This window comes from Sorangium sp. So ce296 (assembly GCF_051529605.1).
GTDB lineage: Bacteria > Myxococcota_A > Polyangia > Polyangiales > Polyangiaceae > Sorangium > Sorangium cellulosum_D.
Map to the genome: position 1 here is coordinate 14477219 of NZ_CP150325.1, position 57671 is coordinate 14534889.

General features: G+C 72.1%; 46 protein-coding genes and 1 pseudogene (2 of these 47 running past the window's edge). 28 read left to right on the forward strand and 19 right to left on the reverse strand.

What is annotated here, in order from left to right; genetic code table 11:
- The 3 genes from WME98_RS53450 to WME98_RS53460 all read right to left on the reverse strand — a co-directional run.
- A protein-coding gene (locus WME98_RS53450) for a polysaccharide deacetylase family protein (RefSeq protein ID WP_437949236.1) crosses the window boundary here: on the reverse strand, positions 1-1103 show its 5' portion. 28 nt of this gene lie to the left of the window's left edge; only the first 1103 of its 1131 coding nucleotides appear in the window; the start codon lies at positions 1101-1103; its stop codon lies beyond the left edge, outside the window.
- Between the two features lie 65 nt (positions 1104-1168).
- Positions 1169-2494 carry a glycosyltransferase gene (locus WME98_RS53455; RefSeq protein ID WP_437949237.1) on the reverse strand — a complete coding sequence of 442 codons (1326 nt, stop codon included), beginning with the start codon at positions 2492-2494 and terminating at the stop codon, positions 1169-1171.
- 758 nt (positions 2495-3252) lie between these two features.
- A complete protein-coding gene (locus WME98_RS53460) occupies positions 3253-3660 on the reverse strand; it encodes a hypothetical protein (protein WP_061625319.1) in 408 nt (135 codons plus the stop codon).
- A gap of 411 nt (positions 3661-4071) precedes the next feature.
- Here WME98_RS53460 and WME98_RS53465 point away from each other — a divergent pair, with 411 nt between their 5' ends.
- The 3 genes from WME98_RS53465 to WME98_RS53475 all read left to right on the forward strand — a co-directional run bounded on the left by WME98_RS53465 (position 4072) and on the right by WME98_RS53475 (position 10066).
- Complete coding sequence (locus WME98_RS53465; protein WP_437949238.1) at positions 4072-7341, forward strand: GAF domain-containing protein; 3270 nt, start codon at positions 4072-4074, stop codon at positions 7339-7341.
- Positions 7342-7767: 426 nt separating this feature from the next.
- Positions 7768-9243, forward strand: a complete 1476-nt coding sequence (locus WME98_RS53470) for a carboxylesterase/lipase family protein (protein WP_437949239.1) — start codon at positions 7768-7770, stop codon at positions 9241-9243.
- Between the two features lie 190 nt (positions 9244-9433).
- On the forward strand, positions 9434-10066 hold the full coding sequence (locus tag WME98_RS53475; protein ID WP_437949240.1) for an NUDIX hydrolase: 633 nt from the start codon (positions 9434-9436) through the stop codon (positions 10064-10066).
- Between the two features lie 97 nt (positions 10067-10163).
- Here the strand turns inward: WME98_RS53475 and WME98_RS53480 are convergent, their stop codons facing one another.
- Complete coding sequence (locus WME98_RS53480; protein WP_437949241.1) at positions 10164-12284, reverse strand: TonB-dependent receptor plug domain-containing protein; 2121 nt, start codon at positions 12282-12284, stop codon at positions 10164-10166.
- 1085 nt (positions 12285-13369) lie between these two features.
- Here WME98_RS53480 and WME98_RS53485 point away from each other — a divergent pair.
- The 7 genes from WME98_RS53485 (at position 13370) to WME98_RS53515 (ending at position 21687) form a co-directional block, all read left to right on the forward strand.
- Positions 13370-14584, forward strand: a complete 1215-nt coding sequence (locus WME98_RS53485) for an epoxide hydrolase family protein (RefSeq protein ID WP_061628420.1) — start codon at positions 13370-13372, stop codon at positions 14582-14584.
- Positions 14581-15291, forward strand: coding sequence for a hypothetical protein (locus WME98_RS53490; protein ID WP_437949242.1), 711 nt, complete (start codon positions 14581-14583; stop codon positions 15289-15291). Before WME98_RS53485 ends, WME98_RS53490 begins: the two co-directional genes overlap by 4 nt.
- 481 nt (positions 15292-15772) lie before the next feature.
- Positions 15773-16819, forward strand: a complete 1047-nt coding sequence (locus tag WME98_RS53495) for a hypothetical protein (RefSeq protein WP_437949243.1) — start codon at positions 15773-15775, stop codon at positions 16817-16819.
- Positions 16820-16972: 153 nt separating this feature from the next.
- Positions 16973-17974 carry a hypothetical protein gene (locus WME98_RS53500; protein ID WP_437331506.1) on the forward strand — a complete coding sequence of 334 codons (1002 nt, stop codon included), beginning with the start codon at positions 16973-16975 and terminating at the stop codon, positions 17972-17974.
- Positions 17975-18237: 263 nt separating this feature from the next.
- Complete coding sequence (locus WME98_RS53505; protein WP_437949244.1) at positions 18238-18825, forward strand: hypothetical protein; 588 nt, start codon at positions 18238-18240, stop codon at positions 18823-18825.
- Between the two features lie 199 nt (positions 18826-19024).
- On the forward strand, positions 19025-20383 hold the full coding sequence (locus WME98_RS53510) for an AAA family ATPase (RefSeq protein ID WP_437949245.1): 1359 nt from the start codon (positions 19025-19027) through the stop codon (positions 20381-20383).
- Positions 20380-21687 (forward strand): vWA domain-containing protein, encoded by a 1308-nt coding sequence (locus WME98_RS53515; protein ID WP_437949246.1) that lies wholly within the window; start codon positions 20380-20382, stop codon positions 21685-21687. The genes WME98_RS53510 and WME98_RS53515 overlap by 4 nt, the downstream gene beginning before the upstream one ends.
- Positions 21688-21741: 54 nt before the next feature.
- On the opposite strand, the gene WME98_RS53520 is transcribed toward WME98_RS53515, so the two are convergent.
- Both WME98_RS53520 and WME98_RS53525 read right to left on the reverse strand, forming a co-directional pair.
- Entirely contained in the window at positions 21742-22185 is a 444-nt protein-coding gene (locus WME98_RS53520) for a hypothetical protein (RefSeq protein ID WP_437949247.1), read from the reverse strand.
- Positions 22182-23066, reverse strand: coding sequence for a DUF2391 family protein (locus WME98_RS53525; protein WP_061628428.1), 885 nt, complete (start codon positions 23064-23066; stop codon positions 22182-22184). Before WME98_RS53525 ends, WME98_RS53520 begins: the two co-directional genes overlap by 4 nt.
- 211 nt (positions 23067-23277) lie before the next feature.
- Here WME98_RS53525 and WME98_RS53530 point away from each other — a divergent pair, with 211 nt between their 5' ends.
- Positions 23278-23964, forward strand: coding sequence for a polysaccharide deacetylase family protein (locus tag WME98_RS53530; RefSeq protein WP_437331510.1), 687 nt, complete (start codon positions 23278-23280; stop codon positions 23962-23964).
- A gap of 142 nt (positions 23965-24106) precedes the next feature.
- A complete protein-coding gene (locus WME98_RS53535) occupies positions 24107-25423 on the forward strand; it encodes a glycosyltransferase (protein WP_437949248.1) in 1317 nt (438 codons plus the stop codon).
- A gap of 54 nt (positions 25424-25477) precedes the next feature.
- Here WME98_RS53535 and WME98_RS53540 read toward each other — a convergent pair whose 3' ends face one another.
- On the reverse strand, positions 25478-25957 hold the full coding sequence (locus WME98_RS53540) for a hypothetical protein (RefSeq protein ID WP_061628431.1): 480 nt from the start codon (positions 25955-25957) through the stop codon (positions 25478-25480).
- Positions 25958-26127: 170 nt separating this feature from the next.
- Between WME98_RS53540 and WME98_RS53545 the strand changes: the two genes are divergently transcribed.
- Positions 26128-26871 carry a hypothetical protein gene (locus WME98_RS53545; protein WP_437949249.1) on the forward strand — a complete coding sequence of 248 codons (744 nt, stop codon included), beginning with the start codon at positions 26128-26130 and terminating at the stop codon, positions 26869-26871.
- A gap of 49 nt (positions 26872-26920) precedes the next feature.
- Here WME98_RS53545 and WME98_RS53550 read toward each other — a convergent pair whose 3' ends face one another.
- From WME98_RS53550 to WME98_RS53560, 3 genes are all read right to left on the reverse strand, one after another.
- A complete protein-coding gene (locus tag WME98_RS53550) occupies positions 26921-27430 on the reverse strand; it encodes a MerR family transcriptional regulator (protein WP_437331513.1) in 510 nt (169 codons plus the stop codon).
- A complete protein-coding gene (locus WME98_RS53555; protein WP_437949250.1) occupies positions 27427-28410 on the reverse strand; it encodes an aldo/keto reductase in 984 nt (327 codons plus the stop codon). The genes WME98_RS53550 and WME98_RS53555 overlap by 4 nt, the downstream gene beginning before the upstream one ends.
- A gap of 111 nt (positions 28411-28521) precedes the next feature.
- A complete protein-coding gene (locus tag WME98_RS53560) occupies positions 28522-30192 on the reverse strand; it encodes an NTP transferase domain-containing protein (protein ID WP_437949251.1) in 1671 nt (556 codons plus the stop codon).
- A gap of 205 nt (positions 30193-30397) precedes the next feature.
- Between WME98_RS53560 and WME98_RS53565 the strand changes: the two genes are divergently transcribed.
- The 3 genes from WME98_RS53565 to WME98_RS53575 are packed head-to-tail and all read left to right on the forward strand — an operon-like array spanning position 30398 to position 33594.
- A complete protein-coding gene (locus WME98_RS53565) occupies positions 30398-30859 on the forward strand; it encodes a (2Fe-2S)-binding protein (protein WP_437954143.1) in 462 nt (153 codons plus the stop codon).
- The gene (locus WME98_RS53570) at positions 30856-32991 is read left to right on the forward strand and encodes a molybdopterin cofactor-binding domain-containing protein (protein ID WP_437949252.1); all 2136 of its coding nucleotides are present in this window, start codon (positions 30856-30858) and stop codon (positions 32989-32991) included. Before WME98_RS53565 ends, WME98_RS53570 begins: the two co-directional genes overlap by 4 nt.
- 9 nt (positions 32992-33000) lie before the next feature.
- Entirely contained in the window at positions 33001-33594 is a 594-nt protein-coding gene (locus WME98_RS53575) for a hypothetical protein (protein WP_437949253.1), read from the forward strand.
- Between the two features lie 10 nt (positions 33595-33604).
- On the opposite strand, the gene WME98_RS53580 is transcribed toward WME98_RS53575, so the two are convergent.
- Complete coding sequence (locus WME98_RS53580) at positions 33605-34339, reverse strand: SDR family oxidoreductase (protein ID WP_437949254.1); 735 nt, start codon at positions 34337-34339, stop codon at positions 33605-33607.
- Positions 34340-34579: 240 nt separating this feature from the next.
- On the opposite strand from WME98_RS53580, the gene WME98_RS53585 reads away from it, so the two are divergent.
- Together WME98_RS53585 and WME98_RS53590 are read left to right on the forward strand one after the other, a co-directional pair.
- On the forward strand, positions 34580-35542 hold the full coding sequence (locus WME98_RS53585) for an AraC family transcriptional regulator (RefSeq protein ID WP_437949255.1): 963 nt from the start codon (positions 34580-34582) through the stop codon (positions 35540-35542).
- Between the two features lie 105 nt (positions 35543-35647).
- Positions 35648-36181 (forward strand): EF-hand domain-containing protein, encoded by a 534-nt coding sequence (locus tag WME98_RS53590; RefSeq protein WP_437949256.1) that lies wholly within the window; start codon positions 35648-35650, stop codon positions 36179-36181.
- A 36-nt stretch (positions 36182-36217) separates the two neighbouring features.
- Here WME98_RS53590 and WME98_RS53595 read toward each other — a convergent pair whose 3' ends face one another.
- Positions 36218-36928 (reverse strand): hypothetical protein, encoded by a 711-nt coding sequence (locus WME98_RS53595; protein WP_437949257.1) that lies wholly within the window; start codon positions 36926-36928, stop codon positions 36218-36220.
- Between the two features lie 542 nt (positions 36929-37470).
- On the opposite strand from WME98_RS53595, the gene WME98_RS53600 reads away from it, so the two are divergent.
- Positions 37471-38007 carry an ester cyclase gene (locus tag WME98_RS53600; RefSeq protein ID WP_437949258.1) on the forward strand — a complete coding sequence of 179 codons (537 nt, stop codon included), beginning with the start codon at positions 37471-37473 and terminating at the stop codon, positions 38005-38007.
- 106 nt (positions 38008-38113) lie between these two features.
- On the opposite strand, the gene WME98_RS53605 is transcribed toward WME98_RS53600, so the two are convergent.
- Both WME98_RS53605 and WME98_RS53610 read right to left on the reverse strand, forming a co-directional pair.
- A complete protein-coding gene (locus WME98_RS53605) occupies positions 38114-40447 on the reverse strand; it encodes an SdrD B-like domain-containing protein (RefSeq protein ID WP_437949259.1) in 2334 nt (777 codons plus the stop codon).
- 828 nt (positions 40448-41275) lie between these two features.
- Entirely contained in the window at positions 41276-42112 is an 837-nt protein-coding gene (locus WME98_RS53610; protein ID WP_437949260.1) for a helix-turn-helix domain-containing protein, read from the reverse strand.
- A 144-nt stretch (positions 42113-42256) separates the two neighbouring features.
- Between WME98_RS53610 and WME98_RS53615 the strand changes: the two genes are divergently transcribed.
- The 6 genes from WME98_RS53615 (at position 42257) to WME98_RS53640 (ending at position 47196) form a co-directional block, all read left to right on the forward strand.
- A complete protein-coding gene (locus WME98_RS53615) occupies positions 42257-43120 on the forward strand; it encodes an SDR family oxidoreductase (protein ID WP_437949261.1) in 864 nt (287 codons plus the stop codon).
- Between the two features lie 58 nt (positions 43121-43178).
- The gene (locus tag WME98_RS53620) at positions 43179-44315 is read left to right on the forward strand and encodes a penicillin-binding transpeptidase domain-containing protein (RefSeq protein ID WP_437331526.1); all 1137 of its coding nucleotides are present in this window, start codon (positions 43179-43181) and stop codon (positions 44313-44315) included.
- 38 nt (positions 44316-44353) lie between these two features.
- Entirely contained in the window at positions 44354-44986 is a 633-nt protein-coding gene (nth, locus tag WME98_RS53625) for an endonuclease III (RefSeq protein ID WP_061626106.1), read from the forward strand.
- 7 nt (positions 44987-44993) lie between these two features.
- Positions 44994-45677 (forward strand): uracil-DNA glycosylase, encoded by a 684-nt coding sequence (ung, locus tag WME98_RS53630; protein ID WP_437949262.1) that lies wholly within the window; start codon positions 44994-44996, stop codon positions 45675-45677.
- A 7-nt stretch (positions 45678-45684) separates the two neighbouring features.
- Positions 45685-46449, forward strand: a complete 765-nt coding sequence (locus WME98_RS53635) for a YkgJ family cysteine cluster protein (protein WP_437949263.1) — start codon at positions 45685-45687, stop codon at positions 46447-46449.
- Positions 46450-46578: 129 nt separating this feature from the next.
- Entirely contained in the window at positions 46579-47196 is a 618-nt protein-coding gene (locus WME98_RS53640; protein WP_437949264.1) for a glutathione S-transferase family protein, read from the forward strand.
- 1100 nt (positions 47197-48296) lie between these two features.
- Here WME98_RS53640 and WME98_RS53645 read toward each other — a convergent pair.
- The 4 genes and pseudogenes from WME98_RS53645 to WME98_RS53660 all read right to left on the reverse strand — a co-directional run bounded on the left by WME98_RS53645 (position 48297) and on the right by WME98_RS53660 (position 52656).
- Positions 48297-48587 (reverse strand): helix-turn-helix domain-containing protein, encoded by a 291-nt coding sequence (locus tag WME98_RS53645; RefSeq protein WP_437954144.1) that lies wholly within the window; start codon positions 48585-48587, stop codon positions 48297-48299.
- A 168-nt stretch (positions 48588-48755) separates the two neighbouring features.
- Positions 48756-49610: pseudogene (locus WME98_RS53650) on the reverse strand (sigma 54-interacting transcriptional regulator); the annotation flags it as partial.
- 60 nt (positions 49611-49670) lie between these two features.
- A complete protein-coding gene (locus WME98_RS53655; protein WP_437949265.1) occupies positions 49671-51500 on the reverse strand; it encodes a protein kinase domain-containing protein in 1830 nt (609 codons plus the stop codon).
- A 262-nt stretch (positions 51501-51762) separates the two neighbouring features.
- The gene (locus WME98_RS53660; RefSeq protein ID WP_437949266.1) at positions 51763-52656 is read right to left on the reverse strand and encodes a phosphotransferase family protein; all 894 of its coding nucleotides are present in this window, start codon (positions 52654-52656) and stop codon (positions 51763-51765) included.
- A gap of 184 nt (positions 52657-52840) precedes the next feature.
- On the opposite strand from WME98_RS53660, the gene WME98_RS53665 reads away from it, so the two are divergent.
- The 3 genes from WME98_RS53665 (at position 52841) to WME98_RS53675 (ending at position 56308) form a co-directional block, all read left to right on the forward strand.
- Complete coding sequence (locus WME98_RS53665; protein ID WP_437949267.1) at positions 52841-53773, forward strand: PP2C family protein-serine/threonine phosphatase; 933 nt, start codon at positions 52841-52843, stop codon at positions 53771-53773.
- Between the two features lie 238 nt (positions 53774-54011).
- A complete protein-coding gene (locus WME98_RS53670; protein WP_437949268.1) occupies positions 54012-54857 on the forward strand; it encodes an aldo/keto reductase in 846 nt (281 codons plus the stop codon).
- 299 nt (positions 54858-55156) lie between these two features.
- On the forward strand, positions 55157-56308 hold the full coding sequence (locus WME98_RS53675) for a hypothetical protein (RefSeq protein ID WP_437949269.1): 1152 nt from the start codon (positions 55157-55159) through the stop codon (positions 56306-56308).
- Between the two features lie 186 nt (positions 56309-56494).
- Here the strand turns inward: WME98_RS53675 and WME98_RS53680 are convergent, their stop codons facing one another.
- Positions 56495-57671, reverse strand: the 3' portion of a protein-coding gene (locus WME98_RS53680) for a hypothetical protein (RefSeq protein ID WP_437949270.1). 11 nt of this gene lie beyond the right edge of the window; the window shows 1177 of its 1188 coding nt (coding positions 12-1188); its start codon lies beyond the right edge, outside the window; the stop codon is at positions 56495-56497.

Below are 57671 nucleotides of genomic sequence, written 5' to 3' on the forward strand. Positions count from 1 at the left end.
CGGTTGTCGCCCTGAGGGCCTTCGGGCGACAGGCCCGGATCGGCCGGCGCGGCCGCGCCCCGCCAGGCGACGTGCCGCTTGAGCAGCTGCTTCGTCCGCAGGACGCCCGACACCGACTGGATGAAGCTCCGGTGATCCGCGCCGAAGTCGACCCGGGGCACCGAGTACTGCGCGTCCGGCGAGCTCTGGAATCCCGCGACGGTCGCGTGGTCGCAAGGCGAGTTGGTCACGGCCCCCAGGAAGCCGAGGCGGCGCAGCGTGGCGCACTCGCGAGGACCGAAGTCCGTCCCCACATGCCCGTTCGGATAACAGAAGATGGGGACCGGGCGCCTGGCCTCGGCGCACAGGCGCGCCCAGGACACGACGATCTCGCGCTTCGACTGCGCGTCGCTCGTCCTGGAGAGCACCGGATGGGTGACCGTGTGCGGGCCGAACGTGATGCCGCGCGCCTCGCACGCGCGGACGTCGTCCCACGACATCGGCGCGTAACGCGCGGGCGGGCGCGCCGGGAGCTCGACCTCGGCGGCGGCGGCGAGCCGCTCGATGGCGCGGAGCTTCTCGAGCTCGGGGACGCGCTTGCACTGCTCCATGAAGCGCCGCGCGAGGTGCGCCCGCGGCACGCCCTCGTCCAGGCGGATGACGTGGCGGAGGCCGGCGATCATGACGCTGAGCTCGCGGCGCCGCGTCGACTCGAACACGTGCTCCACGCGGTGCCACCAGCACCACAGCTCGCCGTCCAGATAGCCGGTCACGACGAAGATGGTCGCCGGACAATCGAACTCCGCGAAGATCGGCGCGGCGACCGTCGCCTGGTCGCTCGTGCCGTCATCCATCGTGAAGGCGACGGCCCGGTCGACGGGCGCCGCCTCGCCCGCGAGGCTCCGGAAGACCCGCTCGAGCGACACGATCGGATACCGCTCCTTCCTCAGGAACTCGAGCGCGCGCCGGAGATCGCGCGGATCGACGCCCGCGATGCCGCGCGCCGGGTCCGCGAGCCGGTGCATGACGATGATGGTCACGCGCTCGCGCATCATCCGCGTGAACGGCCGCGCCGCCCAGGGCGCGGCCAGGAGATCCGAGAGCCATTTCACCACGTTCGACATGAGTCCTCCCCCCACGAGAGCCTTACGAAAAGATCGATCGATGACGGCGGCGCGCCGGCGGCCGCTCAGCTCGCCAGCGCGGCCGGCGACGGCGGCGGCGGCGGATCGCCGGAAGGGCGGCCGTCGCCGCGGCCCGGAGCGGCGGAGATCTGGCGCGGCCTCTGGCTCGCGCCCCAGACCCAGGCGAGCAGGGAGCTCGGGCGGACGGCGGCGGGGCGCTGCGTGTGCCGCGCGAGCAGCAGCTCGTAGAGCGCCATGTAGCGCTCGGCCATCCGGGCGGCGGAGTAGCGCCGGAGAGCGATCGCGCGGCCGCGCCGGCCCATCTGCGCGACGAGCGCGGGATCGGCCGCGAGCTCCGCGAGCCTCGCGGCGAGGGGCGCGGCCTCGCCGGAGGGCACGAGGAAGCCCGTCCCACCGTCGACGAGCGCGGTGGACACGCCGCCCACGTCGGTGGCGACGGCCGGCAGCCCCGCCGCCATGGCCTCGAGGAGCGCGAGCGGCAGGCCCTCGGACAGGGACGGCAGCGCGAACACGTCGAGCGCGGCGAGGAGCGCCGGCACGTCGTGGCGCTCCCCGGCGAACAGCGCGCGATCGGACACGCCGAGCTCGCGCGCGAGGGCGACGAGCCGCCCGCGCTCGGGGCCGTCGCCGACGAGGAGGAGCCGCCCGCTCCGGGGCAGCGCCCGCGCGGCGGCGCGCACGAGGAGCGCGTGGTTCTTCACGGGAGAGAGGCGCCCCACGCTCCCGACGACGAAGGCGTCCTGCGGGATCGCGAGCTCGGCCCTCACCCGGGCCCTCGCCGCCGGATCCGGCGCGAAGCGCGACAGATCGATGCCGTTCGGCACGACATGCAGCTTAGGCGTGTCGACCTCACGCCGGCCGAGGACGGCCGCGGCGGTCGGCTGCGACACCGCGACGTGGGCGTCGACGAACGCGGACGCGGCGGTGCGCAGCCACCCTCGTCCTTCCATGTCCTGGGACACGCCGTGCTTCGTGTGGATGACCGGGACCCGGTGCAGCCACCCGGCGGGCGCCGCGTAGATGAGCGACAGCTGGTTGTGCGCGTGGACGAGCATGACGCCCTTCGTCGCGAACAGCGCGGCGAGGCGGGCGGTCAGCGTCCTGTCGAACCCGGGGCCCTTCGGCACGAGGCACACCTCGACCCCGCGCCGCCGGAGCTGCTCCGCGCGCGGCCCGTCCGGGTCCTCGGCGACCGCGACCGCCAGCACGTCATGGCCCGCGGCGCGCTGGGACGCCGCGAGATCGACGACCACCTGCTCGGCGCCGCCGGTCTGGAAGCTGCTCACCACATGCGCGATGGCGAGCCGCTGAAGAGCCCGCGAGCCCTTGCGAGCGCCATCCTCGATACCGTAAGCGATCTGTGTCTCCATACCACTCTCCCCCCCCAAACACGTGGAACGCCGATCCGGTCGAGTTGACGGCTCGTACGGCGCCGGCCGTACCCGGCTGCCTTCCCATCCCCTCGCGCCCGGCCCCTCCTGGGCGACAAACGCCGTCCAGGGCATCGCCGGAGCGGAGCAGAGCTGAGATGGTCAGTGCCCCGATCCGGCGGATCGACACGAGCGCTGCAACACCCCGCGTGAATCGATGGCAGACCGCGGGGACGCGACTCGAATTGACTATACGACGGATTGGCAAGCTGACAAGCGAATCGCGCGACAAATGGGAAAACCGAAGTACGAGGGTTGTACAACCCTGATAAGGACGTGGGCCTCGGCGCCGAACAGAGGAGTTCCGTCCCAGTCTTCGACTGGCCACCTCCCCGGAGCGCCGCGCCCTCGCCGGGCGGGGCGCCCGCCGAGGGCGCGCGGCGGCTGGCCCGGGAAAGCGGTTGGTTTTCAACCGGTTACGAGGATCGTCTCCGGCCGGTCAAGAAAGGTGAGCCGCCCTCGCGACGCGCGCGCACTGCAGAGGGCGTGCTGCGGCACGGTCGGGGGGCCGGGCTGCGAGGGAGCGTGGGTGGCCGCCGTTCGCCCTGCGGCGGCGCCTGGCGGCGGCTTCGGATCGCGGCCGCTTCGCCGGACGGGGGGACATCGCGATGCAAACGACCGAACGGAGGAGACGACGATGATGATGACGAGCGGCGCTGCGGCGCACGCCCATGAGGCCGTGTCGGCCGCGATCCGCGTCAGCGGCAGCGCGGCCGTCGCTCGCGGAGGTAATCGAGCAGCTGGGCCTCGTCGCTGCCGATCATCCGGTCGATGCCGTCTTCCCGGACATGGCGTTGAATCTGCAGCGCCCCCGCGGTCGTCCGCACGAGGACGGCGACGCGGCGGAAGCCGCTCATCACGGCTGGCCGCACCCGCTGCATCGCCGCCTCGAACAGCGGGTCGTTCCGCCCCACCGCCTCGCGCAGGTCGACGAGCAGGCACAGCCCGCTGCGGCCGGCGCGGTCCAGCGCGCGGCTCACCTCCATCCACCGCTCCTCGAACAGGACGGCAGACTCGGACGGCGCCGCGCTCCGCGTCACCCGCGCGAGCTGCGCCGCCGGATCGATCGTCACGGTGTAATGCGCATTGCGCAGGATCTCGAGCATGGTCCACGATCATCTTATCAGAGTGAGCGCCGGATCAGAATGCCAGGCCGAGCGAGCCGAGCGCCGAGAGCTGCTGAGTTCGTCGCTCTGGGCCGCTCGGCCCCGAGCTGGTCCCGACGTGTTCCGGTCGGGTCCGGATGGTTTCTCCGGCGCTCCCGGCAAACGGACCTCCGGATACGCTCCGGACACCAGCGCGGCGCGCCGTCCTCCGGCGTCATCTCGTTGACGCGCGCGGCCGACGGCTTGCGGTGGCCTGCCCTTCGCCTTACCAAGGTCCGCCAAACGTATGCAGCATTCAAAGCCGAGCTTGCTCTATTTTCGGGACGCCATCTCGGCCGGTCCGGCGCCCGAGGTGCTCGGCGTCCCCGCCCTGTCCAGGCGCGGCTCGGATCGGGCGGAGCGTCCCTGCCGATGAGCCTTCCGCGCTGCGACGGCGCCGCCGCGCTCTCGCCTCCGGGGGTCCGCATCGACGAGATGCTGGCCGCCGAGGCGCTCGCCCTCCGCCCGTCCCGGCTGCCCGATCACGCGGCCGAGAACCGGGCGCTGATCGCCCTCGCCGCGGCGATGGCCGGGTCGCTGGAGGACGTCCTCCCGAAGCTCGCGTCGCTGCTCCTCGAGCTCTGCCGGGCCGACTCGGCGGGCGTCAGCGTGCTCGAGGTGGAGGACGGCCGCGAGGTGTTCCGGTGGGTCGCCATCGCCGGGGCGTTCGCGCACAACGCCGGTGGGACGATGCCCCGGCGCGGGAGCCCCTGCGGCGCCGTCGTCGACTGCGACGCGGCGCTCCTCTTCCCGCACCCTGCCCGCCACTTCGCGGCCGGCGCCGCCGTGGAGCCTGCGATCGTCGAGGCGCTGACCGTCCCGTTCCACGCCGGCGGCGCGCCGATCGGCACGGTCTGGGTCATGGCGCACTCCGAGGAGCGGAAGTTCGACGCCGAGGACGCGCGGCTCGTCTCCAGCCTGTCGCGGTTCGCCGCCACGGCCGTGCATGCCCTGGCCCAGGCGCGGGATGCGAGGCGGGCCAGCGAGGCGCTGCGGGAGAGCGAGGGCCGGCATCGGTTCCTGGCCGAGCTGGCCGCGGCCACCCAGCCGCTCGTCGATCCCGGCGAGGTCATGGCCGTGACGGCGCGCCTGCTCGCGGAGCACCTCGGCGTGGACCGGTGCGCCTACGCGGAGGTCGAGGACGAGCGCGTGTTCGTCATCACGGGCGATCACACGCGGGGCGTCCGGAGCATCGTGGGCCGGTGGCCGGTCGCCGATTTCGGCCCCGAGCTGGTGCGGCTCATGCTCGCGAACGAGCCGTACGTCATCGACGACGTCGACGCGGACCCGAGGGCCGGGGGCGACCTCGCGGCGTACCGGGCGACGGAGATCCAGGCGGTCATCTGTGTTCCGTTGCACAAGTCCGGCCGGTTCACGGCGGCGATGGCGGTCCACCAGAAGGTGCCGCGGCGCTGGACGCCCGATGAGGTCGGGCTCGTGCGTCTGGTGGTCGGCCGCTGCTGGGAGGCCATCGAGCGGGCGCGGGCGGCCCGGAGCGTGCGGGAGCGGGACGAGCGGCTCGACTATGCGGTCCGGTTGTCGGGTCTCGGGTTCTGGTACTGCGATCTGCCGTTCGACGAGCTGATCTGGGACGACCAGGTGAAGGAGCACTTCTGGCTGCCGCCGGACGCGCGAGTGACCATCGGCACGTTCTACGAGCGGCTGCACCCGGACGACCGGGAGCCGACGCGACGGGCCATCGAGGCGTCGATCCGCGAGCGGATCCCCTATGACATGGATTATCGGACGGTCGATCCTGTCACGGGGGCGTTCAAGTGGGTCCGGGCGCTGGGCGGGACGGCCTATGCGCCGGACGGCACCCCTCGGCGGTTCGACGGGGTGACGGTCGACGTCACCGCCCGCAAGCTCGACGAGGAGCGGGTGGCGCGGCTGCTCGAGCTGGAGCGGGAGCAGGGCCGGCTCCTCAAGCAGGTGGCGGACGCAGCGCTGACCATCCATGCGTCCGGGTCCCTGGGCAGCGTGCTCCAGGGGATCACCGAGGAGGCCCGGCGGATCATCGGGGCGCACCAGGCGGTGACCCGGCTGAACGCTGGGATCGACGGGTCGCAGGCGGTCAACACGGTGTCGATGTCCGGGAGGTACGACGGCCGGCGTGGCCCGGCGGTTCCGTCCGAGGGAAACGGCGTCTATGCCGTGGTCTGCCGTACCAACCGTCCCGTGCGGCTCACCCAGGTTGAGCTGGAGGCCCCCCCGGCGTGGCTCACCCAGGTTGCGCCCCCAACCCAGGTTGCGGCGGCGGCGCCCCCCACCCAGGTTGACCCCCCGCCGCTCCTGCCCCGGGGTCTCGTCAGCGGCGATGCCGGCAGGCGCCCGCCGATGCGGGGCTGGCTTGTCGCGCCGTTCATCGGCCGGAGCGGCGAGAACCTCGGCCTCATCCACCTCTGCGACAAGCGCAACGGGGAGTTCACCGAGAGCGACGAGGCGATCCTCGTCCAGCTCGCGCACATCGCGTCCGTCGCCATCGAAAACGCCCAGCTCTACGACCAGCTCCGCGACCAGGACCGGCGGAAGGACGAGTTCCTCGCCACGCTCGCCCACGAGCTGCGGAACCCGCTCGCCCCCATTCGGACTGGCCTCGAGATCCTCAAGGTCGCCGGCAGCGCGGACCAGGCCCGCAAAATCCTGGACATGATGGACCGGCAGGTCGGGCACATGGTCCGCATGGTGGACGACCTGCTCGACGTCTCCCGGATCACCCGCGGCAAGGTGGAGCTGCGGAAGGAGCGCATCGATCTCCGGGCCGTCCTGAACAGCGCCCTGGAGACGAGCCGCCCGCTGCTCGAGGCGGCGGCGCACGAGCTCGCGGTCCGGCTCCCGCCGGCCCCTCTCCTGCTCGACGCCGACCCGACCCGGCTCGCCCAGGTGTTCGCGAACCTCCTCAGCAACGCGGCCAAGTACACCCCGGCCGGCGGCAGCATCCGGCTCGCCGCCCAGCGGGACGGGGCCGCGGTGGTCGTCCGGGTCGCCGACAACGGGGTTGGGATCCCGGCCGACATGCTGTCGAACGTGTTCGACATGTTCACCCAGGTTGGCCGCTCGATCGACCGGGCCCAGGGCGGCCTCGGGATCGGGCTCACCCTCGTGAAGCGCCTGGTCGAGCTGCACGGCGGCTCGATCCACGCCGAGAGCGACGGCGCCGGCCGCGGCTCCACGTTCACGATCCGCCTCCCCCTCGCCGCCGCCGAGGAGGCCGCCCCGAGGCTACCGTTCGCCGGCCCTGCAAGCGTCGCCCCCCCGGCCGCCCTCCGCATCCTCGTCGTGGACGACAGCGTCGACGGGGCGGAGAGCCTGGCCCTGCTCCTCCGGATATCGGGCCACGAGACACGCGCGGTCCACACCGGCCCTGACGCGGTGACCGCGACCCGCGAGCTCGGCGCCGACATCGTGTTCCTGGACATCGGCTTGCCGGGCATGAACGGCTACGAGGTGGCCCGGCGCCTCCGGGCGGAGCCCGATCGAAGCGGTCTCTTCCTCGTGGCGCTCACCGGCTGGGGCACGGAGGACGACCGGCGGCAGGCCCGCGAGGCGGGGTTCGACCACCACCTGACCAAGCCGGTGGACGCGGCCGAGGTGAAGCGACTCGTCGCGCGCGTCGCCGCGGCCCGCCGGCAGGGCGGCTGAAGCCGGGCGCCCGCCCGGCGCTCGCTCGCTCGACGACAATCGCGACTTGTAGAGCTCGCGGAATCGGGCGAAGAGCTCCATCATCTCCAGCGCGGTCGCCGTGTCCGCCGCTCTCCCTCGGCGCTGTGCTCTCCGCTTTACCCACGGTCCCGCACTCTCGACTTGCTCTCGACGGAGACGACCATGCCCTTCCGACTTTCATTGTCGTACACCATTCTCCTAGGCCTGCTCGCTGCTGCCTGCAGCTCGAGTGAGCCCGCCCCGGGTGGCCTCGGCGGCGCAGGCGGCGCTGGCGGCGCTGGCGGCTCCGGTGGCGCCGGCGGCGCTGGCGGCTCCGGTGGCGCTGGCGGCTCCGGTGGCGCTGGCGGCGTTGGCGGCGCTGGCGGCGAGCCGGGTTCCCTGCTCATCCAGACGGAGGCGGGTCCGGTGGAGGGCGCGGTCGTCGGCGCGACGCGCACCTTCCTCGGCATTCCGTACGCAGCGCCGCCGGTCGGCGAGCTGCGCTGGAAGTCGCCCGCGCCGCACGAGCCGTGGACCGAGCCGCGCAAGGCGCTGGAGGTGGGCATCCCCTGCTCGCAGCTCAACCTGCTCACGCCCGGCTACAACGAGAGCTCGGGAGAGGACTGCCTCACCTTGAACGTCTGGACGCCCGAGCGCCCGGCGTCCTCGTCCTTGCCCGTCCTCGTCTGGATTCACGGCGGCGGCTTCGAGATGGGGAGCAGCGCGGAGGCCGATTACGACGGCCGCCTCCTCTCCGAGACGACCGGCTCGGTGGTGGTCACCCTCAATTACCGCCTCGGCCCGCTCGGGTTCCTCGCCCTCCCGGAGCTCAAGTCGGAGGATCCCGATCACCCCTCGACGGGCGCGTACGGCCTCGAGGACCAGCGCGCCGCGCTCGAGTGGGTCAAGGCCAACATCGGCGCCTTCGGCGGGGATCCGGGCAAGGTCACCCTGTTCGGCGAGTCCGCGGGCGGCATCAGCGTCTGCATGCACCTGGTGTCGCCGCCGAGCAAAGGCCTGTTTCAGCGCGCCATCATCGAGAGTGGGCCGTGCGACTCCGCCGCGGACGAGGCCACGGCCACGGCGCAGGGGCAGGAGCTCGTCGAGGCGCTGGGCTGCGCCGACGCGCCTTCGGTCCTCGAGTGCCTGCGCGGCAAGCCGGCCGAGGAGGTCATGAGCGCGCTCCCGCCGGGCGAAGCCTTCCTCGTGGGCGCCGGCCCGACCTGGTTCCCGGTCATCGACGGCTGGAATCTCCCCGACGTGCCGAGCAAGCTCCTCGAGGCCGGGAGCTTCGAGAAGATGCCGACGATCATCGGCAGCAACGCCGACGAGGGCTCGCTCTTCGTCACGCTCTGGGGCGAGACCGCGACGATCGCCGACGAGGCCGATTTCGTGACGTTCGCGGACGGCCTCGCCCCCGGCCACGGCGAAGAGGTGGTGGCGAATTACCCGAGCGACACGTACGGCTCGGCGCAGGCGGCGGCGACCGCGGCGCTGGGCGATTCGATGTTCGTGTGCCCGACGCGGCGCGCGGCGCGCGCGATCGCGAGCGGCGGTGCGGCGACGTATCTTTATCACTTCACCCACGCGCCCGAGAGCTCGCTGCTCGGCGACCTCGGCGCCTTCCATTCGGCCGAGATCCGGTACGTGTTCGGCAACCCGGGGCTGCTCGTGTCGGAGCCGCTGACCGAGGACGAGCTCGAGTTCTCGCAGGCGATCATGGGGTACTGGTCGCGCCACGCGGAGACCGGAGACCCGAACGGCGAAGATGCGGCCGAATGGCCGAGGTACGACGCGGAGACGGACGAGAACATCGTCCTCGATATGACCCTCTCTCAGGAGGCCGGGCTGAAGAAGGACCTCTGCGACATGTGGGACAGCTTCGCCACGGCGGCTCCCTGACGGCGGTCGCACGCCGGCGGCAGGGCGCGGGCGCCGTGGTCGCGGCCCGGCGCCGGCGCGGGCCTGCGCGCCTCGCGTCGAGGGCCGCCGCCGCGCGCGCTGCCGGGGGGTCGCCGCCGCGCGCGCTGCCGGGGCGATCGCCGCCGCGCGATCTCTAAGTACCGGTAGACATTATGCTATCCTCGCCGCCGTGCTCCCCTCCTACGACCTCGCCGCCATCATGGCCCGCCTCGAAGGGCGCGAGGCCGCGCTCGACGCGCTCACGCAGGAGCGTCAGGCCGCGGTCGCCGCGATCCTGCGAGCGCCGGAGGGATTTCTCGGGACGGCGCTCGAGCCCGCGGGGAGCCCGGAGCCCGGCGAGGCCGAGCTCCTCCTGATCCGCCGCGCCGAGCACCCGGGCGATCCCTGGTCGGGGCACATGGCGCTCCCGGGCGGGCGGCGCGAGGTGCAGGACGAGAGCCTGCTCGCCACCGCGATCCGCGAGACGCGCGAGGAGGTGGGGATCGACCTCGCGGCGCACGGCACCCTGCTCGCGCGCCTGCCCGACATCCCGGCGGTCGTCCGCGGGCGGCGCGTCGGGATGATCATCGCCCCGTTCGTGTTCGCGCTGCGCTCCACGCCGGATCTCACCCTGAGCGACGAGGTGGCCGAGGCGCTCTGGACGCCGCTCGGGCCGCTCGCGCGCGGCGAGCGCACCTCGAGCTACGCGTACACGCACGAGGGGAACGTCCTCCAGCTCCCGTGCCTGCGCGTGGACGAGCGGGTCGTCTGGGGCCTGACCTACCTCATGCTGGAGCAGCTCTTCGAGCTGCTCCACCGCTGAGCCGCCGGCCGGGCGCTCGCGGCCCGGACGAGCGCCGGCGCGGTCCGGAGCCGGCGTGGCGTCGCCGCGCCCTCGCGCCCCTCGAGGCGCCTTCTCCTCAGAACCCGCCCTCGATGGCGATCCCCGGCATCGTGACCGGCCCGATCGTCTGCGGCGTGCACCCGCTGTCGTCGCAGCTCACGTCGAACACCTCCTTGGCGAGCGTCGCGTTCTGCACGTCGAGCACGAGGCCGAGGTAGCTCCGCGCGCCCAGCGCCCAGCGCTTCGACAGGCGCATGTCGAGCCGGTAGAACGGCTGGATCCGGTCCGGGTGCTCGCGCGGGGGGCGGCCCGGGGCGGCCTCGTCGGCGGGAAAGCCGGTGTAGAACACGTGGCGGATCCCGGCGCGCCACCCCTCGCCGAGGTCGTAGAGCAGCGCGACGTGCGCGACGTGCGTCCGGTCGTAGGCCGAGGGGATCGTCGCCTTGCCGCGCGTGCGCGTGGAGCGCGAGAGCGTGTACGACGCCAGGAAGAACATGTCGCGCCGCAGCGCCCCGCGCGCGCCGAGCTCCAGGCCGTAGGTGTCGCCGCGGCTCCGCGTGAGGAAGCGCTCCGTGCTGAGGTTCGTGCCGCGCCCGGTGCCGATCGGGTCGCTCAGGCCGAAGGTCACCTGCCGGAACGCCGTGGCGCTGAAATTGACCGGACCCACGTTGGCCTCGACGCCGAAGCTCGACTGCAGGCTGCGCTGCAGGCCCCCCGGGATGCCGCCGATCTGGAGCGCCGGCAGTGGGGCGAGGCCGGGCAGCTGCGAGGCGACGCCGAAGGCCGGGATGAGCCGCACGTGCTCGCCGACGCCGAAGCGGCCGACGATCCTCGGGTCCACGGCGACGGCGGTGCGGCCGAGCGACGTGTAGTGGTCCACGCGCACGCCGGGCGTGAGGGTGGAGCGCTCGTCGAGCACGAGCAGCGCGTCGGCCCACGCGCCCAGCGCGAGATCGAGCCGGCTGCGGAAGAGCTCGGGGAAGCTCTCGTCGAGCTGCTCCGTGCCCTCGGCGGGCTCGTCGTCCGCGCCCTCGGCGGGCTCGCCGTCCGTCGGCGGGCTCGGGCGCGGGGTGACCTGGTAGCGGTCGACCGCCGCGTCGGCCCCGGCCCGCAGGAGCGCGCGCCCGCCGAGGATGGGCCGCGCCAGGCTCATCCGCGCGTTGAGCTTCCAGGCCTGCGCGATCTCCACGCCGACGCCGCGCGACTGGTCGAGCCCGAGGGTGAGCGCCGCCCGGACGCGCGCGCCCGAGGCGTCGTCGCGGTCGTAGCGCAGGTCCAGCCGGTGGAAGTCGCTGTCGAGCAGGACGTTGGTCGCCTCGGCGCCGCCGTCCTCGTCGATGCTGGCGAGGTAGTCGTACGCGCCGAAGGCGAAGACGGTGAAGCGCTCCTCCGGGCCGAGCCGGTAGGTCACCCGTCCCTGGTAGTCGGCGTAGCCCACGTCGACGCTCGGCACGAGCGCCGAGGTGAGCGCCGCGCCGGCGGCGTAGTGGCCTCCCACGAGGACGTGCGTGTCCCGGTCTACGGGACCCTCGACGACGCCGCCGAGGTCGATGAACCGGAGGCTCCCCTCCCCGCGCCAGACATCGGACGGCGGCGCGCTCTCGGCCTCGATAGCCGCCCCGGCGAGCCGCCCGATGTCCGCGGGATAGGGGCCGAGGTGCATCTCGACGCGCTGGACCATCGAGGCCGGGATGACGCTGGGGCCGGCGCCCACGTGGAAGAGGAGCGGGACCTGGATGCCGTTGAAGAAGTAGCCGATGTTCCCGGGCGGCGCGCCGCGGATGTAGTAGTACGGCATGCCGCTCGCGATGGAGGTCACGCCGGGCTGGATCTCGATGGCGCGGTAGGGGTCTCCGAGCGCGCCGGGCAGCTCGCGGATGTCGCGCCGCGAGAGCGAGACGGAGCCCGGCGGGGCGCGGCTGCCCTCGACGGTGACCTCGATCCCGGCGGGCGCGGCGGGCGCCTCGGCGGGCGCGGAGGCAGGCGTGGCGGGCGAGGAGGCCGCCTCGACCGGCACGGCGGGCCTGTCGGCCGACGCGGCGGGCGTGCCGGCCGCCTCGGCCGGCGCGGCGGGCGCCCGCGGCTCGTCCGGCGGCGCGGCGGCCGTCGCCGGGGCGGGCTGGGGGTGCGCCTCGCCCGCGTGAGCGCTGACGGCGGCGGCGATCGCGAAGGCGAGGAGTGCGCTGGAGGATCTCACGCGGATGTCGTCGATGCGCCGCCGGGGAGATGGGAGAGCCGCCTCCTGGCGCCCGGGGAGTTAGCAGCTCCGGCCGCGCGGCGGAAGCCAGCGAGGCGCGGCGCGATCCTGCCGCCGGGGCATCCCCGCTCCGGGCGGCCCGGCCGCCTTGGGCGCCCTGGTTACCCGGACGTCGCCGCGCGGTACGCCGATATAGACACGGGAAGCTTTTCGAAGAGCTGCCCGGCGCGGTCCGCCTGCTCGCGTCGACGCTGGGCGGAGCCCCTCGGCACGCCCCGTGAGCAAAGCACAAAAAAAACAGAGCGCCTATTCGACGGCGGGGGGGAAGCCGTCACAGGCGCTCTGCCCTGCATACTTAGCAGGATGCGGGCCAGGGCTCGTCCCGACATGTTCCCGGTAGTTATCCTAAGGGGTTGCCCGACATCTTTTCGATCCTGAGATCGTTGCTTGCAGATCTGGCAGCTCGCCGCCGGGACGGGGGAGTGCTCGGTTGCGGCGACCGGCCCCGGAGGCGGGTGGTGGCCGGATTTGAACATGAAGGCGGGAAGGCGGGAAGGCGGGAAGAAAAGATCAATGATCTTCCTGCCTTCCCGCCTTCATGTGAATCACTCAGGGGCGAATTGGGCCACCCCCGGAGGCGCGAGCGCTCACCCGGGTTGGGTCTGCGCTGCCGCGAACCCGGGTTGGGTCTGCGCTGCCGCGAACCCGGGTTGGGTCTGCGGGGCCTGCTCCGCAGGGGCGCTCACCGGGGCCGGGTCTGCGCCCGTCCGCACCCCGGTGAGCGCTGCGCCGGCCGGACCGGAAGCACAAAAAACAGAGCGCCCATTCGACGGCGGGGGGGGAAGCCGTCACGGGCGCTCTGGCCTCCGTAGTTAGCAGGATGCGGGCCAGGGTTGGTCCTCGACGACTTCATGGGGTTACCCCTAAGGACACCCCCGACACCTTTCGATCCTGCGAACCCTGCTTTCACTCCTGGCATGCCGGCAGCTGTGCCCGCATCGCCTCGGCAGCTCCGCCACGACCGCGCACGACCGAGCGACCGCACCCGGGTTGACGAACCGTACGTCGTACGTTACGTCGTACGCATGAGCTCTCCCTTGCCCGTGGACAGCGACATCCAACCTTTCCGCATCGACATCCCGCAGGCCGCGCTCGACGATCTGCGCGATCGCCTCGCCCGCACCCGCTGGCCCGACGAGCTGCCCTCCGCGGGCTGGTCGTACGGCGTCCCGCTCGGTTACTTGAAGGAGCTCGCCGCGTACTGGCGCACCACCTACGACTGGCGCAGGCACGAGGCGGGGCTGAACGAGCACCCGCAGTTCACGACGACGATCGGCGGCCAGCGGATCCACTTCCTCCACGTGCGCTCGCGCGAGCCCGGCGCGCTGCCGCTGATCGTGACGCACGGCTGGCCGAGCTCCGTCGTGGAGTACCTCGACGTCATCGGTCCGCTGACCGATCCCCGCGCCCACGGCGGCGATCCGGCGGACGCGTTCCACCTGATCATCCCCTCGCTCCCGGGATACGGGCTCTCCGGGCCGACCCGCGAGGCCGGGTGGGGCGCGCGCCGGATCGCCTGCGCCTGGGCCGAGCTCATGCGAAGGCTCGATTACCCGCGTTACGGCGCCCAGGGCGGCGACTGGGGCACGTGGATCTCCCGCGAGGTCGGCCTCGTCGATCCCGAGCACGTGATCGGCGTGCACACGAACGGCCTCGTCTCGTGGCCGTCCGGAGATCCCGAGGAGCTCATTGGCCTGACGGACGCCGAGCAATCCCGGCTGAAGGCGGCGGACTACTACCTGCGGGAGCTGTACGGCTACAAGAAGATCCAGTCGACCCGGCCCCAGACGCTGGCCTACGCCCTCTCGGATTCGCCGGTCGGCCAGCTCGCCTGGATCGTCGGCGTGCTCAAGGAATGGACCGATTGCAAGGACACCCCCGAGGACGCCATCAGCCGCGATCGCATCCTCACGAACGCGATGCTGTACTGGCTCACCAACACGGCGGCCTCGTCGGCCCGCTCGTTCGTGGAGACCCCGGACACGCCGGACGACGCGGATCTCTCCGAGGTGAAGCCCTCGACCCTGCCCACCGGCGTCGCGGTGTTCCCGCGCGACATCATCGCTCCGATCCGCAGGTTCGCCGCCCGCGACAACACGAACATCGTGCATTGGTCCGAGTTCGACCGCGGCGGCACCTTCGCGGCCCTGGAAGAGCCCGACCTGTTCATCGGCGACGTGCGCGCCTTCTTCCGCCGCTTCCGCGGGGGCGCGACCGGCGCGAAAGGGGTGATCTCATGAGCGAGGTGACGACGATTCCCGTGCTTCCGTGCGCGTCGATGCCCGAGACCCTGGCGTTTTACGGCGCCCTGGGCTTCGAGGTCACCCACCAGCAGACGACGCCGAACGTGTACGCGGCGACGCGCCGGGGCGACGTCCACCTGCACTTCATGGGCCTCAAGAGGCTGGATCCCAGGGAGTCCTACAGCACGTGCCTCGTGCTCGTCCCCGAGGTCGAGCGCCTCCACGAAACCTTCTCGGAGGGCCTGCGGCGGGCGTATGGCAAGGTGCCGGTCGCCGGCTTTCCCCGGATCTCGCGCATGAAGAAGGGGCAGAGTCGCTTCACGGTGGTCGATGTCGCGGGCAACTCGGTGATCTTCATCCGGCGGGACGCGCCGGACGACGACGACGAGGCGGGGTCGCGCTCGAGCTCGAGGCTGGGCCGGGCGCTGGGCGCGGCGGCGCGGCTGCGCGATTTCAAGAACGACGACGCCGCCGCCGCCAAGGTGCTCGACGTGGCGCTCGCCCGGACGGAAGACGCGGACGCCCCGCTCGAGCGAGCGCGCGCCCTCGCGGCGCGGCTCGAGCTCGCCGTCGCCCTGGGCGAGGAGGCGCGGGCGCGCGCGCTGCGCGCCGAGCTCGACGAGGCGCCGCTCTCCGAGGAGGAGCGCGCGCAGATAAGGCCCCAGCTCGATGCCATAGACGCGCTCGAGCGATCGCAGCGATAGGAGCGCGGCGCCGCGGCTCGTCGCTGGTCGTGCGGGGGTGCTGCCGAGCCGCCCGGCCTCCTCCCTCCCTGGGGTCCCACGTTCCTTCCCGCCTTTGCCCCTCACGTCCAGCACGTTCCGACGCGGCCGTAGACGCTCCCCTGCGACACGCCTTCCGCCATCCGGGGCAAGATTCTCGCACGAGACGCACGACGCACGAACATTGATAATTTCGTGAGCCAAACCGGAATGGCATCGATACATTGAGGGATCACAGCAGATTGGGCTTTCCTGTGCTCACCGACCCAAGTATGGATTCGGCGTGCGCGATCCCCGTTCTCTCGATCGACGCGTGCGCCACGCGCCCCGGCCGCGCGGGCCCGCCGGCGTGAACCGGCGTGAGCGCCAGGAGCGGTTGAAGAGGCAGCGCCGAGCGGTCAGCGCGGCGCATTGATCCCTGTCCGACGGCCAGACCGAAACACGCCAGAAAAGGGCTACGACGATGACGACAAGGAAGTACCCGATCTCGCTTGCGCTCGCGCTCGCTGCTGCCGGGAGCTTCGCAGGCTGCTGGAACAGCGGCCCTGTCCAGATGTTTTCGTGCGACCACCCGTGCTACGGCCTGGACGCTTACGAATGCGACAAGCCGTGCGCCGTGTGCAAGGGCGCGTGCGTGGAGCTGCCCTACCTCGGGTTCGACGATCCCATCCTGCTCTGGAGGGGCGACCCGGCCGACGGGGGGTCTGCGCCGGAGTGCCCCGCGGAGACGCCAGAGCTCGTGTTCGACGGCTACGGCGGCTTCGCCGACGCGCACAGCTGCCCGACATGCCGCTGCATGCAGCCCGCCTGCGAGCTGCCGCCGGCCCTCCGGGGGCGCGCCTCCGCCACGTGCGACGGGACGACGCCGATGTCGTTCGACGCCCCCGACGGGTGGAACGGCGCGTGCGCCACGATCGCCTCGGGCGAGCTCGGCTCGCTGGTCATCCCGGCGCCGACGGTGAGCCCCTGCGCGCCGACGATCGATCCGGGTGGGCCGCCGCCCGAGCTGCCTGCCCCGTTCAGCGTGCGGGCGCGCGGCTGCTCGGGCTCGGCCGACGAGCGCGCATGCGCCGATCCCTCGAAGATGTGCGTCGCTTCCCCCGCCCAGCGGCCGGAGGGCTTCGCGATATGCATCCGCTACCTCCGCCAGGGCGAGCCGAAATGCCCGGAGCATTACCCCGAGCTGCAAGCGCTCTACACGGGCTTCGACGACACGCGCAGCTGCTCGCCGTGCGAATGCGACCCGCCCGAGGGCAGCGCGTGCTCCGCGTTCGTATCGATCTACGGGGACGGCAGCTGCGGCCGGCTGCTCGGCGCCGAGACCGTGACGCTGACCGGGCCGAAGTGCGTCGCAGGGCCGGACTTGCAGCTCGGGAGCATGACCGCGAAGTGGGTCACGAACGAGCCCGGCACCTGCGCCCCGACCGGCGGAGTCGCCGCGGGGGAAGTGACACCCAAGGGAGCCACGTATTTTTGCTGCCAGTCCGAGGAGGTCGTCGCCATCCCCTGATGACCTCGCTCGCCGCTCACGCCTGCTCGACCCGGACGCGCGCCTCTGTCCTTCGCAGAGCGCAGGTACCCTTTTCACCGGGGACGCCACTTCGTGTACCCGGGCGCGCGCTTCGCGGCTATAGAAGCGAATCACGCGGAAGGGAGAGCGGATATGCGAATCGCACGATGGTGCTTCTGGATGGCGCTCGCGGCGAGCGGCTGCAGCGCGTCCGGCGACGGTACGTCCCCGGCAGACACCAGCCAGACCACAGGGGCCGGCGATAGCAGTGACAACGGCGCCGGCAGCGGCGAAGGCAACGGCAGCGGCGCGGGCGGCCAGGACGAGACGTTCGGCGCCGGCGCCGGGACCGGCGGGAGCCATGGGGGCAGCGAAAGTGAGGACGCCGACAGCCGGTGCATCGAGCGGGCGGCCCTCGTGTATGTGCTCACGCAGGACAACGAGCTCTACAGCTTCAGGCCCGATCGCAAGGAGTTTACGAAGATTGGTGTCCTGGGTTGCCAAACCAGCATGCATCCCAACTCGATGGCGGTCGATCGCGACGCGGTGGCGTGGGTCAACTACGTCTATGGCGACGACAGCGAAGGCACGCTGTTCAAGGTCAGCACCGAGGACGCGAGCTGCGAGCCCACGGACATGTCGCTCTCGGAGGGGTGGTCCCGGCTGGGGATGGGCTTCTCGAGCGATCTCTCCCGCCCGGACGCGGAGCAGCTGTTCGTGGCGGGCGCGACCGGCACGCCGGGCGTCGGGCTCGGGAGGATCGACGGCGCGTCGGTGACGCCGGTCGGGGAGTTCAGCGGCTCGCTGCGCGGCGCTTCGGCGGAGCTCACCGGCACGGGCGACGGACGCCTCTTCGGCTTCTTCACCACCACGCCGGTCCAGCTCGCCGAGATCGACAAGGAGACCGGCGAGATCCTCGAGGCCACGGATCTGCCGGGCATCGAGACCCCCAGCGCGTGGGCGTTCTCCTTCTGGGGCGGCGACTTCTATTTCTACACCGCGCCGGACGACTTCCAGTCCCCGTCACGGACCACCAACGTGAGCCGCTATCGGCCCTCGGACGGCTCGATCGATCCCGACTACATGACGAACATCGGCTTCCGCATCGTCGGCGCCGGCGTCTCGACCTGCGCCCCGCTCGAGGTGCCGCGCTGAGGGCCTGCCACGCGCGCCACGGCGCGCTGGCACGCCTTTGCGCATCGGTGGACGACAGAGCGCATCACAGCCCGCGTCGGGCCGCACGTGCAAGGGTCGCCCCTCGGGCGCTCCCCGACGCACCCTAGGCCATGGGACCGAGACCACCGGGAACGGATGCGGCCCTGGCGAATCCGATCCTCGCGGTAGAGACGTCTACCGCTCCGGCGCCCCCGGCCTCACGTTCGGTGTGCCCGACCAGGCGTGGAGGTGCTGCGATGCGGATGAGGCTGCTCCCTGTGCTCGTGCTCGCCCTGCCGCTCACCGCAGCGTGCGGGGCGGCGCCGGGCGCCGATCACCCGGCGCGCGAGGACATCTTCGATGCTGCGGGGCCGAGCGAGTTCATCCTGCTCACCGCCCGGGGCGAGCTCGTGAGCGCCGACGTCGAGCCGGGCCGCGTCGTCGGGCCGGACGTGAGCCTGGGCGTGTACGCGGCGGACGGCGGGCGCGACGGGCAGGCGGTCCGGGGCGTCGCGTTCAACCGGCCCGTGAGCGTCACCGCGACCGGGCAGGCCGCGACCGGCATCGTCGGCGCCATGCCGCTTCAGCTCTCGGTGACCCGGGCGGAGGCAGGGCTCCGCGCGCGCGGCCTCGTGGCCGGCGCCCTCTCCGACTACCGGCTGGACGACCGGCAGCTCGCCGGTCGCATCGGGCGATGCAGCTACGAGCTCACCCGGACGGGGCGCACCTACGAGGGTGCGCGCAGCTGCGGAGGCCAGCCTCATCGCGTGACCGTCCTCCTGCCACGCGGGCTGTCCTCGTGGAACGACGCCGCGCTCGCGACCACGCTGGGGCTGCTCCTCGGCGCCTGAGCGCGCCGCCAGCCGTCGCGTGGCGCGTCGCGTGGCGCGCGTGGCGAATGACAGGCCGCGCAGCGGCTGCTAGAGCTCGGGTCCACCTGGCAGGACGAGAGCCGAGCGCCCGCCGGGCACGGAAAGGCCGAGCATCCTGGGCCCCAGGCCTCGGAGGTTCTTTCTTCGCTCCGCGCGCGCCGCACCCTCCTTTATCTCCGTGACGAAGCCCAGAACCGATGGAAACGCGCCGGGCAGGCCGGCCGCGGCGACGCCACCCACCCTCCTCGAGGGGCGCTCCGCGCCCATCCCGATCGGACCGCGGCTCGAGGCCGTGCTCGAGCTCGCGTACCGCGCGCGGCGCGCGGTGCTGCTCGAGGGCCCGACGGGGATCGGAAAGAGCGAGCTCGTCCGGCAGCTCGCCGAGCGGCTCGGCATCGCCACCGTCGTGCTCGACCTGAGCCTCCTCGAGCCGCCCGACCTCGTGGGCCTGCCGGTCATCCGGGACAACCGGACCGCCTACGCGGCGCCGTCGGTGCTGCCCCAGGACGGCGCCGGCATCCTGATGCTCGAGGAGCTCAACCGGGCGGAGCGGTACATCCAGCAGCCGGCGCTCCAGCTGCTCAGCGCCCGGCGGCTGCACGAGTACGAGCTGCCCGCGGGCTGGGTGTGCTTCGCCGCCGTGAACCCCGAGTCGGCCGACTACCAGGTGACCCCGCTCGATCGCGCGCTCCGGGCGCGGTTCCTCAACCTCAACGTCCGCGCGGACCGGGCGTCCTGGCTCGCCTGGGCGCAGGTGAACGGGATCCACCCGGGCGTGATCGCGCTGGCGCAGACGCACGAGCGCATCCTGGACGACGTCCCGCCGCGCACCTGGACGTACGCGTCGCAGGTGCTGAGCGCGCTCCGCCCCGAGGAGCTCGCGGACGGCGTGCTGCTGCGCGACGCGCTCGGCGGGTACCTGCCGCCGAGCTGGGTGGAGCTCCTGCTCGCGTCGAAGGACACCTGGTCGACGCGGCTGCCGTTCGACCTGCGCGCGCTGCTCGCCGACTACGGGCCGACCTCGCCCGCGGGCAAGGCGCTGCGCGCCGCGCGCGAGCGCGGGGAGACCGACCGCTTCGACGAGGTGACGACGCGGCTCGCGCCGCTGCTCGAGGGGCCGGAGGTCGGCGTGCTCGCGGCGCAGCGGAAGCTGTCGCTCGCGGCGTTCGAGGCGCTGCTCGCCGACCTGCCCGGCGACCACCGCGAGCGCCTCCAGGACGCGCTCGGCGGCAACGCGACCGCGACGCAGCTCATCGACGTCCGCCCCGAGGAGCTGCTCCAGAACTACGCGGGCAGCGCCGCCGAGCAGAAGGTGCTGGCGTGGCGCGCCGATGCGCTGCGGCAGCACCGGGTGGGGCTCGTCGTGACCGCGCTGTCGGCGCACCTGGCGCAGCAGGCGAAGCTCGTGGAGGTGCGGCGGAGCAACGTCGCGCGGGCGTGCCTGGGCCAGCTGCTCGCGCAGCTGCCGGAGCGCTGGGCCCTCCGGCTGGCGGGGGCGCTGAAGAAGCACGGCGTCACGCCCATCCGGCCGCAATGAGGCGGGGCAACGAGGCGGCCAAGCCGGCGCTCGCGGCGGCCGAGCCGGCGCCCGAGGCCGCCAAGCCGGCGCCCGAGGGCACGGAGCGCCGCGAGGTGCCCGAGGACGAGCTCGCGGCGTGGCTCGACGCCTTCGTGCGCGATCCGGGGTTCCTGGAGCGATACCCCTGCTACGCCGCGATCCTCGGGCGGCTCGCGCCGGTCGCGGACCCCTCGGTCAGGCGCATGGCGGTCTCGATGTTCGAGGGCCGCTTCTTCCTCCACGTCAACGTGGAGTCGTTCATGAACGAGCCCCTGTTCCTGCGCGGCGTGCTCCTGCACGAGGTGCACCACGTGGCGCTCGGGCACCTCTGCCACCCCAAGTTCGCGGGCGCGGACGAGCCCGAGCTCATGGATCTCGCCCTGGAGATGTCGGCCAACGAGTACATCGAGGAGCCGCTGCCCGACCCGATCCGCTGGCAGCCCTACGCCCCGCTCGGGCTGCGCGGCGGCCAGAGCACGCTCGAGCGCTACGAGCTGCTCGTGCGCGCGGCGCGCGAGGGCAAGCTCCCGCAGCGGGGCGGCGAGGCCGTCGACGATCACCGCGTGCTGCGCCGCCCCTCGCGGGAGCCGGGCGCGGTGGAGCAAACCCGGCAGCTCCTGCTGCGCGCCGCCGAGGAGGCGGGCGCGCTCGCGGGCGACGGCGACCCGGCGGACCTGCCCGGGCTGACGCTCGCGGGCAAGACGCCCGGCCGGCTCATCGAGGAGCTCACCGACGTGCTCGGGCCGCGCGCGACCCCGCTCGACTGGAAGACCGCGCTGCGGATGTTCGTGGCGCGGGAGCGCGCCCCGGTGCACACGTACGCGCGGCCGAACCGGCGCTTCCCGGGCCGCGTCGGCGAGGTGCCCGGCAGGACGTACGCGCCCCGGGCCATCGCGAAGCCGTCGGTGCTCGTGGCGATCGACACGTCGATGAGCATGCGGCGCGACGAGCTCGAGGAGATCGCGCGGCAGCTGCAGGCGATGAGCGAGGTCGCGCGCATCACCGTGGCCGAGTGCGACACGGAGATCGGGCGCGTGTACGCCTTCGACGGGCGGCTCGGCGACGTGGGCGGCCGCGGCGGGACCGATCTGCGGCCGGTGTTCGCGCCGGAGTTCCTGGCGGCCCGGCGGGTCTCCGGCGTCATTTACTTCACGGACGGCGCCGGCCCCACGCCGCCGGCGCCGCCGCCGCTGCCGGTGCTGTGGATCCTGACGAAGCCGCTCGAGTTCGCGTGCCCGTGGGGGCAGCGGGCGTGGCTGGATCGGAAGCCGCGGCGGGGGTGACGGCGGCGGGCAAGGTGCGGTGTCCGCGGCTCGACGCCTGGGCGGCGCGCGCCTTCACTTCACCTGGTAATGCAGCGGCCTCGCCTCGATCGCCATGCCCCTCGGGTCGCTCGGCACATAGAAGTACAGCTCTTGCTCGGAGTGCTTGCCGAGGTAGTCGATCGTCGCCTCGACCCGCTCCGGCCCCGGCGCTCCCGGCGGCGTGTACCGGAGCTCGACCCCGAGATCGCCGAGCATCTGCCTGCCTCCGTTCTTCACCCGGACCGGCAAGAGCCAAGCGCCGCCGTGCTGCTCGGCCCGATCGGGCAGCGCCTTCACCTCCGGCACGACCGAGCCGCGGGCGCTCGTCAAGCCCGAGTGCACCAGGAACACGATCAGGGCGAGGATCAACGCCGTGCTGACCCCGAGCGAGACCCACTCGGCCAGCTGACGGCGTACCCGCCTGCCCTTCCCGCGCCCGCCAGGGCGCTCCTCTCGCTCCCGCCCGTCGTCGCTCACACCACCAACCTCCCCGCCGCGCCGCCGACGATCGCCGGCAGGCCGAGGGTTACCACGCTGGCCACCAGCGTCGACGGATCGCTCGTCGCCTCGCGCTCTCCGATCAGGCAAAGCAGCACCAGCGCCATCAGGAGCGACACGGCGCACGTCATCAAGGTCTCGAAGGCCCGGCTCTGGAACAAGCTCTTGACGTACACGTCGTGCCGCTCGAACCCGGACGCGAACAGGATGACGTAGCACAGCGCGACGCTCACCCCGACCATCGCGAGCTGCCGCCACGGCGAGAGCCGCGACGCGATCATCACGATCTCCTCCGTCGAGGCGATGTTCATCGTGAAGAGCAGCGAGCCGGCCATCGCGGCGGAGAAGTCCCGCAGGTCCGCCCTGAGCTGCAGCGCCTCCGGCTCTCCCTCCGGCGCCTTCTCGCCGTCCTGCGGCTCATCCCCCGTGCGCGATTTGCCCCGGACCTGCGCGTTCGCGAACGCCGCCCCGATGCTCACGGCGGCCGCCTGGAGGAGGATCTCGCCGACGACCTCGCTGGGCGCGCTGTCGAGGGAGATCTCGCCGACCAGCGCCAGGATGGCCGCCGAGAGGACGATCCCGATCCCGACCGACGTCACCGCTTCCATGGCGGTGCCCACGAGGGTGTCGTCGCTCCGGAACCCGGACTCCAGCGAGGACAGGAAGCTCACGATCAGCGTCAGCGCCAGGATCGCCCCGAGGTGCCACGCCGAGAGCATGGTCCCGCGGAACCACATCTCCATCGTGTACAGAAGGGGCATCCCCACGATCGCTCCGCCGGCGACCGCCGCTGACAGATCCCGCGCCTCCTTTCGCCACCCGTGCGGATCGTTGCTCTGCTGCGCGCTCGCCTCGACCATGGGACGCCGTCGCTTGTACACCACGTCTGGCCAGCGTCAACGTCCGCGACGCACGTAGACGCAAGCGCGCCGCAACAACCGTGACGTTGCGAAGACACCTCATCTTGCTAAATATGCAAAGTCGACAATCGCGGTAACGCCGACGCGCTCCGCGCCCGAGATGCGGAGCCGGCGGACCGAAGCTCGCTCGCGGCGCGAAGAGGGGGGACGCATGAGCTTTTTACGGCAGGCAGCCAAGCAGGTCGCGACGATGGCGGTTTCCCGTCGCATGCTCATGGATCGCGGACCGTCGTCCAGGACGCGCGCGCTCATCGCCGGTCATTCCGGCCGGAGCGTCGCCGAGATAGCGCTGACGTTCGATGATGGCCCCCACCCCGAGCACACGCCTCGACTCCTCGACTGGCTCGCCGAGCACAAAGTGCTCGCGACATTCTTCGTCCTCGGCACAATGGCCCGGAGCCACCCCGATCTCGTGCGCCGCATCGTCGCGGACGGACATGAAATAGGCAACCACACCTACACGCATGTCTCGCTGGAGCATGCGTCTCCTCAGCTGCTGCGCGCGGAGGTGGGGACGACGCGCGCGCTCCTCGAAGATCTCACGGGGAACCCATGTCCGCTGTTCCGTCCGCCTTGGGGGAAGGTCTCGGCCCGCGCGCTCCTTCAGCTCTGGAGCGATGAGCACACCGTGGTCCTCTGGAACGCCGATCCGCGCGATTACGCGATGAGGTCGTCCGAGGCAGCGGTCGCGTGGTGTGCACGATACAGACCTCGGAGCGGGGACATCATCCTCCTTCACGACACGTCGACGGTCGCGAGCGCGCTCGTTCGCGAGCTCGTGGAGCGCACGAGCCGGCAAGCCGTTCGTTTCTCACGAATATCCCAGTACATGGCGTAAACGACTTGTGTGAGTGTGGGGGGGATTCATGCTCTTCGACGATAGCGTTCATTTTCGTGCCATAGGACAGCACAGGGCGGCGAGCGGCGCGGATGCCAAGGACGAGCCCGCTGTCCATCGAGCAGCCAGGACCCGGCGGCTGTTGCTCATCAGCTATCACTTCCCGCCTGTCGGCGGGGCTGGGGTGCAGCGCCCCGTCAAGTTCGTGAAGTACCTGCGTCGCTTCGGCTGGGAGGCCAGCGTGCTCGTCGCGGCCAACCCATCCGCGCCGCTCTCGGACGAGAGCCTGCTGCGCGACATCCCGGCGGAGACGCACATCGCGCGCGCGAGGACGTGGGAGCCGAGCTACAGCATGAAAGCCAAGCTCGCGCGCGACGCGGGCAGCAAGGCGACCGCGCCAGGGCCGCGCCGGCGCCTCGTCGGGGCGCTGCGCGGAGCGACCACGCTCGCGCTGCAGCCCGATCCGCAGGTGCTCTGGCTCCCCTCGGCGCTGCGCGCCGGCAGCCACCTCCTGCGCACGATCCATCACGACGCCATCCTCGCGACCGCCCCGTCGTACTCGAACCTCCTCCTCGGAGCCCTGTTGAAGAGGCGCTTCGGGCTGCCGCTCGTCCTCGATTTCCGAGATGAATGGGACATCAGCCAGCGTTTCCTGGAGAACGCGCGCCAGGACGCTTTCTCCTGTGCCGTCCAGCAGCGGATGCAGCGTTACATCCTGCGGCAGGCCGACGCCATCGTCTGCACGACGAAGTCGAGCGCCCAGCGGCTTCAGGACCGCGCGCGCGAGGCAGGCAGCCACGCCGCGTCCACCTGCATCTACAACGGCTTCGACGAGGACGACATCGCCCCCGGGCCGGCCGCGACCGATATCGCCAGGCCAGATCGCGACGTCTTCCGGCTCGTCTATACGGGCACGCTCTGGAACCTGACCAACGTCGAGCCGCTGGTCGCGGCGATTGAGGTGCTGGACGCATCCGCGCCGGAAAGGCTCGCGCAGCTCGAGCTCGTCGTCGTGGGCCGGAGGACCGAGCAGCAGGAGAGGCTGCTCGACCGCATCAAGAAGACGCGATGTCGCCTGCGCCTCGATCCGTACTGCGACCACTCGCGCTCGATCGCCTGGATGAAGTCCGCCGACGCGCTCTGCGTGCTCCTGAGCGACGTCGAGAGCGCATGCCGCGTCGTGCCCGCGAAGATGTTCGAGTATCTCTCGATCGGAAAGGAGATCCTCGCGATCGCCCCCGACGGCGAGGCGGCCGACATCATCAAAGCGCACCACGCGGGGAGCCACATCCATCCGAGCGACGTGCTCGGGATCGCGGGCTGGCTGCGCGAGCGCGTGCAGGGCGGGCGGCGCGCGCTCCCGAACGTCAACGCCGTCGAGATCGCGCAGTTCAGCAGGGAGCGGCTCTGCGAGCAGCTCGCGCGCCTCCTGGATCAGCTCCCCATGGCGCCGGCCTGAGGCGCGGCGCGCCGCCGCGCTCCCGGCGCGTCCACGTCGCGCCGCTCCTGCTCGCTACTGCGCGCGGCGGAGCGTGGCCACGCCCTTCCAGGGCGGCGTCTGGGCGTACACGATGAGCTCTCCCTGCTCCGAGAACTCGCACAGCGCCTCGTAGCCGATCCCCGCCTCGTCGTAGGAGATCAGCTTGAACCGATCCCACGCGGGATCGCGGATCTCGTAAGCGCGGTCGACGTGGAGACCCGGCGAATCCGCGAGGATGCGCTTCCCGTCGAAGCGGACGATCAAGTGCGCGTACTGGAACTCGAGCATCGACGCGAGCATCGGCTCGAGCGGGACCTCGGGCTCGAACCGGACGAGCCGGAAGCTGCCCCGCAGGCGCGCGTCGATCGACGCGATGGCGGCGGCCGCGTCGGGGCCCTGGGACGCGCTGGAGCCGCAGCCGGCGGACTGCGCGGCGAGCACGGCGGCGCAGGCGAGGAGGAGGAGGCGGGAAGCGCGGAACGCTCCGGAGGGACGGCTCACCGGGGGCGACATGGGGCGGAGCTTAGGGCGAGCGGGCGAGCAGCGCAAAGCGCAGGACCCGCGCGCGCTTGCGCGGATCTCGCGCGCTCCGCACAATCAAGCGAGCGAGCCGGCCAGCGCCCGACGGCCCGGCCGGGCGGCGCCGCGGCCGGGGTGGGGCCCGCGCTCGCTCCGGGGGAGCCATGACCGACGTCCTGCGAGGCACCGATTTCGTCGCACGCCTGCCCGAGCGCGCCTGCGCCGCGCGCGAGGACGCCCTCCTGGAGGCCGTGCACGCCGGCCACCTGGCGCCCATCGACTGGGTCCCGGTGCACAGCGAGCACGGCGAGCACCGCGCGACCTTCCTCGTGAGCGCCGACGCGCTCCGCGTCGGCGACGCGCAGGACTCCGTGCGGATCAACGCGTCCGCCAGGACGACGCAGCGCATCGCGGACCTGCTCGAGTGCGCGATGCTGACGACCCGCCTCTGCGACCTCGTCTGGGAGCAGGCCACCGTGCGGATAAAGCCGTGCATCGGCGCGCCGGATCCCACGATGGCGAACACCTCGCGCATGCTGGAGCACCACCGCCGCGTCGAGGAGCGGGTCGCGGGGCGGACCGGGCTCATCGAGAACGTCGGCAAGCACTGGGTGCTCACCAACCGCCTCGCCGGGAGCCGCGATCGCGCCGCCAACTACGGCTGGTACGACCCCGGCGCCGCCCACCGGCACGGCCGGCACACCCTGTGGCAGCCGCTCGGGCTCGCGCACGACCTGGATCACGTGGACTACTCGCAGGTCGTCCGGCTCGTGCGGCGGCGGTGCACGGTCGACGGCGCGGAGCGCGATCTCCTCGAGGTGATGACCGACCCGGCGCTCGCCGGCCTCGTGTCGTCCGAGGGCCCCTTGCGCGTGCTCCGGCAGCCCGGGGTGCCGGAGGGGGCGTGATCGCCGCGCGCCGCGGGACGCCCGCTCGACGCGGGCGCCGCGGCGCTGGTCACGACGCGCGGCGGCGCGCGCTCTGCTTCTCGAGATCCAGGTACAGGAGCACCTTCTTCTCGATGATCGCGAGGTGCGCCTGCTGCTCGGCGAGCTTCGCGGCCACGTCGTCGCGGTGCGCCTCGAGCAGCGCGCGCCGCTCGGAGATCGTGTCCTCGCCGCGACGCACGAGCGCCGCGTAGGCGAGCATGCGGCGGATCGGCATGCCGGTCGCGTGCAGCTTGCGGAGGAACTCGACCCACCGCACGTCGTCCGGGCCGTAGCGGCGGTGGCCGCTCCGCGCCCGCGCCACGGGCCGGATGAGCCCGATCCGCTCGTAATAGCGGAGCGTGTGCGCGCTCGTCCCGGTCGCCGCGGCGACCTCGGCGATCGTGAGCGCGCCGTCCGCGCCGGAGCGCGGCGCGCCGGCCTTCCCGAAGCGCGCCGCGCCGTCCGCGCCGGAGCGCGGCGCGCCAGCCTTCCCGGAGCGCGCCGCGCCGAGGCGCGGTCTGCCGGCCGCGCCGCTCACTGGTTCACGAGCCTCATGCCGACCTCCGGATAGCGCGGACCGGCCGCCGCGCCCTTCGGCGCCACGGCGTCGAGGCGGCGCAGATCGCCCTCGGTGAGCTTGATCCCCTCCGCGGCGACGTTCTCCTCGAGGTAGCTGCGGCGCTTCGTGCCGGGGATCGGGACGATGAAATCCCCCTGCGCGAGGACCCATGCGAGCGCGAGCTGCGACGCCTTCACGCCCTTCTCCCGCGCGATGTCCTCGACCTTCGCGACGAGATCGAGGTTCCTCTGGAAGTTCTCCCCCTGGAAGCGCGGCGCCATGCGGCGGTAGTCGTCCGACGCGAGGTCCTCGAAGCGCTTGATCTGCCCCGTGAGGAAGCCGCGGCCGAGGGGGCTGTACGCGAGGAAGCCGATGCCGAGCTCGCGGCACGTGGCGAGCACGTCGTCCTCGGGATCCCGCGTCCAGAGCGAGTACTCGCTCTGCACCGACGCGAGCGGGTGCACCGCGTGGGCGCGCCGGAGCGTCGCCGAGCCCGCCTCCGAGAGGCCGATCGCGCGCACCTTGCCGGCCTTCACGAGGTCCGCCATCGCGCCCACGCTGTCCTCGATGGGCGTCTTCGGATCGACGCGGTGCAGCTGGTAGAGATCGATGACGTCGACGCGGAGGCGCCGCAGGCTCGCGTCGCAGGCCGCCCGGATGTACTCCGGCGCGCCGTTGACGCCCCGGACCGTGGCATCGTTGGGATCGCGGACGATGCCGCACTTGGTCGCGAGGACGATCCGATCGCGCCGGCCCTCGATCGCCCGGCCGACGAGCTCCTCGTTCGTGAACGGCCCGTACATGTCCGCGGTGTCGAGCAGCGTGACGCCGAGCTCGACGGCGCGATGGATCGTGGCGATCGACTCGGCGTCGTCGCGGTTGCTGTAGAAATCGCTCATGCCCATGCAGCCGAGACCGAGGGCGGAGACCTTGAGAGGACCGAGCTTGCGTGTGTGCATGGTTGGGCTCCTTGTAGGCCGCGGGGGTGGGCCGCGGCGCTTCGACGCAGGCCACCGTAAGAGTTAGAGTGCGCTCGAAGTCAAGGGCGGCCGGAGCGACCTCCCCGGCGATCAGCAGCCCGGCGGGTTCGCCGGCGCGTGGCCGCCGAGCGCGCGCACGTCGTCGGCCGTGTCGACGTCGATCGCCCCGCCCGCCCAGTCGATCGCGACGATGCCCTCGGCGCGCAACAGCCGGCCGGCGCCCTGGTCGCCCTCGAGGCGCGCGAGGGCGTCCCAGCGAGATCGGTCGAACACCGCCGGCGCGCCCACGACGCCGCTGAAGCGCGACGCGGCGACCGGAGCGCCCGCCAGCCACGCGTTCCGCAGGGCGGTGAGGTGCTCGACCGTGATCAGCGGCTGATCCGCGAGCGCGATCAGGAGCGCGTCGGCCTTCGAGGCCTCCGCCCACCGGACCGCGGCGCGGATCGAGGAGGCGATGCCCTCTTCCCAGCCGTCGTTCGCGATGCGCGCGACGTCGAGGTCGCCGAGCGCGCGCGCCACCGCGCCGGCGTGGGCGCCGAGCACGACGCCGACCGGCCCGGATCGCGCCTCGACGCACGCCGCCGCCACGCGCCGGACGAGCGGCGCCCCGTCGAGCTCGACGAGCTGCTTGGGGCGCCCGAGGCGACGTGAGCCGCCCGCGGCGAGCACGGCCAGCGCCAGGCCGGCGTGCAGCGGGCGGACGCGGTCGCGGAGCTTCCCCCCCTGCGCCCTCCGCGCGACGGCCTGGAGCTCGCCCACGACCGAGAGCGCGATCTGCTCGGGCGTCTCGGCGCCGAGATCGAGCCCGATGGGCGCGTGGATCCGCGGATCGTCGCCGGGGCCCTGGCCGATCTCCGCGAGGAGCTCGCGCGTGCGGCGCGCGGGCCCGAGCACGCCGATGTAGCGGGCGCGCGACGCGAGGGCGGCCGTGAGCGCGTCGCGATCCGGCGTGCGCTGGTGGTGCATGATGACGACATACGCCTCGGCGGCCGCGTCGATGAGCGCGCGCAGGCGATCCATCGCGCCGCCGGTGGCGATGACGCGGTCCGCCGCGGCGAACCGGGAGCCCTGGCGAAGGACGGGCACCGCGACCGTGACCCGGAACCCGACCGACGTCGCGAGCGAGACGATGGGCGCCGCGTCGTGGCCGCCCCCGAGCACGAAGAGCTGCGGCGACGGCGCGATCTTCTCGACGAGCGCGGTGATCCCCAGCCCGTCCAGCTCGACGACGCCGGCCGGCCCCCGCGCGGCGCGCTCGATCGCGGCGCGCGCGGCGGGATCGGTCACCGGGTGCGCGAGCGCGCACGGCGGGCCGAAGGCGAGGCGCGCGCCGACCCGGACCGTGGAGGCCGTCGAGCGGATCACCGTGACCAGCGTGCCGGTGGTCTCCTCGGCGAAGCACGCGCCGGCGAAGGCGAGCGCGTCGTGGGTCGCCCCGGCCTCGACGCGCTCGAGCAGCACGTCGACGACGCCGTTGCAGCCGAGCCCGACGCCCCACGGCTCTCCGTCTTCGGTGGTCGAGTCGTACGTGACCACCACGGCTCCATCGCGGCACCGGTGCTCTCCGCGGAGCATGACGTCGCCCTCCAGGCAACCGCCGCTCACGCACCCCGACAGCCAGCGATCGCCGGCGACCAGCATCCGCGCGCCGGGGCGCCGGTACGACGACCCCGACACCCGCACGACGGTCGCGAGCAGAAACGGGGACCGGTCCGCCACCAACTTCGTCGCTTCCCGCACGATCCGCTCAAGCTCGTTCATGCGCCTGGCATCATCATCCTTTCGCGATGCTCCCGCCAGGGCGTTCCTCGCCGCCGGACGCAACGCCGTACGCAACTTCGCGCGCGACCGCCGCCCCCTGGGGCGCCGCGGGGCGACGGCGCGCCGCCGGCCACGGTGAAGAACTGATAAAACCAAGGTCGCTCGCTTGACGCCGCACGAACGCAAAAGTAAGGCGAAAGCGGCCATGAAACTCCATATCAACGGCGTTGTTCGCGAGGTCGAGGCCGCTCCGGAGATGCCTCTGCTCTGGGTGCTCCGGGATCTGCTGGGATTGACCGGCACCAAGTATGGCTGTGGCATGGCCCAGTGCGGCGCGTGCACGGTCCACGTCGACGGCAAGCCCGCGCGCTCCTGCGTCCTGCCGGTGTCGAGCGTCGGAGCGCGCAAGGTGACGACGATCGAGGGCCTGTCGGCCGACGGGTCGCACGTCGTGCAACAGGCGTGGGCGCAGGCCGATGTCGTCCAGTGCGGGTACTGTCAGTCCGGGCAAATCATGACCGCGGCCGCGTTGCTCGAGCAGAAACCAGAACCGACCGACGCCGATATCGATGCGGCGCTGTCCGGAAACGTGTGTCGGTGCGGGACCTATGTGCGCGTGCGCGAGGCGGTGATCCTCGCGTCGCGCCTCAAGCGAGGTGGTAAGTGAGCGTCTCCCGGCGCGACTTCTTGCAGGTGGCCGCGGGCTCTGCGGCGGGGCTCCTGCTCAGCTTCTACGTGCCGCAGGGGGTCCGCGCCGCGCCGAAGGCGGCGCAGCCGCAGCCCCTGTCGCCCAACGCGTTCGTGCGCATCGGAACGGATGAGTCCGTGACCGTGGTGCTCGCGCACTCCGAGATGGGCCAGGGCATCTGGACCGGGCTCGCGATGCTGATCGCCGAGGAGCTCGAGTGCGACTGGTCGAAGGTGCGGTCGGAGCACGCGCCGGCCGCGCCGGTGTACGGCCACCCGGTGATGCACTTCCAGATGACCGGCGGGTCGACGAGCACGAACGGCGAGTTCGATCGGTATCGCACCGTCGGCGCGATGGCGAAGGACATGCTGGTGCGCGCGGCGGCCGCCCGCTGGAAGGTCGCGCCCGCGGCGTGCGTCGTCGCGAAGGGGGTCGTCACCCACGGCAAGGATCAGCTGACCTACGGCCAGCTCGCCGAGGAGGCGATGAAGCTGACCCCGCCGGCGAAGGTGAAGCTGAAGGATCCCAAGGACTGGAAGCTGATCGGCACCCTGGTGCGCCGCATCGATACGCCGGAGAAGATCACGGGCAAGGCGCAGTTCGGGATCGACGTGCAGTTCCCCGGGCTGCGGACCGCCGTGGTGCTCCGCCCGCCGGCGTTCGGCGCGAAGCTCGCGAAGTACGACGCGGCCGACGCCCTCAAGGTGCCCGGCGTCGAGAAGGTCGTCCCCACCGCGAACGGCGTCGCCGTCGTCGCCGCACATTTCTGGGCGGCCAAGCTCGGGCGCGACGCGCTCCGCGCCGAGTGGACGAAGCCCGAGGGGGGCGGCGCCGACAGCGCCAGGCTGATCGACGAGTTCCGCGCGCAGGCGCGCAAGCCGGGCCCGGTCGCCCACCAGGTCGGCAAGGTCGAGGACGCCCTGGCCGCGGCCAAGTCGCGGATCGAGGCGGAGTACGACGTGCCCTACCTCGCGCACGCGCCGATGGAGCCGCTCAACTGCACGGTCAAGATCGAGGGCGATCGCTGCGAGATCTGGACCGGCACGCAGTTCCAGACCGGCGACCAGATGGCCGCGGCGAAGATCCTCGGGACGACTCCCGAGAAGGTCCAGATCCACACGACGTTCCTCGGCGGCGGCTTCGGCCGGCGCGCCAGCCCCGTGGCGGATTTCGTAGGGGAGGCCGTGATGGTCGCGAAGGCCGCCGGCGTGCCGGTCAAGGTCGTGTGGACGCGCGAGGACGACATGCGCGGCGGCTATTACCGCCCCGCGTACGTCCATCGGGTGCAGGTCGGCGTCGACGGCCGGGGCATGCCGACGGCGTGGGATCACATGATCGTGGGCCAGTCCATCGTCGCCGGTACGCCGCTCGAGTCGCTCGTCGTCAAGAACGGCATCGACCACACCTCGGTGGAGGGGGTCGGCGACTCGCCGTACCTCGCAGGGATGCCCGCGCTCCGCGTGTCGCTGCACTCGCCGAGGACGCCGGTGACCGTGCTGTGGTGGCGCTCGGTCGGCAACACGCATACCGCCTTCGCGATGGAGAGCATGGTCGACGAGCTGGCGCACGCCGCCGGGCAGGATCCGCTCGCGTACCGCCTCGATCTGCTGAAGGACAAGCCGCGGCACGCCAACGCGCTGAAGGTCGCCGCCGAGAAGGCCGGCTGGGGCACGGCGCTGCCGCCGGGGCGGGCGCGCGGGCTGGCGATGCACGAGTCGTTCGGCTCCATCGTCGCCGAGGTCGCCGAGGTCTCGATCGAGAAGGGGCGCATCCGCGTTCACTCGGTCACCTGCAGCGTGGATTGCGGCACCGCGGTGAACCCGCTCGGCATCGAGGCACAGGTCCAGGGCAGCGTCGCGTTCGGCCTCACGGCGGCGCTCTTTGGCAAGCTCAACATCGTCGAGGGGCAGGTCCAGGAGAGCAACTTCCACGACTATCCCATGCTCCGGATGGCCGATATGCCGCGCATCGCCGTCCACATCATCCCGAGCAAGGCCACGATGGGCGGCATCGGGGAGCCGGCGACCGCGCCGATCGCGCCTGCCGTGGCGAACGCGGTGTTCGCGTTGACGAAGCAGCGGCTGCGCTCCCTCCCGTTCCGCCTCGCCTAGGTGCCAATGATGATCCGTTCCTCTCTTGTTCTCGCCTTTCTCCTCGCCGGGTGCGGGGGGCAGACGTCCGGGGCCTCGCAGGCCCCGTCGCCGGCGCCGGTCGACCGCGCGGCCGGCCTCGCCGCGTTCGAGACCGTGCGCAGCGTGCTCCAGCATCCTCGTTGCCAGAACTGTCACCCCGCGGGCGACGTGCCGCTGCAGGGCGACGAGGGCCGCCTTCACAACCAGTTCGTGCTCCGCGGTCCCACGGGCCACGGCATGGCCGGGGCCGAGTGCACGACGTGTCACGGGCCGGCGAACCCGCCGAGCAGCTACGGCGCGCACGTGCCGCCCGGCGTGGCGAAAGGCTGGCACATGCCGCCGCCCGACATGCCGATGGTGTTCGTCGGCGTCGCCCCGGGGGCGCTGTGCGCGCAGATCAAGGATCCGGCGCGCAACGGCGGCAAGGACATGGCGGCGCTGCGCGTCCACCTCGAGGATCCGCTCGTGACCTGGGGCTGGAACCCGGGCGCTGGCCGCACGCCCATCCCGACGCCTTATGCCGAGTTCGTGGCCGCGTGGGAGACGTGGGCCCGCGCGGGCGCGCCCTGCCCGGGTGGGTGATCTCTTCCTATCAGTGCGGGCTCGCCGTCGGACGGACGACGATCTCGCTCACGTCGACGTCGTCCGGCTGCTCGATCGCGAACGCGATCGCGCGGGCCACGGCGTCCGCGGAGATCGCGGTCTTCCGGAACTCTTTCATGGCCTGCCGCGCGCTGTCGTCCGTGATGGTCTCGGCCAGCTCGGACTCGGTGACGCCGGGGGAGATCACGGTCACCCGCAGGTCGGTGGACTCCTGCCGGAGGCCGTCGGAGATGGCCCAGACCGCGAATTTCGTCGCGCAGTACACGGCGGCCGTCGGGACCACCATGTGTCCGCCGATCGACGAGACGTTGACGAAGTGCCCGTGGCCCTGCGCCTTCATGATCGGCAGCCCGGCGGCGATCCCGTGCAGGACACCGCGGATGTTCACGTCGATCATGCGATCCCACTCCTCGATCTTCAGCGATGACAGGGGCGAGAGCGGCATGACGCCGGCGTTGTTGACGATCACGTCGACGCGGCCGAACGTCGCCCGCGCGAAGTCGACGAGATCGGCCACGTCCTGCCGCTTGGTGACGTCCACGGCTCGATGCTCCACGGTGCCGCCCTCCGCGCGGATGGCGGACGCGAGCTTCTCCAGCCGGTCCGTGCGCCGGGCGCCCACCACGACCCGGGCGCCGCGCCGGGCCAGGAGGCGCGCGGCGGCCTCGCCGATACCGCTGCTCGCGCCGGTGATCACAACGACCTTACCCTCGATACCAGGCATGAGAGACTCCTTGATTCGCTCGCTCTCCAGCGCGGGATTGCGCCGGTCACGGGGAGAACCTAGGCCTCGACCGCGAGGGCGCGGTAGTCGGTTCCTGGACGGGTCTTGCCCGATCCTGCACGGCGTGCATCCAGCGCGACCGGCGGCCCCCCGCGCGCGGCAGGGCAGTCAGCCGAGGCCGGAGCGCCCTCGCGGGCCCGCCGGTTGGGCGGAGCCGGCTCGATGAGGTAGCCTGGGCCCATGCAGGCAGGCGCCCCGGCGGCAGAGGAGCTGGATCGCGAGATCGAGCGGCGGCTCGCGGAGCTGGCAGCCCTGATCGAGCGGTTCACCGCCGAGGACGGCATGCGCGCGACGGCCGTGAAGGGCATGAGCCTGATCCGCGCCTCGCGCCCCTCCGAGCCGCTGCACACCGTCTACAAGCCGATGGTGTGCCTCATCGCCCAGGGCCGCAAGCAGGTGATGCTCGCGGACGAGGTGGTCGTCTACGACCCCGCGCGCTACCTGGTCGTCACGGTCGACCTGCCGCTCGTCGGCCAGGTGCTCGTGGCGTCGCGGGAGCGCCCCTACCTGTGCCTCGCCCTCGACCTGGAGCCCAGCGACGTCGGCGCGCTCCTCACCGAGCCCGGTCTCCCCAGGCCGAGCGCGGTGTCCGGCGGCGAGCGCGAGGAGCGCGGCCTGTTCGTCAGCCGGACGGACCTCCCGTTGATCGACGCGGCGCTGCGGCTCATCCGCCTGCTCGAGACGCCTCAGGACATTCCCATCCTCGCGCCGCTCGCCGTGCGCGAGATCCACTATCGCCTGCTGAAGGGCGAGCAGGGAGCGCGGGTCCAGCGGATCGCCCTGGCCGGCAGCCAGGCGCAGCGGATCGCCAAGGCGATCAGCATCGTGAAGAGCAACTACACCCGGCCGCTGCGCATCGAGGCCATCGCGCGCGAGGTGCACATGAGCCCCTCGGCGCTGCACCATCAGTTCAAGGCCGTCACGGCCATGAGCCCGCTCCAGTACCAGAAGCAGCTCCGGCTCCAGGAGGCGCGCCGCCTGATGCTCGGCGAGGTCGTGGACGCGGCGACCGCCGGCTACCGCGTCGGCTACGAGAGCCCGTCGCAGTTCAGCCGCGAGTACAGCCGGCTGTTCGGCGCGCCGCCGTCGCGCGACGTCGCGCGGCTCCGGAGCATGATGGGCTCGAAACCGGCGATGGGGTAGCCAAAAAAAATTCGGAGCGCGCGTAGGGAGGGTCGGCCGGGCAGCGTCCCAGGAGCAGAAGCCGGCAAGAACAGGCTGGCCCTTGCACCAAGGAGCACGACCACCATGACCCTCTCCAAGCTCTCGAACACGGCCCGCAGCGCGATCCATCGCTTCGTCCTCGGCAGCTTCCTCGCGACGGCCGTGCTCGCCGGCGGCGGAGCGGCGTACGCGGCGAGCGGCGCGGCGGCGACGCAGGCGCCGCGGCAGGACAAGGACGCCCGGCGCGAGCACCGCCCGAAGGATCCGGCCCAGCTCATCAAGCGCCTGGACAAGAATGGCGACGGCAAGCTGACCGTCGCCGAGCTCCCGGAGAAGGCGCAGAAGCGGCTGGGCAAGGCGGACACGAACAAGGACGGGACGCTCTCCGCCGAGGAGCTCAAGGCGCACGCCGAGCAGCACAAGAAGGCGCGCGCGGCGAAGCAGCAGGCGCGCTTCGCCCGGAGCGACAAGAACGGCGACGGCTTCCTCACCAGGGACGAGGTGGGCGACAAGCGCTGGGAGCGGGTGAAGGCGGCGGACGCGAACCGCGACAACAGGCTGACCGCCGACGAGCTGCGCGCGGCGCGCCTCGCGCGCAAGCAGCCGGCGGCGCGGTAGCGCTTCCCCGGGATCCCCGCCCCCGGACCTCGCCGCTCATCGCCGAGAGCGCCGCGGCGCCCGCCTCGCTTGCGCGGGGCGGTCTGCGGCGGGCGCGTCGCTCTCCCCGGGCGCGATGGGCGACGAGGTCGCCTCGCCGGGGGCAGGAGCTCCCTCGTCGCCAGCGAAAGGCGCCGCGTCCGCGACGGCGGCAGGCGCTGCCGCGTCGCCGGCGCCGGGCGCCGCCTCCGCGGAAGCATCCGCCGGGGCGGCGGCGCGGCGCTTCCGCTGACGTTTGGGGAAGAGCGGAAGCTGCTGCTCGAGCACCTGGCTCCGCCACGCGAGCAGCGTCTGCGCGCGCCGGCGCGCCGTCTCCTTCGCGATGCCGGCGGTGGAGCGGTACAGGCGCCGCGCCAGCGCGACCGCGGTGGGCGCCGCCGGCTCGAAGAGATCGGGCGCGACCTCCTTCACGACGTCGCACGCGAAGATCGCGCGCCGCAGGAGTGCCCGCTCGTCGGCGGTGCCCGGCGGGGCGGCGAGCAGCCCGCGTCCAGCGGGCGTGATCGAGGCGTCGTCGTCGCCGAGCCAGCCGAGGACGCGGGCGGCGGCGAGCGCATAGCCGACGTGGCGCAGGGAGATGCCCGTCTGCTGCGCGATCGCTTCCTTCGCGGTCGCCCCTCCTGCGAGCGCCTCGAGCACGCGCCGCACGTTGGCGAGGTTGTCGGCCTGGGGGATCTCGGTGCTGCGGAGCAGGCGGGTCGGCGGCATGGTCGGCGAGGAACCCCCGGCCCCGGCCGGGAGCCGACACCATAGCGCGCGCCGGAGCAGAGCGGACCTCGAACGCGTCCGCCCGGCGAGGGCGGTAGGCCGCGGCGGGGCCGGCGGCAGGACCGCGGTGGGGTCGGCGGCAGGGAGCCCGCGGCGCCGCTGGGCCGACGCCCCTGCCCTCACCCGGCCCTCCGAGCGGCGCCCCATCCCGTGAGCGGTGCGGCGCCCCTGGCGTCGGCGCTGCGGTGCCACGCCCCCCGCCGGCGATGACCACGCCGTCGCCGCCGTGCCCCCCGAGCGCTCGTCGACGGCGACCCGGCGCCCCTGCCGCCAGGTCGATGGGCACGATCCCATGCGCCGCGAGCCACCGAAGCACGCCAGACCCGACACGCGCTGTCGCTCGGTGCCCGACACGGCGAGTCGACCGTCGTCAATCCCTCGGCTCAGACGCGCGAACCACGCGTCGATTGTCCTCCAGCGCGAACGATTCGTTCGCGCCGACAGGCTTGTTGAGCGTTCCGCCGAAGGCCAGAGTGCCGGGCATGGCCCGATCGACGCTGAAACAAGCCGCGCTCTCGCGGCGGCTCCTGTTCTTGGCCCTCACGGGGGTCGCCGGCTGTGCGCCCATGAAGGCGCGCAGCCCGTCATCAAGCGGTCTTACGCCTGACGAGGCGCATCAAGAGACGGTCGTGCGCCGCTACTTCGACGAGGTCTGGAGTCAGGGTCGCCTCGAGGTCCTCGATGAGCTGCTCGCCGCTGGTTACATCAACCACACGCCGAGCGCGCCCAATCCGCCGCCGGGCCCCGGTGGCCTCAAGCCCATCGTGGCCGCGTTTCGTGTCGCGTTCCCGGACCTCCACTTCACCATCGAGGACCTCGTCGTGAGCGACGACCGCGTGGCGGTGCGCGTCAGGATGGAGGGCGACCATGAAGGACCGCTCTTCGGGATCGCCGCGACCCATCGCCGTGTGAGCGTGGAACAGATCAATATCGAGCTGTTCCGGGGAGGGAAGATCGCCGAGCACTGGCGCGTCACCGACGAGCTCGGGCTGATGCGGCAGCTCGGCGTCGTCCGATGAGCGATCCCTGGAGAATGAGGCTCACCGGGCGCCGAGGGCGGCGTGGCCTCGATGTCCCGGCGCGCGGGACGCGCCCGTCCCGAGGCCAGCTCGCCTGTCGCGCCTCTTACCGACCGCGGCAGCCGTGGCCGTGGTGGTGGTCGTGGTCGCGGTCGTGGCCGTTGCCGTCACAATCGACGTCATCGCGGTGGGGCGCGCAGAGGCGACCGTTGTTGTACGCGTCGAGCTTGTCGGCGAGCGGCTCGCCGCTCTCCCACGGCGAGTTGCAGCCCCGGTCCTTGACGTTGCTGCCGAGACGGTACTTCTTGAGCCAGGCGTCTGCCGCGGCGATGGTGCGCTCGATGCAGCTCGACTGATTGCCGATGCCGACGTTGAGCTTGGCGACGATGAGGTGCTTCGCGATGATGTACGTGACGTCGCCCTTGGTCGGGCGGCTGATGATGTCGAGGAGCTGGGCCTTCGTGTACGTCTTGCCGCCGATGGTCAGCTTCGAGACCTTCCATGCGTTCGGGTGGTTCTTCCAGTAGCCGGGGGTGCCGGTGCCGGGCGACGCGCACTGGCAGGCCCCGCAGTCGGCCGCGCAGCTCGAGCAGTCCTCGACGCCCGCCTTGCAGACCCCATCGCCGCAGACCGGCGCGCATGCCCCGCAGTCGGCCGCGCAGCTCGAGCAGGTCTCGCCGAACTCGCAGACGCCGCTGCCGCACACCGGCGGGCAGATGCCGCAGTCGCTCGGGCACTCGAGGCAGTTCTCGCCCGCCTCGCAGCGGTCGTTGCCGCAGACCGCGGGGCAAGCGCCGCAGTCGCCGGCGCAGTTCGCGCAGTCCTCGCCGGTCTCGCAGACGTTGTTGCCGCAGACCGCGGGGCAGGCGCCGCAGTCGTCCGAGCAGGTGCCGCAGTCCTCGCCGGCCTCGCACGTGCCGTTGCCGCAGACGGGCGGGCAGGCGCCGCAGTCGGCGCTGCAGCTGCTACAGGTCTCGCTGGCGTCGCAGGTGCCGTCGCCGCAGGTGGGCGGGCAGACGTCGCAGTCGGCGCTGCAGCTGCCGCAGTCCTCGCCGGCCTCGCAGGCGCCGTTGCCGCAGGTGGGCGGGCAGACGCCGCAGTCGACAGCGCAGGTGGAGCAGCTCTCGTCGCCGCCGCAGACGCCGTTGCCGCAGGAGAGCTGGTAGCCGAAGTCCGCGTCGAGCAGGTCCTGCGCCCAGCCGAGCGAGACCGTGCCCACGTTGTCGAGCCCGCCGTCCGGGTCGACCGTCGGCTCCTGCCCGGCGAGCGGGCCGCTCGTCATGAAGTTGTCGGCGGTGACGACCACCGAGTAGGTGCCCGCCGAGAGCGTGTCGAAGAGGTAGAAACCGGGCTGGCCGGTGTAGGGGCTGTCGCCGGTGATGGTGAAGTCGATCAGCTGGTCGCCCTGAAACAGCTCGACGCGGACGCCGTTGACGCCGAGCTCGCCCGTCTCCGGCTCGTAGAGCCCGTCGGCGTCGCTGTCGAGCCAGACCGTGTCGCCGATCGATGAGTACGTCACGTAGCCGAAGTCGGCGTCGGACACGTTCTCGCCCGCGCCGAGCGACACGGCGAGCGGCTCGTCGTCGGTGGTCAGCTGGTGCCCGAGCGGGAGCGTCGCGTCGTCGACGCTGACGACATAACAGCCTGCGTCGAGCTCGCCGAAGCGGTAGGCGCCCGCCGCGTCGGTCGCGGTCGTCTGGAGGGCGGCGCCGTCGGCGGATCCGTCGCAGCCCGCGTCGGCGAAGAGGTCGACGACGACGCCGGAGATGCCGAGCTCGGAGGCGTCCTCGAGGCCGTCGGCGTTCGCGTCGAACCACACCTTATCGCCGATGGATCCCTTCGGCGTCGTGTAGCAGATCTCGAGGAATGGGCGCTGGGACGGGTCCGTGTGCGCGCTGCCCCGGTACGAGGTCTTGCCGTTCTCGTCCTCCTCGAGGAGGATCCCGTGGTTGGGCGAGACGCCGCTCACCCACTCCTGGACGAGCTCCGTGAGTTCGAGCTCGCGCCACGCCGAGCCGCCGGACTCGAACGACGTGAAGAACGTCGGATCGATGCCGCCGAGGTTGTTCCAGGTGACGTCCGCCTCGCTCCAGGGGGCGAGCACCCGGTGAGCGCGGACGGTCTGGGCCGTGCTGCTGTAGGTCAGGACGTAGAACTTGGCCGACGTGACGAGCGAGCTCGCGGGGATGGCGCCGAGCTCGAAGCCGAACAGGGCTCGTTTCTCGCCGACGGTGCTGGAGTACCCCGTGTTCACCTCGAACGGGGTCGGGACGTGATAGCTCGGGGCGAGGCTCCAGATCTCGGCGTTGTAGATGTCTCCCAGGGCGCCCCGCTGGATCACGGTGCACGTGGGCGTCGGCGCGGCGGTGGTGGCGAGGCTCGAGGCGGTGATGAGCAGCGTGGCGAGCGCTGCGGAGGACGCGATGGATATCTGCTTCATGGGTAGCTCCTTGGAGGTCCTTGCGAGGATCGAACCACGATGGAGCGTCATCCGAGCCGCATGCGCCATGACACACGGGTCAGGCGAAAGTCGGTTTCGTGGGCTCCGGTCAGACCGCGCCCCGCGGGCTGATAAGGATCAGATCAGGCGCGCGAGGCGTCAGCGCGAAATCGGAGAGCGGATGCGCACAGGTCCAGTGTTCAAGTTAGCAATAAGATCGTCGAACTGTCCAGATATTTGCGAGGAACAACCCCCAAAAAGAACATCGCGTTGCTGACGGTTCGCACGATTCGCGGCCACGCGGTGACGTTTTTGGGCACCTCGCCCCAGGCCTTCACGCTCCACAAAAGGGAGCGCTGCGCCCGAGGATGATCTCGGCGCACTCGGCACCAAACGCTCCGTGCGGCAGCGCCCTGCGTCGCTCGGAGCTCACCAGAACAGGATCGAGTACAGCGAGGTTGGTCCCGATTTGATGCTGAATGCGCACAGGACCATTTTTCAAATTAGTAAATGCTCACTTCGATTGTCCAGATCTTTTTTGTGGGTGAGCGTGTTCTTCGTTTCGCTCGTCTCGCTCGCCTCGCTCGCCTCGTTCGACGCTCGCGGTGACGACGGCGGCGGGCTCGGTTCGTCCGCCGCGCGGTGAACACGTGCTGGTTCAGGACGCGCACGCGGGGAGTCCCCGGACGTCCGTCGATTGTCACGGCGCTTTATCGCTCTGAACGGAAACTGCACCGGGCAAAGGAGCCGCCATGACGCCAATGCCTGCAGGGACGGGCACCGGGAAGATCGCGCTCGTGGTCCCGAGTGAACGGGGCAATCCCGGCGCTACGGCAGCGGGTGCTCGCCCGCACGGCCCGCGGGCAAAGCGATGGATCCGCACTGCCCCGCCCGAGGGAAACGGCGCTCCACGAAGCCCCGCGGCGTCACCCCGAGCAGCTCGCGGAACTCGGCATTCAGATGCGGCTGGTCGGAGAAGCCCAGCTCGACGGCGAGCTGCGCCCAGCTCGAGGTGCCGATCCTCGAAAGCACGCGCCGGAGGCGCGCGATGCGGGCATAGCGCTTGGGAGAGACGCCGATCTCGTCCTGGAAGATCCTCCGCAGCTGTCGCTCGCTCAGCCCGAGCCCTCGCGCCAGCGCGTGCACCCGCTCGGGCGGGAGGTCCGCCCCGCCATCGAGCAGCCGGGTGGCGCGGTCCAGGAGCCTCACGCGCGAGGCGTCGTCCACGGCGCGCTCGCCGCGCGCGCCCTCGAGGACGAGCTCTTCGAGCGCGCGGAGCACCCGGTCGATGTCGCCTTCCGCCGCGGCCAGCGCGCCGCGAGCTCGCGCGCCGCGCGCGCCCCACAGGTCCTCCAGGGCGACGGCGCGGTCGGCGAGCTCGTGGAGCGCGGCGCCCAGGAGCGGGCGAGCGCAGCCCGCACGGAGCCCCACGCGCACGAACAGCGGCTTCGACGAGCCTGCCTTGTACGTGGCCCGGGTGCTCGGACCGACGGCCATCAGCTCGCTCGCACCGGCGGACGGTCTGCAGAAGACGAGCGACGCACCCGTGTCCGGAAGGCGCGCCCACAGCGAGGTGTCGCCCGGCCGAGCCGCCACCACGATGCTCGACACATAAGGTCGCAGCCGCGCCGGAGGCAGCAAGACGCGCTCGAAGGGCACATCCATCGAGGCGAGATCCTACACGCCGGGATCGGGTGCCGCAACGCCACCGCGCTGTCCGATTTCTTCAAGATGCCGGCGCGCGCGCGCCGCAAGCTGACCTCTCGAAGGCACGCGAGACGCGTGGACCGTACGACGAGGGAAGCACAGATGATCCTGATAACCGGTGCCACCGGCACCATCGGCAGAGAGGTCGTGAGGCAACTGGTCGAGAGGGGCGCGCCGATCCGCGCCATGACGCGCGATCCAGCGCGCGCCGCGGCGCTCGGTCGCGAGGTGGAGCTGGTCCGCGGCGACTTCGACGATCCCGGCTCGCTGCGGGCCGCGCTCCGAGGGGTCGAGGCGCTGTTCTTGCTCAGCGCGCCCGGGCCGTCGATCTCGGCGCATGACGTGGCCACGGTCGATGCGGCGCAGAAGAGCGGCGTGAAGAGGCTGGTGAAGCTCTCGGCCTTCGGCGCCGACCTCCGATCGCGGGTCGGAGACTGGCACCGCGCCGGCGAGCACGCCGTGCGGACGTCGGGGCTCGCGTGGACCTTGCTCCGGCCCGTGGGGTTCGCGTCGAACGTGCTGCAGTGGGCGGCGGCCATCCGCGCGGGCGGCGCGGTGCCCATCTGGACCGGAGACGGCCGGCAAGGGATCATCGACCCAGGCGACGTGGCGGCCGTCGCCGTCGCGGCGCTGACGTCGGATCGGCACGACGGCAGGATTTATACGCTCACCGGCCCCGAGCTGCTGAATGCGCACGATCAGGTGGCGATCCTGGAGGGGGCGCTGGGGCGCTCCATCGAGACGACCGATGTTCCGCCGGACAGGGTGCGCGATCAGATGCTGGCCGCGGGCGCCGCGCGCGAGCTCGCGGACGCCGTCTTCGAGGGCGTCAGCTTCCTGCGCGAAGGCCGGGCCGCGACGCTGAGCGACGACGTCGAGGCGGTGCTCGGCCGCGAGCCGCGGCGCTTCGAGGCGTGGGTACGCGAGAACCTCGCGGCGTTCGGCGGCGCCTCGGGCGCGGCCTGACGGGGACGGCGCCGCGCGGAACTTGGCCCGCGCGCGCCCCCTCTGGCATCTGCTCCACGTGCGATCGCGTCTCTACCTCGCGCTCGCCGCCGCGGCCGCCCTGTGGATCGCGCCGGCGACGGCATCCCCGGCGCCGCCCGGCGTTCGCAAGCTCCACGTCGAGGGCGGCGCGGTCCACGCGGCGGTCGGCGCGTCGAGCAAGCAGGTGCGTCTCACGCTCGACCCCGATCTCCAGCGCGCCGCCGAGCGCCTCCTCGCCCGCTCCGGCGCGCCCGAGGGCGCCATCGTCGCCTCCGACGTCCGCACCGGCCGCATCCTCGTCTGGGCCAGCCGCGGCAAGCGCGACTACGTCGCGACCCCGCTCGCCCCGAGCGCGAGCCTCTTCAAGATCGTCACCGCCTCGGCGCTCCTCGAGGCCGGCAAGGTGAACGTCGCAACGCCCGTCTGCTACACGGGCGGCATGAGCGCGATCACCGCGCGCGACCTCCAGGGCCGCGGCGCCACCTGCACCGTCTTCGGCGAGGCGCTCGGCCGCAGCATTAACGGCGTCTTCGCCCGCCTCGCCGGCCAGCACCTCACGGCCGCCGACCTGCGCCGCAAGGCCCGCGATCTCGGCTTCGACGGCGAGGTCCCCATCGACGTCCCGGTCGCGCCGAGCACCGCCCAGATCCCGGACGACGCGCTCGGCCTGGCCCGCGCCGGCGCGGGCTTCTGGAGCGGCCGCCTCAGCCCGCTCGGCGCCCTGTTCGCGATGCAGACCATCGCCAACGACGGCGAGCGCGTCCGGCTCTCGCTGCTCGCGCCGCCGGGCGCGCAGGCCGGCGGCGACGCGGCCGCGCCGCGGAGCACCGACGGCCGCGGCCTCCGGCCCGAGGTCGCGCGCACCCTCCGCTCGATGCTCGAGGTCACCACCCGGCGGGGCACCTGCGCCAAGGCGTTCCGCAAGCCGGACGGCACGCGCGCCCTCGGCGCCATGCCCGTCGCCGCCAAGACCGGCACGCTGGTCGGCGGCAGCCCCTCGCGGATGTTCTCGTGGTTCGCGTCGTTCGCGCCGTCCGACCGCCCGGAGATCGCCGTCTCCGTGATGCTGGCCAACGACATCGCGTGGCGCACCAAGGCGAACCTCGTCGGCCGCGAGCTCCTCGAGATCTACTTCGGCCGCAAGCGCCCCGGCCCCGTCGCCCGGCGGCGCTGACGGACGGCGCCGGGCTGGGCTACCCTGCGGCGAGCCGCATGAACGCCCGAGACCGCATCCCCCCCCTCCTCCAACACCTGCGCGAGGCTTACCCCGACGCGCGCTACGAGCTCGACTGGGAGACGCCGCTCGACCTGCTCGTCGCGACCATCCTGGCCGCGCAATGCACGGACGAACGCGTCAACCGGGTGACCGCCACCCTCTTCAAGAAGTACACGACGGCGCAGGCGTACGCCGACGCCCCCACCGAGGTGCTCGAGGAGGAGCTCAAGCCGACCGGCTTCTACCGGCAGAAGACGAAGACCGTGAAGGCCGCGTGCCAGGCGCTCGTCGCGCGCTTCGGCGGCGAGGTGCCCGGGAACATGGCCGACCTCACGTCGCTGCCGGGCGTGGCCAGGAAGACGGCCAACGTCGTGCTCAACACGGCGTTCGGCCTCCCCTCCGGGATCATCGTCGACACCCACGTCGCCCGCCTCAGCGGCCGCATCGGCCTCTCGAAGCGCGAGAAGCCCGAGCAGATCGAGGAGGACCTCATGCGGCTCGTGCCGAAGGATCAATGGACCTTCTTCGGCCCTGCCATGGTCCTGCACGGCCGGTACACCTGCGTCGCCAGGAAGCCCAAGTGCGCGGAGTGCCGCATGAGCGATCTCTGCCCGAAGGAAGGGGTCTGAGCGAGAGATGAAGATCGATCTACCCGGCTCGTGGCAAAACGTCCTCGCGGAGGAGCTCGAGAAGCCCTATTTCCAGCAGCTGACGCGCTTCCTTTCGGCCGAGCGCGAGGCCCACCGGGTCTTCCCGGCCGAGGAGGACGTCTTCGCCGCGTTCAAGCTCACGCCGTACGAGCGCGTGCGCGTGCTGCTCCTCGGCCAGGACCCGTACCACGACGAGGGGCAGGCCCACGGGCTCTGCTTCTCCGTGCGACCGGGCGTCCCGCCGCCGCCGTCGCTCGCCAACATGTACAAGGAGGCGCTCGCCGATCTGCCGGACTTCAAGGTCCCGAGCCACGGCTGCCTCACCGCCTGGGCGAGCCAGGGCGTGCTGCTGCTGAACACCGTGCTCACCGTCCGCGCGCACACGCCGAACTCGCACAAGAACCAGGGCTGGGAGACGTTCACCGACGCCGTGATCCGGAAGGTCAACGACCGGCCCGATGGCGTCGTGTTCGTCCTCTGGGGCGGCCACGCGCAGAAGAAGGCGAAGCTCATCGACGCGCGCCGCCACACCGTCATCAAGGCGGCCCACCCCTCGCCGCTGTCGGCGAGGAGCGGCTTCTTCGGCAGCAAGCCGTTCTCGACCATCAACGCCGCCCTGCGCGCCCGCGGCGCCGGGGAGATCGACTGGCGCCTCCCGGAGCTCGAGTAGCGCCGCGATGCCCCGGCAGAAGCGCCCCCTGCCGCTCGCCCCCGGCACGCGGTACACCCCCGCCGTCCTCGAGGGCATCGCCGACGGGGAGCGCGCCGCGCTCTCGCTCTCGCTCGGCGAGCGCACCGAGGCCGGTGCCGTGGCGGCCGCGGCCGCGGCGCTCGCGCGCGCCGAGGCGCTGGAGGAGGCCGCGGTGGCCGCCGAGCCGCCCGCGCGGCCCATCGCCTGCCGGGCCGGTTGCTCGACCTGCTGCGTCAGCAAGGTGCTCGTGCTGGCGCCGGAGGTGCTGCGCATCGCGGCCCACCTGCGCGCCACCCGGACCGAGGCGGAGCTCGCCGCGCTCGCCGAGCGCGTGCGCGCCGCCGACGCCGCGACGCGCGGCCTCTCCCGGCTCGAGCGCGCCGAGGCCCGGGTCCCCTGCCCGCTCCTCGACGAGCGCGGCGCCTGCTCGGTCCACGCCGTCCGCCCGATCGTGTGCGCCGGCTGGAGCTCCCTCGACGCCGCGGCGTGCGAGCGCCACTTCGCCGCGCCCGCGGCCGTCCCCACGGCCCCGATGCACCGCCCGAGCTACGAGGTCGCGAACGCCGTGCTCGCCGGCCTGGGCTGGGCCGCGCGGGAGCAGGGCCTCGACGCCGCGCCGCTGGAGCTCATCGCCGCGCTGCGCATCGCGATCGAGCGCCCGAACGCCGGCGAGCGGTGGCTCGCGCGCCTGCCCGTCTTCGCCGCGGCCCGCGACGCCGAGTGGCAGGCGGACCGCCGGCGCGAGGCGTGATCGCGCGCCCCGCCGCGTCCCGGACCCCACCAGGACGGTTGGCAAGCCACGGAATCCGTCTACTCTGACGCGCCGCGGAGGCCGCCGTCCGCCGGCGCCTCTCGACAGGACACAGGACAAGGAGGATCCATGAAGGTCTACGGACATCCCATGAGCACGTGTACGCGCAAGGTGCTGACCGTGCTCGCCGAGAAGGGTCACGAGGCGCAGGTCGTGGTCATCGACCTGGGGAAGGGCGAGCAGAAGCAGCCCGAGCACCTCGCGCGCAACCCCTTCGGCGTGATCCCGGTGCTCGAGGACGAGGACTTCAAGCTCTACGAGTCGCGGGCGATCATCCGGTACCTCGACCAGAAGCTCCCGGGCCCCTCGCTCACGCCGACCGAGCTCAGGGCGAAGGCGCTCATGGATCAGTGGCTCAGCGTGGAGCAGTCTTATGTCTCCGGGCCCGCCATCAAGATCCTCTACCAGCGCGTCCTGCTCCCGATGCGCGGCCAGCAGGGCGACGAGTCCCTCGTCGCGTCGGCCAAGGCCGAGCTCGCGAAGGCGCTCGACATCGTCGACAAGGCGCTGGCCGGCCAGGAGTACCTCGCGGGCTCGACCTACTCGCTGGCCGACATCTCGTGGATGCCGTACATGCAGTGTCTCGCGTTCACGAAGGTCGACGACCTCATCAACGACCGGCCGAACGTCGCGGCCTGGTGGAAGCGCGTCAGCACGCGTCCCGCCTGGGTGAAGGTCTCGTCCTGATCGCCGCGGCCCTGCCCTGAACGGGCGGGCCGCCCTCCGCGCCGGCGCGCCGCGGTGGCCCGCGCCGGGGATGCCCGCGTGGGCTGCTCGCCGGAGCGGGCCCGAAGCTGCTGCGGCGGCCGGCCGCCCTCGCCTTCCTTCAGCCCATCGTCGGCGTCTTCCTTCGCGCAGGAGAGCGAGCAGCAGCCGGCAACCGCGCTCGCCACAGCGCAAGCGCCCAGCGCGGCGACGAGGCCGCACGTCGTCACGACGCCCGCGGCGAACGAGGACCGACGTGCGCCGGCCCAGAGCGCGCGCGTCGCCCTCCACCACGCTCCGAGGACCGCGCCAGCCACGACGATCACGAGCAGCGCTGCCCCTCCGATGACGCCCGCGCCGCGAATCGGGCTCGGCACCGTGATGACGCCCGCGTACGCGAGCGGCAGAAGGACGAGATCGACGCTCAGTAGCACGCACCCCACGCCGACGAAGGGATGCCGGAAGAACCACGGGGCGCGCGGGATCCACGCTCTCGCGACGGCACTCGAACGGCGTTGCCAGACCTCGACGAGCTTGCCTGCCAGCGCCATCCCAGAGGTGAAGGCGAGCGCGACGCGCGTGAAATCGATGCCGGCATCGACGACGCGCGGCTCGATGCCTCCCGTCGCGCCGAGAAGGCCTGCGCCAGCAACGGCCAAGACAGCAGCCCAGGCGACCAGGACGAGCAGCATGACCGGCGCCGCGATCAGGAACGACAAGACCGCAAGGGCCACCGTCGCGAGCACAGCCTGCCCATGGCTCGAGACGGAACCCGGTACGCAAGAAGGCGACACTGAACCAGCTGAGGTGGGGGCCATCGTGTCGACCGAATGCAACTCGCCGGCCAGTGTCTCGCGGAAGGCACCGGCACGCGCAGCGTTCGATCGACGCAGGACCCCAGCCAGGCTCCTCGACCGCGAGGTGATCGCGTTCAGAGCATGTGGTCTTGCCGGTGATCGCGATCAGATCGAGTCAACTCGACCTCGCTGCCCAGGTCACGCGCCGGGCGTGCATGCCGCCTCCCGTAGCGGCCGCGCGTGGCGGAGTACCATCGGTCTTCACCTGCTCTACGGCCGCGCCGCTCATCGCTTCCGCGAGCGCCGCTCGCCGGCCTCCTGCTGGATGACCTTGAGCCGCCGGAGCAGCTGACCTCGGGAGAGCCCAAGGCGCTTCGCGGCTTGAACCTGGTTGCCACCGCAAGCGCCGAGCGCCTCCAGGATCGCCTCCCGCGTCGGCGGCGGCGCTGCGGCCGCCGCCGCGCGCACGCCGAGTACCTGCTCCACGATCGAGAGCTTGAGCCCCGTCGCCGGATCTGCCGCCGCGACCAGGCGGCTCATGCCCCGCACGTTCTCGGGCCAGTCGTGGAGCATCATGAGCTCCACCGCCTCGACATCCACCCGCACGCGAGCCAGATCCAACGGCCCGTGCGAGCGCTCCCAGAGCGCCCGCAAGATCGCGAATACATCCTCCGGCCGCTCCCGGAGCGGCGGCAGCGCGATGCGCACGGGAAACCGCGCCAACAGGTCGAGACGAAACCTCCCCTGCTGGACCGCCTCCTCAAGCAGGCGGTTGGTCGCCGCGATGATGGCGATATCGACGGGCACCGGCGCCGTCGCGCCCACCGCGAGAACCTCCCGGTTCTCGAGGACCCGCAGCAGCTTGGGCTGCAGCTCGATCGGCAGCTCCCCGATCTCGTCGAGGAACACCGCCCCTCCGGCGCTCGCTCGCAGCAGCCCGAGGTTTCTCGCGTCGCTCCCCGAGAACGCCCCGCGTTCCCAGCCGAAGAGCTGCCCCTCGAAGACGCTCGCGACGATGCCTGCCACGTTGACGCGCGTGAAAGGCGCCTTCGAGCGCCCGAGCGCCTGCACGACCGCCTCGGCGAGCATCTCCTTGCCCGTACCGCTCTCCCCCGTGATGAGCACGTTGCCCACGGGCCGCCTGGCAAGCCCGTCGAGCTCTGCGCGCGCAGCGCCGAGCCCCCACGGCCCCGCGAGGCCGCCGATCGCGGGCTCCGGCTCGGATCGACCGGCATATGTCGCGCGATAAACGAGCAGGGTTTCGCCCGCGCGCAGGACGGACCCATCCTCGAGCGGCACCGGCTCGCGCGGTGGGAGCCGGTGGCCGTCGAGCCATGTCCCGTTGCGCGAGCCCACATCCTCGACCTGGAGCTGCCCTCCCGCCCGCGTCAGGCGAAGGTGGTTGGACGAGACCTTCGTGTCATTGAGCCCCGCCGCCGCGAGCCACGCTCGCCCCGCGGAGACTCCAGGGGACGGCAGCGGGACGAGGACGTTGGCAGGAAAAGCGGCGAGCAGCGCTGGCGCGCCCCGAGCCCCGCGTGTGCCGGTCGGGGGCCGGTGCTCGTCGGTCGGCACATCGCGCGGCGGGCCGGTGGTCATCGCACCCTCCTCATGGTATCGCCGTCGCAGCTCCTTAGCGAGCCCGCCGTGCGCCCGTGCTCATTCGGCATCCAACGCGACGGCGATCCGCACAGACGCGCTGGCCTTCTGCCCCACGTACAGCAGCAAGCCTTGACACAGCACGCCGCTCTTCAGCCAGTCGTGATTGGCCGCGACGCGCCCCTCCGAAAGCGACATCCCCGCCTCCATGACCCGGACCACGATCTCACCGCGCACCAGCTCGGTCGTCGTGACTTGCAGTCGCTCGGGTTGCCTCCGGGCTGTCGGGTCCTGCGTGAACGGGACGCAGATTTCCTCCCCCGTGGACTTGCGGTGCACGCATGCCTCTGCGGCCGGGTGGGTCCTGGCCATGTCCTCGCTGAAGCTGCTTTCGCCCTCCGGCCGCCGGGCTACCCCCGTGAGCCGCAGCGACCAGGTACGCTCAGGCAAGGGGACGTCCTCGCACGGCGCCGGCAGGCAGGTCATCCCCTTGGAAAGGCAGTCTCCCTGCTTTCTGCAGCACGGCGTCACATCAGGCGGCTTCAGCGGCGTGACCTGGAGCGGATCGGGCTGCACGGAGGCAACGCCCGGCGCAGCAGGCGGGATCATGGGCACCCCCTCGTCGGCCTCTGGATCCGAAGATTTTGCGAGCATCGCAGCGCCAGCAGAGGCAGCAACCCCGAGCGCCAGCCCCAACGCCAGAAGGAGCGTGGATTGCCCCACCTTGCCGGGCGACCGCGGCTCGGAGGGCGGCTCCGGGCGCACCGGGCGCAGGCTCGGTGCGGGAATGGGGGTCACGGCAGACCGCCGCAGCCCAGCCGTGGAAGGCGCCGGTGAGAGCGTCGGGGCGGAGGGCCGCAGCGCCGCAGAGGGCAGCGAGGTCATCGGCGTGGTGCGGGGCGAGTCGCTCGATCGCCGTCCGTCCCAGGAAGCTCGTCCAGGCTGCACCTGGAGCTCCGTCGGGCCAAGGTGCGGATCCGTCGCGCTCGCGCCCGGCGGCGCAATGCGCAGCCGCCCCGGGCTCGCCGCCGCCGCCGCCTCGATCTTTTGCAGGAGCGCCGCGCCATGGGCCAGCCGCCGCCGCGGCTGGATCTCAAGGCACGCGCGGATCACCTCGGCCCAGAGAGCGTCCGGCACCTGGGGCGGCCAGGGGCGATGTCCTTGCTCCGCCGCGACATAGGCATCGACAAACGCCTCGACCGGCGCGTCCGGAGAGAGCCCGGTCGGATGTGCTCCGCAGAGCAGCTCGCACGCGAGCACCCCGAACGCGAACACGTCGCGGGTGAAGCCCTCGCGCGGCGGGAGCCAGAGCCCAGGCGCGAGCAGCTCGGGCGACAGGTACGCAACGGTGCCGATGACCGCGCCCGTGGCCGTCAGCGGCCTCGGGTTCCCGGCGGGCGCGGCGATCCCGAAGTCGATGAGCCGCACGCTCCCGGGCGCATCCGTTGTACCCCAGAACGCATCCGTGACGAGCACGTTGGCCGGCTTCAGATCGCGATGCAAGAGGCCGAGACCATGCACATGCGCCAGCGCGGTCGCGATCTGGGCCAGCACGGCACCGCGTTGACCGAGCGACATCCGCGCCGCCGCGTCCGTGAGCGACTGGCCTTGCACGAAGTCGAAGACCAGCCCCACAATGCCGTCCGCAGGCGCTTCAAAGAGGGCGCGGCAGGGGATCAGCGCCGGATGCACGGCGCCGGCGACGGCTCTTGCCTCCCGCCGGGCCCGTTCCGCGGCTCCCGCCTCGAGGCCGCCGAGAAAGAACAGCTTGAGGGCGCGCAGGCTCCCGTCGAGCGGATCGTGGACCTTCCAGACGGCGCCCTGTCCTCCTCGGCCGAGAGGTTCGATCAGGGTGTAGCGGTCGACGCGCACGCCGGGGTGGAGCTGCACGGGTCCATAGTTACCGCAGCGGTCTGGCCAACAGAAGGGGTGATCCCGAGCTGGCAGCGGGAGACCTCGCCGGCGGATCCTCTCTGGTCCGGTCCTCTTAGGATTCCGCCCGGACCACATCACGCGAGAGGTCGCCCAGCCTGCGCATCGAACGATCTCCCTTCGTGGGATCCGCCTCGGCCTCCCTTCGTGGGATCCGCCTCGGCTTGACTTGGGCATAGCTGCCCGGGTGTCAGGCAGCTGTGCCCACGTCGAGCCCGGCTCAACGCTCCTGTTGAATGGTTTGTAGAATCCGGCCGCGGACTTCCACGGCCCGGCGCGAGCTCGGCTCCACCCCATCGAGCAGCCCCACCAGGTTGAACAGGTCGAAGGCCGCGGCCCAGCGCTCGAAGTCGTGGGCGAGCGGCGCATGCGCGCGGTACGCGCCCGCGAACGCCGCCACGAACTCGGCCCCTGGCCCCCAGCGCAGGAGCTGCCCGACGTCCATCAACCTCGGTCCGGCGTACGCGAACTCCCAATCGAGCACGAGGAGCTCGCCCGACGGGAGCCAGTGCAGGTTGGAGGCCTTGAAGTCTCCATGCAGGAGCACGGGGGCCGACGCGCGCTCGCGGAGCGCCCCGTCGCGCGCGTCGAGAAAGGCGCTCACGCGCTCGCCGAGCTCGCCGCGCAGGGCTGGAGCCAGCCTGTCGAGGACCGAGGCGACGTAGCTCCGAAGCGCGCCCACGCAGTCGGCGAACGGCGCGGCGACGGCGAGATCCGGCCCGAGGAAGCCCGCGCTGTCGAAGCCGACGCCGTGGATCTCCGCGAGCGCGCGCCCGGCCGCGGCGCCGCACGCCGCGGTGTCCTGGAGGGGCCCGTGGGCGACGCGCTCGAGCAGGAGAAAATCGTCGCCCGCCGACAGGACCGCCGGGACGCGGAACGACCTCCAGCCCCGCGCGAGCAGGCTGGCCTCCTTCGACGCCGCGCCCGGATCTCGCCGGTACACGCGCAGCACACGGTCGGCGCCGAGGCGCACGTTCACGTTGGCGAGCCCGCCGGCGAGCACCTCCACCTCGCCGGAGAACGGCCCGATGCGCCGCTCGATCTCGGCGCGATCCAGGGTCTGGACGTGCGCGGCGCGCTCCCACGCGCGCTCGGGGTTGCGGACGAGCCTCATGCGCCACTCATGCACGAAGCGCGCGGCGCGTCGAGCGCGCGCCGGCGATCCGGCCGCCCAGCGCGAACGTGGCGCCCGCAGCGCTCGCCGACGGCCGCTCCACGCCCGCGCAACGGCCCGCCGCGGCGGCCTCACGGGCGCCGGCGCCCTCCCTCGGACGCCGCCCTCGGAGTACGCTACGCGCATGCCCGTGTACCGCTCGTTCGCCATCGAGCACGCCGCGTCGGTCGCCGCGGCGGCCCGGACCGACGTGGGGCTCAGCCGCGAGCACAACGAGGACACCTTCCTCATCAGCGACCTCGCGCGCGGGCTCGCCCACGGGCCCGCGGCGGCCCAGGCGTCGGCGGAGCCGCCGCTCGCCCTAGCGCTCGGCGTCTACGACGGCTCGGGCGGCGCGTCGTCCCCCGACGCGGCGAGCCGGCTCGCCGCGCGCACGGTCCACGCCGCCCTCGCCCGAACCGCGCCGCGCTCGAGCGACGCGCTCGAGCGCGGCCTGCTCGCGGCGCTCGGCGAGGCCGGGCGCGCCGTCCGCGACAACGCCCGGAGGAGCCCGCAGCACCGGAGCAGCGGCACCACCGCCACCGTCGCCGCGCTCTGCGACGAGCGCCTGTTGCTCGCGCAGGTCGGCGACAGCCGCGCTTACCTCCTCCGTCGCGGCGCCCTCACGCAGGTGACCCGCGACCAGACCCTGGTCCAGTCGCTGCTCGAGAGCGGCAAGCTCCGGCCCGACGAGGCCGCCACCTTCGAGCACCGGGGCGTGATGCTCCAGGCCCTCGGGCTGCGCGAGCGCCTCAGCATCGCGCTCTCCGCCGTGGAGCTCCGCCGCGGGGATGCCCTGCTGCTCTGCACCGACGGTCTGAGCGACCTCATCGACGACCGGCACATCGCCGCCGCGCTCGACGCCCACCCCGATCCGGCAGAGGCGGCAAGCGCCCTGATCGGCGCCGCGCTCGCCGCCGGCGGACGCGACAACGTGACGGTGCTGGTCGCGCGGTTCGACGGCCCATGGCTCGCCCCGCCGGACGGCGACGGTTCCCTGGAAATCATCGAAATCTCTCGATTCTCCGAGGGGCCTACCCGCCGCTACGACGGCCCGCCGACCTCGGGCGGGACGTGAGCGCGACGGGCGCGCGGCGGGCAATCGGCACAGCCGCTCATCGCCTGTCCGGGCCATCCTCGAGCGAGGAATTTTTCACGACAGGGCGACATCGCCGACAGCCGGCCTCGGCCCGATCGGACCGCGCTCGGGCTTGCCTTCCGCGGTGATTTCAGCGATCCCACTCGGACGGGGCTCGCCTCGGCGAGGGGGGGAGCCGCATGCTGTCTTTCGGGACGGAGCGGAGGATCATCGTTCTATGGAGCAGCGCACACTCGGTTCTACGGGCGTCAAGATTCCGGTCGTCGGACAGGGCACCTGGCAGATGGAGGCGGACGACGAGGCGGGCTGCGTCGACGCCATCCGGCGGGGGCTCGACGCGGGCATGACGCACATCGACACGGCCGAGATGTACGGCTCGGGCGAGGTCGAGACGCTCGTGGGAAAGGCGATCGAGGGGCGCCGCGACGAGGTGTTCCTCGTCTCCAAGGTATTGCCCAGCAACGCGAGCTACTCCGGCACCATCGCCGCGTGCGAGCGCAGCCTGGAGCGGCTCCGCACCGACCGGCTCGACCTCTATCTCCTCCACTGGCCCGGGTCGCACCCGCTCGAGGAGACCTTCCGCGCCTTCAAGGACCTGAGGGGCCAGGGCAAGATCCGGTATTTCGGCGTCAGCAACTTCGACCAGGCGGAGCTCTCGAGGGCCATCGCGATCGCCGGCGTGAACGAGATCGCGTGCAATCAGGTGCTCTATCACCTGCTCGAGCGGGCGGTCGAGCACCGGGTGCTGCCGCTCTGCGAGCGGCACGGCATCGCGGTCGTCGCCTACAGCCCCTTTGGCTCGGGCCGGTTCCCGGCGCCGGACGGCACGGCGGGCAGGGTGCTCGCGTCGATCGCCGCCGCCCACGGCGTGACCCCGCGGCAGGTCGCGCTGCGCTTCCTGCTGCGCCGCCAGCCGGTCTTCGTGATCCCGAAGGCGGCGAGCGCCGCGCACGCGCTCGACAACGCGGCCGCGGGTGATCTGCGCCTCACCAGCGAGGACGTCGCCCGCCTGGAGACGGCGTTCCCGCTCGGGCGCGACCGCGGCGTGCTGCCGACGCTCTGAGGGATCGAGTCCGCGCCGGCGGCGGGTCGGAAGAGAAGAGAGAGTTGACATTGAAAATGTGAACGCTCACAATGCGTGCCTCACCGCGACCGCGGCGAGCGGAGATCCAGCGAGGCGATGGCCATGTCGGAGCTGGATTTTCCGGCCATCAAGCAGCCTGCTCGGCATCGCGCGCCAGCACCCAGCGGCGGAGCGTGCGCGGGTGCGCGCGGTGAAACATCAAACGGAAACGACCTCACGCGGAGGGCGCGCCTCGTGGAACGCTGCCGGTGAGGGCGAGATCGCGCCTGGGAATTCCGATGACCAACCAACCCACGTTCGCTCGAATCACATTTGTCGCGGCACTGGTCGGCTCTTACGCCCTGTCGGGTTGCAGCGGTGACGGGGATCACGGCACGGGCGCGTCGGGCAACACGCCTCAAGCCGGGACGGGCGGGGCCGCCGTCTCAGGCAGCGGCGGCGGTGCCACGACCGGCGCGTCCACGGGAGGTGCTTCGGCGAGCGCGGGAGGTGAAGGAGGCGGCGCCACGGGCGGTGGGGCGCCCAGCGGCGGAACGACGGCGGCCGGCGGCGAGGCCGGCGCTGGAGGCGCGACGGGGACGGGCGGCCACGACGAATTCGAGCCGGTGACCATCTCGTTCGGGACCACGCTCGATCCGCGCGCTGTGGTGCTCGAGGCGCGAGCGCTCGCCACGTCCGTCGCCGATCCAGGCTCGCCGCAGTGGCGCGCCAAAGGCGACCAGCGCAGGACCTATCGCTTTCCAGCCGCCGGCGCCGACGTTCCTTACCGCGTCTGCGTCCCGAATCGCTGGGACGGCACGTCGGAGCTGCCCCTCGTGATGTTCTTGCACGGCGCTGGGAACGACGAGAGCTCGTACCTGGATCAGAACAACAAGCAGATGGTGACGCTGGCCGACCAGCATGGCGTGCTGCTGGTCTCGCCGCTCGGCTACAACGGCGCGTACGGTAACTTCCTGCGGCTGCCGGCCGTGTTCGGGCAGCCCGAAGAGGCGGAGAAGCTCCTGGCCATGGTCACGCCCGAGCGCGTGCGCGATCAGGAGCTCAGCGAGAAGGACGTCATCAACGTCCTGGAGCTGGTGCTGAACGAGTATCCGATCGATCGCAGCGCGATGTTCCTCACCGGACACTCGATGGGGAGCGGCGGCACCTGGTACATCGGCGGCAAATACGCCGACTACTGGACGGCTCTGGCGCCCATGTCCGGACCCTTCGTCCAGGAGTCGGGCTATCCTTGGGGCCGGCTGCGCGATATGCCCATCTTCGTGACGGAAGGGACCCGCGGCACGCCTTCCCTGACGGGCAGCCACGAGCTGCGCGACTGGATGACGGCTGGCGGCTACGCGATCACGTACAAGGAAGTCGACGCGGACCACGCAGGAATGGTCCCGCTCGTGCTGCCCGACGTCTTCGACTTCTTCGACCGCCCGTAGCCTCCGCGCTCGTCGCGCGCCTTCGTCGCTCGGAGCCGCGGCAGAGCTCGACCTCGGGCGGGCGGCAAGCGCGCCGCCGGGGCTCGAGTGCCGACGCTTCAAGCTGCACCAACCCACGGCGCGACGGCATCCGCGCAGATCCGCCGGGGGAACGCCCAGCTCATCGCGGCGCTCCCCCTGGCGAGCTCACCGCGGCGGTGGAGGGGCCTGCGGCGAACGAGGCGGCGGCGGGGCAGCTTTCGCGTTGGGCGGCGCGGCGGGCTCCTCGGGCGGCTCGTTCGTGGCGACGTACGCGAACGTCAGCAGCAGGTTGTTCTGGATCTGGAACAGATCAACGAGCTGTGGCTGCCGGATGGCCTTGAATTGGTAGTCGAGCGACGCCCAGTCGATGAGCTTGAAAGACAGATGCCCAAAGATCTCCACGTTGGTCAGGTCGGCCGCCCCGGGCTGCTCGCCCATCGTCGGATCGATCATCGCGAGCTCGGCCGGCGTGAGATCGGTGTGCACGAGCGGCGCCATCACCTCGACCCCTACCCGGTAGGTCACCCGCTTCTTCGCCAGACCGCCCCAGACCCCCGCAACGAGCTCGACACCGAGCTGGTTGAAGTTCGACAGCTCTCGCACCTCCACGACCGTCGGCGTCCTGACGGGGTTGTCGTTGACGACGAGCTGCTTGGCGCCGATCGTCTCGCGCACTCCGACGCCCAAGCGTGTCTCGACGTTGAGGATCCGGCTTGTCACCGGGCGCGCGAACGCGCCGGCCGACTCCTTGAAGAGCGTCGGCCGGAACGGATCCGAGAGCCGTAGTCGGTTCAGCCGATCAGCGGCGCCGCCCACGGTGTCCACGCGCCCGTCATGCCGGGTGATCGCATAGGAGAAACCGGCGGGCCGCACATCGACCCCCGCGAAGACGGAGCTTTGGACCGAGAGTCGCCCGAATACGCCAGCCCAGTCGATGATATGATAGAGGTAAACCGATTCGGCCATGAGGCTGTCCGCGGACTTGACGAACTCAGGGACGATCGGCGTGCGGGTGGCGCCCTCGCCGAGGGAGAACAGGCTGCGAAACTCGTGACCTTCGTGGTTATACTCGGCGCTGCCGTCGAGCTGGAGCCCGACCGTGACCGCGGCGCCGGTCGGTTGCCCGACCACGTTCTGGTTATCGCTGAAGTTGGCGTTCGCGCCGGCGCTGACCTTCCAGACCCAACCCTCTATCCGCTTGCTCGCCTCCTTGGCTTCCGCGAGGAACCTGGCCCTTGGCCCCTCGGCCTTCGGCCCTTTGCCCTTCGGCGGCGGCTCCGCCGCGGCGACGCGCGCGAGCAGGCACATGGAGATGAACAGCGATATCACAGGAGCAGAGAGG

What these genes read in the sequence shown, in the direction of transcription:
- WME98_RS53540 (WP_061628431.1), bottom strand. Translation starts at nt 25,957, where the DNA reads ATGTCGCCCCCGGTGAGCCGTCCCTCCGGAGCGTTCCGCGCTTCCCGC.
- WME98_RS53490 (WP_437949242.1), top strand. Translation starts at nt 14,581, where the DNA reads ATGAGCGAGGTGACGACGATTCCCGTGCTTCCGTGCGCGTCGATGCCC.
- WME98_RS53525 (WP_061628428.1), bottom strand. Translation starts at nt 23,066, where the DNA reads ATGGTCGAGGCGAGCGCGCAGCAGAGCAACGATCCGCACGGGTGGCGA.
- WME98_RS53600 (WP_437949258.1), top strand. Translation starts at nt 37,471, where the DNA reads ATGGCCCGATCGACGCTGAAACAAGCCGCGCTCTCGCGGCGGCTCCTG.
- WME98_RS53585 (WP_437949255.1), top strand. Translation starts at nt 34,580, where the DNA reads ATGCAGGCAGGCGCCCCGGCGGCAGAGGAGCTGGATCGCGAGATCGAG.
- WME98_RS53495 (WP_437949243.1), top strand. Translation starts at nt 15,773, where the DNA reads ATGACGACAAGGAAGTACCCGATCTCGCTTGCGCTCGCGCTCGCTGCT.
- WME98_RS53615 (WP_437949261.1), top strand. Translation starts at nt 42,257, where the DNA reads ATGATCCTGATAACCGGTGCCACCGGCACCATCGGCAGAGAGGTCGTG.
- WME98_RS53485 (WP_061628420.1), top strand. Translation starts at nt 13,370, where the DNA reads ATGAGCTCTCCCTTGCCCGTGGACAGCGACATCCAACCTTTCCGCATC.
- WME98_RS53530 (WP_437331510.1), top strand. Translation starts at nt 23,278, where the DNA reads ATGAGCTTTTTACGGCAGGCAGCCAAGCAGGTCGCGACGATGGCGGTT.
- WME98_RS53605 (WP_437949259.1), bottom strand. Translation starts at nt 40,447, where the DNA reads ATGAAGCAGATATCCATCGCGTCCTCCGCAGCGCTCGCCACGCTGCTC.
- WME98_RS53455 (WP_437949237.1), bottom strand. Translation starts at nt 2,494, where the DNA reads ATGGAGACACAGATCGCTTACGGTATCGAGGATGGCGCTCGCAAGGGC.
- WME98_RS53590 (WP_437949256.1), top strand. Translation starts at nt 35,648, where the DNA reads ATGACCCTCTCCAAGCTCTCGAACACGGCCCGCAGCGCGATCCATCGC.
- WME98_RS53565 (WP_437954143.1), top strand. Translation starts at nt 30,398, where the DNA reads ATGAAACTCCATATCAACGGCGTTGTTCGCGAGGTCGAGGCCGCTCCG.
- WME98_RS53635 (WP_437949263.1), top strand. Translation starts at nt 45,685, where the DNA reads ATGCCCCGGCAGAAGCGCCCCCTGCCGCTCGCCCCCGGCACGCGGTAC.
- WME98_RS53465 (WP_437949238.1), top strand. Translation starts at nt 4,072, where the DNA reads ATGAGCCTTCCGCGCTGCGACGGCGCCGCCGCGCTCTCGCCTCCGGGG.
- nth (WP_061626106.1), top strand. Translation starts at nt 44,354, where the DNA reads ATGAACGCCCGAGACCGCATCCCCCCCCTCCTCCAACACCTGCGCGAG.
- WME98_RS53500 (WP_437331506.1), top strand. Translation starts at nt 16,973, where the DNA reads ATGCGAATCGCACGATGGTGCTTCTGGATGGCGCTCGCGGCGAGCGGC.
- WME98_RS53555 (WP_437949250.1), bottom strand. Translation starts at nt 28,410, where the DNA reads ATGCACACACGCAAGCTCGGTCCTCTCAAGGTCTCCGCCCTCGGTCTC.
- WME98_RS53580 (WP_437949254.1), bottom strand. Translation starts at nt 34,339, where the DNA reads ATGCCTGGTATCGAGGGTAAGGTCGTTGTGATCACCGGCGCGAGCAGC.
- ung (WP_437949262.1), top strand. Translation starts at nt 44,994, where the DNA reads ATGAAGATCGATCTACCCGGCTCGTGGCAAAACGTCCTCGCGGAGGAG.
- WME98_RS53515 (WP_437949246.1), top strand. Translation starts at nt 20,380, where the DNA reads ATGAGGCGGGGCAACGAGGCGGCCAAGCCGGCGCTCGCGGCGGCCGAG.
- WME98_RS53575 (WP_437949253.1), top strand. Translation starts at nt 33,001, where the DNA reads ATGATCCGTTCCTCTCTTGTTCTCGCCTTTCTCCTCGCCGGGTGCGGG.
- WME98_RS53460 (WP_061625319.1), bottom strand. Translation starts at nt 3,660, where the DNA reads ATGCTCGAGATCCTGCGCAATGCGCATTACACCGTGACGATCGATCCG.
- WME98_RS53505 (WP_437949244.1), top strand. Translation starts at nt 18,238, where the DNA reads ATGAGGCTGCTCCCTGTGCTCGTGCTCGCCCTGCCGCTCACCGCAGCG.
- WME98_RS53665 (WP_437949267.1), top strand. Translation starts at nt 52,841, where the DNA reads ATGCCCGTGTACCGCTCGTTCGCCATCGAGCACGCCGCGTCGGTCGCC.
- WME98_RS53595 (WP_437949257.1), bottom strand. Translation starts at nt 36,928, where the DNA reads ATGCCGCCGACCCGCCTGCTCCGCAGCACCGAGATCCCCCAGGCCGAC.
- WME98_RS53545 (WP_437949249.1), top strand. Translation starts at nt 26,128, where the DNA reads ATGACCGACGTCCTGCGAGGCACCGATTTCGTCGCACGCCTGCCCGAG.
- WME98_RS53670 (WP_437949268.1), top strand. Translation starts at nt 54,012, where the DNA reads ATGGAGCAGCGCACACTCGGTTCTACGGGCGTCAAGATTCCGGTCGTC.
- WME98_RS53640 (WP_437949264.1), top strand. Translation starts at nt 46,579, where the DNA reads ATGAAGGTCTACGGACATCCCATGAGCACGTGTACGCGCAAGGTGCTG.
- WME98_RS53660 (WP_437949266.1), bottom strand. Translation starts at nt 52,656, where the DNA reads ATGAGGCTCGTCCGCAACCCCGAGCGCGCGTGGGAGCGCGCCGCGCAC.
- WME98_RS53560 (WP_437949251.1), bottom strand. Translation starts at nt 30,192, where the DNA reads ATGAACGAGCTTGAGCGGATCGTGCGGGAAGCGACGAAGTTGGTGGCG.
- WME98_RS53645 (WP_437954144.1), bottom strand. Translation starts at nt 48,587, where the DNA reads ATGATGCTCCACGACTGGCCCGAGAACGTGCGGGGCATGAGCCGCCTG.
- WME98_RS53675 (WP_437949269.1), top strand. Translation starts at nt 55,157, where the DNA reads ATGACCAACCAACCCACGTTCGCTCGAATCACATTTGTCGCGGCACTG.
- WME98_RS53610 (WP_437949260.1), bottom strand. Translation starts at nt 42,112, where the DNA reads ATGGATGTGCCCTTCGAGCGCGTCTTGCTGCCTCCGGCGCGGCTGCGA.